Here is a 57,671-nt window from a genome sequence, read left to right as displayed (position 1 = left end):
GTGAAGGCCATCCGCAGGTTCACCGTACGTCCCGTCCTCCCCGAAGCCCTTCACCCGCTGAGCGACCTGGCGCGCAATCTGCGCTGGTCGTGGCATGCGGAGACCCGTGACCTCTTCCAGTCCGTCGACCCCGAGTGCTGGGCCGCCTGCGACGGCGACCCGGTGCGGCTGCTGGGGAGCGTGCCTCCCGCCCGGCTCGCCGAGCTGGCCGAGGACCGCCGCTTCCTGCGCCGCCTCGCCGCGGTCGGCGACGACCTCGCCGACTATATGAGCGGCGACCGCTGGTACCAGTCCCGTTCGTCCGGCTCCGACCTCCCCGCCGCCATCGCCTATTTCTCGCCCGAGTTCGGCATCACGGCGGCGCTGCCCCAGTACTCCGGCGGCCTCGGCATCCTCGCCGGCGACCATCTGAAGGCGGCCAGCGACCTCGGCGTCCCCCTGATCGGCGTCGGTCTGCTGTACCGCCACGGCTACTTCCGGCAGACCCTCTCGCGGGACGGCTGGCAGCAGGAGCACTATCCGGTGCTGGACCCGAACGAACTGCCCGTGGTGCCCCTGCGCGAGCCCGACGGCACGCACGCCCGGGTCTCCCTGGGGCTGCCGGGCGGCCGCCGGCTCCAGGCCCGCGTCTGGCTAGCCCAGGTGGGCCGGGTGCCGCTGCTCATGCTCGACTCGGACGTCGAGGAGAACGACCTCGGCGAACGGGGCGTCACCGACCGGCTGTACGGCGGCGGCAGCGAGCACCGGCTGCTGCAGGAGATGCTGCTCGGCATCGGCGGGGTGCGCGCGGTACGCACATACTGCCGGCTGACCGGGCACGCCGGGCCCGAGGTGTTCCACACCAACGAGGGCCACGCCGGTTTCCTCGGCCTGGAGCGGATCGCCGAGCTGTGCGACGGCGGTCTCGACTTCGACTCCGCCCTGGAAGCGGTCCGGGCGGGCACGGTCTTCACCACCCACACCCCCGTCCCCGCGGGCATCGACCGCTTCGACCGGGAACTGGTGGCCCGGCACTTCGGCCCGGACGCGGAACTGCCCGGGATCGACGTGGAGCGGATTCTGCGACTCGGGATGGAGACGTACCCGGGCGGTGAGCCGAATCTGTTCAACATGGCGGTCATGGGTCTCAGGCTCGGCCAGCGCGCCAACGGCGTGTCCCTGCTGCACGGCAACGTCAGCCGGGGGATGTTCTCGGGCCTGTGGCCGGGCTTCGATCCCGACGAGGTGCCGATCACGTCCGTGACCAACGGGGTGCACGCGCCGACCTGGGTGGCGCCGGAGGTGTTCCGGCTCGGGGCGCGGCAGATCGGCGCCGAGCGTACCGAGGACGCCCTGACGGTGGGCGGCCCCGAACGCTGGGACGCGATCGAGGAGATCGCCGACCAGGAGATCTGGGATCTGCGCCGGGACCTGCGCGAACAACTGGTGGTGGAGGTACGGGAGCGGCTGTACGCGTCCTGGCGGCAGCGGGGTGCGGGGACGGCCGAACTCGGCTGGATCGACGGGGCGCTGGATCCTGACGTGCTGACGATCGGATTCGCCCGGCGTGTGCCCTCGTACAAGCGGCTGACGCTGATGCTGCGCGACCGGGACCGGCTGATGGAACTGCTGCTGCATCCCGAGCGCCCGATCCAGATCGTGGTGGCCGGCAAGGCGCATCCGGCGGACGACGGCGGCAAGCGCCTGATCCAGGAACTGGTCCGGTTCGCGGACGACCCGCGCGTGCGCCACCGGATCGTCTTCCTCCCGGACTACGGCATGGCGATGGCGCAGAAGCTCTATCCGGGCTGCGACGTCTGGCTGAACAACCCGCTGCGCCCGCTGGAGGCCTGTGGCACCAGTGGTATGAAGGCGGCGCTCAACGGCGGCCTCAACCTCTCGGTCCGGGACGGCTGGTGGGACGAGTGGTACCAGCCGGACTTCGGCTGGTCGATCCCCACGGCCGACGGCGCGGCGACGGACGAGGACAGGCGCGACGACCTCGAGGCACATGCGCTGTACGAGCTGCTGGGGAAGCGGGTGGCCCCGCGCTTCTACGAGCGGGGCCAGGGCGGACTGCCCGACCGCTGGATCGAGATGGTCCGCCGTACGCTGATGAACCTGGGCCCGAAGGTGCTGGCCGGGCGGATGGTGCGCGAGTACGTGGAGCGCCTCTACACCCCGGCGGCCCATGCGCACCGGGCGATGAGGCCGGACACGGCGCGTGAGCTCGCGGCGTGGAAGGCACGGGTACGGGCGGCCTGGCCGGGCGTCACGGTCGACCACGTCGAGACCCCGGCAGCGGCGGCGACGGCCGAACTGGGCACGACACTGGCGCTCCGCGTCCGTGTCGGCCTCGGCGAACTGGCGCCCGGCGACGTGGAGGTCCAGGCGGTCTCGGGCCGCGTCGACTCCGACGACCGCCTCGCGGACGCGACGGCGACCGCGCTGAAACCGGCGGGCGGTCCTGAGCCGGACGGCCGCTGGGTGTACGAGGGCCCGCTGGCGCTGGACCGGACCGGGCCGTACGGCTACACCGTGCGGATCCTGCCGGCGCATCGCCTGCTGGCCTCCGGTGCGGAGCTGGGCCTGGTGGCGGTGCCGTCGGAGGAGGCGGGGGAGGGAGCCGGGCTGCTGATGCGCTGAGCGGGGCGTGCGGGGCGGCGCCGGTCCTGTCGCCGTGGGCTAGGAGTCCTCGTCCCCGCACAGCCTCTGCAGCGCCGCGCCGCACCGTCGTGCGTAGGCGTGCTGGAGGCCCCGTGCGGCCGGGCCGCCCGCCTTCGTGTACCACTTGGCCGGGCGGCTGAAGGCCGTGATCGTCAGCCAGACCGTGCCGTCCCCGGTGCGGTCCACGACGAAGGACTCCTCGCCGCACTCCGGGTGGCCGGGCAGCGTCCCGTACGCCCAGCCCGCCCGGCGGTGCTCCTCGACCGTCCAGACCACCCGACAGGGGGCCTTGATCACACCGCCGAGGGTGACGGTGACATCGACTCCGGCGGCGGCCCGGTCCTCGGCCGCGATGACGCCGAGGCCCGCCGCCCGGTGCATCTCCCAGGTGAGGACCGCCTCGGCCGCCCGGCGGAACACCTCGTGGCCCTCGCCGATCCTTGTGCGAAGGTGCAGGGGACGGAAGCCCTCTGGGCAGTGGCCGGGCTTGCGGGTCGCACCCACATCCTCGTACGTGAACGACATGGGCCCAGCGTAGGACGGCCCCCGGCGGCGTCGTCGCCCCGGGGGCCGCCATGTCCTATCTGTGTACTAGTTCACGTTGACGGCGGACCAGGCCGACGCCACCGCGTTGTACTCGGCGCTGCCGGAGCCGTAGAGGGCGGCGGCAGCCGAGAGCGTGCCCGTGCGGGCCGACTTGTAGTTGGTGGTCGACGTGAAGTACGTCGTGAGCGCCTTGTACCAGATCTGGAGCGCCTTGGCGCGGCCGATGCCGGTGACGGTGGAGCCGTTGGAGGTGGGCGAGTTGTAGGTCACCCCGTTGATCGTCTTGCTGCCGCTGCCCTCGGACAGCAGGTAGAAGAAGTGGTTCGCCACGCCCGACGAGTAGTGCACGTCGAGGTTGCCCACGCTCGAGGACCAGTTGTCGGCGGAGCCGCCGTCCTTGCTGGGCTTGTCCATATAGCGCAGCGGGGTGCCGTCGCCGTTGATGTTGATCTTCTCGCCGATGAGGTAGTCGCCCGGGTCGGCGGAGTTGTTCGCGGCGAACTCGACGCCGGTGCCGAAGATGTCCGAGGTGGCCTCGTTCAGGCCGCCGGACTCGCCGGAGTAGTTGAGGCCGGCGGTGTTGGAGGTGACGCCGTGGCTCATCTCGTGACCGGCCACGTCCAGCGAGGTCAGCGGGTGGTTGTTGCCCGAGCCGTCGCCGTAGGTCATGCAGAAGCAGCTGTCGTCCCAGAACGCGTTGACGTACGAGTTGCCGTAGTGCACCCGGGAGTATGCGGCCTTGCCGTCGTTCTTGATGCCGCTGCGGCCGAAGGTGCTCTTGTAGAAGTCCCAGGTGGCCTGTGCGCCGTAGGCGGCGTCCGCGGCCGCGGTCTGGTCCGTGGAGGAGCTGGAGGCCGTGCCCGTGCCCCAGACGTCGTCCGCGTCGGTGAACAGCGTGCCGGTGCCGGAGGTCCTGTGCGCCAGGTTGTACGTCTTGTGGCCGCCGCGCGTGGTGTCGTACAGCTGGTACGTCGAACCGGACTTGGTGGTGTTCAGGGTGACCGTGCCCGAGTACAGGCTCTTGCCCGTGCCGGTCTCGATCCCCTGGTACTCGTAGAGCTTCCTGCCGGTGGCGGCGTCGGTGACGACGTGCAGCTGGTTCGGGGTGCCGTCGTCCTGGAGCCCGCCGACGACCGTCTCGTACGCGAGGACCGGGGTGCCCGAGCCGGCCCAGATCACCTTGCGCGCCGTGCCGTCGGCCGCGGACCGGTCCGAGCCCGCCGCCTGCGCGGCCTTGACGGCCTGCTTCTCGGCCGTCGCCGCGGTGACCTGCGGCTTGAGGGAGGCCACCTTGATCGTCGCCTGCGTCGCTCTGGTCACGCCCTCGGTCCTGCCGGACTTCGACTCGTGGACGACCAGGTCGCCGCCGAGGACCGGAAGGCCGGCGTAGGTGCGCTCGTAGCGTGTGTGGACCGTTCCGTCGACGTCCTTGACGACGTCCTTGACGACCAGTTGTTCCTTGACGCCGAGGCCTATCTTCCGGGCCGTTTCGGGTGCCGCGGTCCGTGCCTGCTCGACGAGGGAGGCGCGCGCGGTCGAGGACAGGGTGACCGGGGCGGCGGCGAGCGGGGCGGCGGCGGTCCTGCCCGCTCCCGGGGTCGCGTCCTGGGCGGTGGCGACACCGGTGCTCAAGCCGGTGGTGAGCAGGGCTCCTGATGCGACGGCGGTGGCGATGGCCAGGGTGGTGCGCTTGTGACGCGCGTAGAGGGAAGTCACGCAAACTCCTTCTGTGGGGGCGCCCGGACGGCGTGGGGTGCCGTTCGGACGGAATGAAGTTGCGGTGCGGGTGAGCCGTGCGGTGGAAGAGTGACATCAAAGACGCGTACATGTCAGGTGCCGGACGTGAGGTTGTCTCAAATTCGACAGAGTGATGAACGTTGTCGGAGGACGAACGGGCGCCGCCCGGGGGGCGAACCCCCGGACGGCGCCTTGTCCCTGCCGCTTGCGGGAGCGGTTTACGGGAAGGTCAGCTTCCAGCTGTTGATCCGGCCGACGTCCTGGGCCGCCTGGTCCTGGACCCTCAGCTGCCACGTCCCGTTGGCCGTTTGGGCCGAGGCGTTGACCGTGTAGGTGGCCTGCACGTTGTCCGCCGAGTCGGACGAGCTGGCGTTCTTCAGGCGGTACGCGGTGCCGGAGGGGCCCACCAGGTCGATGACCAGGTCGCCCCGCCAGGTGTGCGTGATGTCGACGGTCACCTGGAGATTGCTCGGCGCGTTTCCGGTCCTGCCGGACACGGTGATCGACGAGGTGACCGCCGGCCCGTTGTCCGGAATGGACACCGGCGTGGTGTTCTCGAACGAGGTGCCGCCACCGCCGCCCCCGCCGGAGCGGGCCCCGACCGCGACCGCCGCCCAGGCGTCCTGCACCGCCTTGTACTCGGCGCTCGTGGTGCCGTACAGCTCACCGGCCGCCGCGAGCGTGCCGGTGCGGGCCGCCGCGTAGTTGGTGGTCGAGGTGAACTTGGTGGTGAGCGCGCGGTACCAGATCTGCAGCGCCTTGTCGCGGCCGATACCGGTGACCGGCAGCCCGTCCGCGGTCGGCGAGTTGTAGCTCACGCCGTTGATGACCTTGGCGCCGCTGCCCTCGCTCAGCAGGTAGAAGAAGTGGTTCGCGGGGCCCGACGAGTAGTGCACGTCGACCGATCCGATCCCCGAGTACCAGCTGTCCTTGGACGCGCCGTCCTTGCTGGGCTTGTCCATGTAGCGCAGCGGGGTGCCGTCGCCGTTGATGTCGATCTTCTCGCCGATCAGGTAGTCACCCGGGTCGGCGGAGTTGTTCGCGTAGAACTCCACGCCGGTGCCGAAGATGTCCGAGGTCGCCTCGTTCAGACCGCCGGACTCGCCGGAGTAGTTGAGACCGGCGGTGTTGGAGGTGACGCCGTGGCTCATCTCGTGACCGGCCACGTCCAGGGCCGTCAGCGGGTCGGCGTTGCCCGAGCCGTCGCCGTAGGTCATGCAGAAGCAGCTGTCGTCCCAGAACGCGTTGACGTACGAGTTGCCGTAGTGCACCCGGGAGTAGGCCGCCTTGCCGTCGTTCCTGATGCCGCTGCGGCCGAAGGTGCTCTTGTAGAAGTCCCAGGTGGTCGCGGCGCCGTAGTGGGCGTCGGCGCCGGCGGTCGCGGCGTTCGACGTGGTGCCGTTGCCCCACGTGTCGCTCGACTGCGAGAACAGCGTGCCGGTGCCGGACGTGCCGCGGTTGAGGTTGTACGTCTTGTGGCCGCCGCGCGAGCCGTCGTTCAGCGTGTACGTCGAGCCCGACTGCGTGGTGGTCAGCGTGACCTGTCCGCTGTACTGGGTGTTGCCGATGCCGTTCTTGACACCCTGGTAGCGGAAGAGCTCCTTGCCCGTGGCGGCGTCGGTGACGACGTGCAGCTGGTTCGGCGTCCCGTCGTCCTGGAAGCCGCCGATGACAGTCTCGTACGCGAGGGTGGGCTTGCCGCCGGCCGCCCAGATCACCTTGCGGGGCGCGCTGTCGGCGCCGGTCTGCTGCGAGCCCGCCGCCCGGGCGACGGACAGCGCCTGCTTCTGTGCGGTCGAGGCGGAGACCGCCGGCGTGAGCGAGGCGACCTTGACGGTGGCCTGGGTCGCCTTGACGACCTGCTCGGTCTGCCCGGACGCGGCCGTGTCCACCACCAGGTCGCCGCCGAGGACCGGAAGCCCGGCGTAGGTGCGCTCGTAGCGGGTGTGGAGGGTGCCGTCGCCGTCCTTGACGACGTCACGGACGACGAGCTTCTCCTGGGCGCCGAGGCCGATCGCCCGGGCGGTGTCCGCCTTCGCCGTGTCGGCGTCGCGGATCAGCTCGGCACGCTGCGAGGGGGACAGCTTCAGCGCGGTGTGTGCGGGATTGATCTTCCCGGCGGCGGGGGCGGCCGGAGCCGCGGCGCTCGCGGCGCCCGTCTGGACGGCGGCGGCCAGCAGGGCGGAGACGCCGACGAGGGCGAAGGCGACGGCGCTGCGGGCGGGGGTGTGGGAGGTGCGTCTGCGAGAGGAACTGCTTCTCAACACTGACTCCTTCTGCGTGGCCGCGGGTCGCGCGGCCAGGGGAGACCGGACGGCTGGTCGGCCGTCCGGGCAGAACAGGCGGAACGCGGAACCAGGTGCATGAAGGTGACGGGCCGCCGCACGACGTGGAGCTGTGGGGGTGCTGTGAAGCGGCCGTGGGAAGCGTGCCAGGGGAGTGCGCTTTCTGTCAGGAGCGCGTCAAGAACTTGTCCGGAAATGGTTCGTTGGGTGAAAGGTCACGTTCGGTATACGGACTGTTCGACCGATCCCGGTGCGCGGACCGTCCCCTCAGGCAGGCGTCGGCCGCTCCCCGTGCCAGGAGCGCCACAGCGCGGCGTACGCTCCGTCGGCCGCCACCAGTTCGTCGTGCGAGCCCAGTTCGGCCAGCCGGCCGTCCTCCATCACGGCCACCCGGTCCGCGTCGTGCGCGGTGTGCAGCCGGTGCGCGACGGCGATGACGGTTCTGCCCTCGAGCACCGCGGCCAGGGCGCGCTCGGTGTGGCGTGCGGTGCTCGGGTCCAGGAGCGCCGTCGCCTCGTCGAGGATCAGGGTGTGCGGATCCGCCAGGACCACCCGGGCCAGGGCGAGTTGCTGCGCCTGGGAGCCGTCCGTGGCGAGGCTCCCTCCCGGGCGATCGTCACCGGAGCCCGGCGAGTGGCCGCCCGGTTCCAGCGCCGTGTCCAGGCCCTCCGGCAGGTCCCGCACCCAGCCGTCGGCGCCGACGGCGGCCAGGGCGGCCCACAGGCTCCCGTCCGTGGCGGACGGATCGGCGATCCGCAGGTTGTCGCGGACGGTGCCCAGGAAGACGTGGTGCTCCTGGGTGACGAGGACGACCTGGCGGCGCAGTCGTTCGGGGCCGAGACCGGCGATCGGCACCCCGCCGACGGTCACCGAGCCCGCTCCGGGCGCGTCGACGCCGGCCAGCAGCCTGCTCAATGTGGTCTTCCCGGCGCCCGAGGGGCCGACGACCGCCAGCCGCTCCCCGGGCCGCACGGTCAGGTCCACCCCGCGCAGCACCTCGCTCCCGCGGTCGTAGGAGTAGCGGACCCCGCGCACATCGATCCGGTCGTCCGCCGGGCCGGGACCGTCGCCGTCCGGCGCGGAGCGCGGGGACCGGGCCAGTCCCTCCACCCGGGCGAAGGAGGCGCCGCTGCTCTGCAACTGCTCGACGCGCACCAGGATCTGGTCGAGCGGTTCGGCGAACTGCCGCAGATAGAGCGAGGCCGCCACCACCGCCCCGAGGCTCATGGCCCCGTGCGCGTGCAGCACCCCGCCGACCAGCAGCACGCCCGCGACCGGGAGGATGTACGACACCTCCACCACCGGAAAGAACACGGTGCGCAGGTGGAGCGTGTACATCCGGGTACGCCGTGAGGTCTCCAGCGCCTCGTGGCTCGCGGCGGTCCGCCGCTCCTGGAGCCCGAACGCCTCGACCGCGCGGGCACCGGTCGCGGTGGCCGCGAGGATCTCCGCGACCTCCGAGGTCGCCGCGCCCTCGGCCAGATAACCGTCCCGGGCTCGGCGCAGATACCAGCGCAGCGCGAACCGGACGGGCACGATCCCGAGGATCCCGACGGCGCCCAGCAGAGGATCGAGCACGAACACCGCACCGAGCACGAACGCCGCGTGCACGGTGTTGATCAGCAACTCGGGACCGGCGTCGCGCAGGGTGGTGCCCACGGCGGACACATCAGCGGTGCCACGGGCCGTCAGATCGCCGGTGCCGGCCCGTTCCACCACGGAAGCGGGCAGCGCGAGGGCCCGGTCGACGAACTCCTCGCGCACGCGTGCGAGCGTCCGCTCCCCGAAGCGGTGCCCCACGTACCGGGCCCAGCGGGCCAGCAGCAGCTGTGCCAGCGAGCACAGCAGGATGGCGAGTGCCATCCGGTCCACGGCACCGACACCGTGCCCGGCCTTGACCTCGTCGACGATGCGGCCGACCAGCCACGGCCCGACGAGCCCGGCGCCGGCCGCCGCCGCGTTCAGGGCCAGTGCGGCGCCGAAGGCGCGGGCGTCGGCCCGCACAAGGCGTGCGGCGGCGCGCCGCACGTCCGCCGGCTCCGCGATCGGCAGCCGGCCCATGGCCTTCGTGGTCAACGCACGGCCTCCTCGGCGTCCGCGTCCCGCGCCACCAGCGCCCGGTAGCCGGGGTCCGCCGCGAGGAGGTCACGATGGCTGCCGGTGGCCGCGACCTTTCCGTCGACCAGGAAATGCACCGTGTCCGCACGGTCCAGGACGAGCGGCGAGGTGGTGGTGACGACGGTGGTGCGCCCGTTGCGGGCGGCGCTCAGCCGGTCGGCCACCACCGCCTCGGTGTGGGCGTCGAGCGCCGAGGTGGGTTCCACCGCGAGCAGCACCTCGGGGTCGGCCAGCAGTGCCCGTACCAGCCGTACACGCTGGCGCTGGCCGCCGGAGAGGCTGCGGCCCTGCGCGGCCACCTGCGTGTCGAGACCCTCGGGCAGGCCGAGCACGATGTCGTCGGCGGCGGCCGCGTGGACCGCTCGCTCGATGTCGTGCTCGTCGCGGTCCCGGCGTCCGCTCACCAGCTCGCGCAGCGGTCCGGCGAACAGGTCGGCCTCGTGGTCGGCGACCAGGATCCGTTCGCGCACCTGCGCCAGGGCGATCCCGTCCAGCCGGGATCCGCCCCAGGTCGCCTCGGACGGGACGTAGCGGCCCAGCCGGTCGACTACGGCCCTCGCGTCGGCGGACCGGGCGGCGGCCAGCGCCGTCAACCGGCCCGGCGGCACCCGCACACCGGACTCCGGGTCGTGCAGGACCGAGGGTTCGGCGGGCGCGTCCGCGGAGCCGTCGTCCGCCACGGGTTCGAGACGCAGCAGCCCGACGACGCGGCGGGCGGCCACCACGCCCCGGCTGAGCTGGTAACCGCACTCGATGAAGAACGCCACCGGGCCCACCAGGACGGCGACATAGCCGTACACCGACACGAGCTCGCCCACGGTGATGTCGCCGCGCGCGGCCAGCCGGGCCGCCAGCCAGGTCACCACCGCGAGGAACAACGTCGGCAGCCCCACGCCGAGTGCCTGGATCCAGCTCGTCACCGCCCCCACCCGGTAGCCCTGCTCGCGCAGCCGCTGCGAGTCCCGACGGAAGGCGTCGGCGAACAGACCCTTGCCGCCCAGGCCGTTGAGGACGCGCAGACCGCCCGCGAGATCGCCGATCCGCGCGGTCAGCACACCCTGCCGCTCGCGGTAGCGCGCCTCCGCCCCCTGAAGCCGCACTGTCAGCGGTCCCACCAGCAGGGCGATCAGCGGGACGCCGAGCAGGACCACGACGGCGAGCTGCAGGGACACCGACAGCAGCAGTCCGGCGATCACCGCGTAGGCGACGACCGCCCCGACACCCGGTCCGACGAAGGTCAGGGACTGGCTGATCGTCTGCACGTCGCCCACCCCGATCGTGACCACCTCCCCGGCCCCTGCACGTCCGGGCAGCGCCGCCCCGAGCCGGACGGCCTGCCCCAGCACGACCTTGACCGTGCGGAAGTTGGCGTCCATCCGCACCCGGGTCATCGTGCGGTGCCGCATGATGCTCAGCCAGGCGTTGAACGACCCCACCACGAACAGCGCCACGGTCCACCCGCACAGCGCGCCCATGTCGCCCGGCTCCAGGCCGTCGTCGATCGCGCGGGCCATGAGGTACGGCGTCGCGGCCAGCAGCACCATCCACGCAGTGCCCAGCAGCGCCCCGGCGGCGCACCGGCCCGGCTGACGGCTCACCAGCCACCACAGGTACCACCAGCCGCCGCGGTGGTCGGGCGTCCCGGGATCCTCGTACGCGTCGACGCCCCTCACGCGAGACTGTCCCGCCAGGCCCGGTGCAGGTCCGCGAACCGGCCCGTGCCCGCGATGAGCGCGGCCGGGCTGCCGTCCTCGACGACACGGCCGTCCTCCATGACCAGCACACGGTCCGCGATCTCCACCGTCGACAGCCGGTGCGCGATTACGACGGCCGTGCGCCCCCGCAGCACCGTCACCATCGCCCGCTGGACGGCCCGTTCACCGGGGATGTCCAGGGAACTGGTCGCCTCGTCGAGGATCAGGACGGCCGGGTCGGCGAGCAACGCGCGGGCGAACGCGACGAGCTGCCGCTGCCCCGCCGAGATCCGGCCACCGCGTTTGCGTACATCTGTGTCGTAGCCCTCGGGCAGTGCGCTGATGAAGTCGTGCGCGCCGATGGCCTTGGCCGCCTGCTCGATCTCCTCCCGGGTCGCGTCGGGGCGGCCGATCGCGATGTTCTCGGCGACCGTGCCCGAGAAGAGGAACGCCTCCTGGGTCACCATCACCACCCCACGCCGCAGCTCGGCCAGGCCGAGGTCGCGCAGGTCCGTGCCGTCCAGCAGGACCCGTCCGTCGGAGGGGTCGTAGAAGCGGGCGAGGAGCTTGGCGAGCGTGGACTTACCGGCACCGGTCGCGCCGACGACCGCGACGGTCCGGCCGGCGGGCAGCGTCAGCGAGAAGCGGGGGAGCACCTCGGCTCCCGTGCGGTACGCGAAGCGCACGTCCTCGAACACGACTTCACGTCCGGGCAGTTCGCCCTCGAGCGGTGGGAGCTGCGCGGGCGCGGACGGTTCGGGCACCGTGGGAACCTGAGCCAGCAGCCCCGCGATCTTCTCCATCGAGGCCGCCGCCGACTGGTAGGCGTTGAGGAACATGCCGAGCCGGTCGATGGGATCGTACAGACGCCGCAGGTACAGGACCGCGGCCGCCAGCACACCGAGCTCCAGCGAGCCCTCCGCCACCCGGTAGGCGCCCCACAGCACGATTCCGGCGACGGCCGTGTTGGCGATCAGCCGGGAGCCGACGACATAGCGGGCCATCTCCAGGAGCGCGTCGCCGTTGGTCCGGGCGTGCCGCTCGTTGAGGACGCGGAAGCCGGCGTCGTTGGCCGCCTCGCGCCGGAACGCGCGCACCGGTCTGATGCCGTTCATCGTCTCGGCGAACTTCACGATCACCGCGGCGATGGCCGTCGACCGACGGCGGAAGATCCGCCCGGCCCGGCGCTGGTAGAGCCGTACGAGCCAGTAGAGCGGCACCAGCGACGCCACGGCCACCGCGCCAAGGCCGAGGTCCAGCCACAGCAGCAGCGCCGAGATGTAGACGAACGACAGGACGACCGTGACCAGTTCCTGCAGTCCCTCGGCGAGCAGTTCGCGCAGCGACTCGACGTCCGTGGTGGACCGCGAGATCAGTCGGCCGGAGGTGTAGCGCTCGTGGAAGTCGACGCTGAGCGCCTGCGCGTGACGGAAGATCCGGCCGCGCAGATCGAGCAGTACGTCCTGGTTCACACGGGCGGAGACGACGATGAACAGGTACTGGAGCCCGCCCGCGGTCGCTGCGGCCAGCAGATAGGCGACCGCCACCGCGATCAGCGGCCCGTGGTCGTGGTCCCTCAGCGCCGGTACCGCGTGGTCGATCGCGTACGCCACCAGCAGCGGGCCCACCTGCACGGCGGCCTGCTGAAGCAGGAGCAGCACACAGGTCAGCACGACCTGGGGCCTGAGCGGCGCGAGCAGCGACCGCAGCAGCAGGGCAGTGGCGCCCGGGGGCGCCGGGAGGGTGTCGTGGTCGAAGGGGTCGTCGGAGGCGGCGGACGGCGGTTTTGGCCGGTACCCGTCCAGGTCCTGGCCGTGCGGCGCGTCCGCTCGGGGTCCTTCCTGCTCGGACGACGCAGAGAGCTTGGGGGCGGGCGCGGTCATCGGGCCTCCTCGCATTCCTCGTCCTGGGAATCTCCGGACATCAGATGGGCGTACTCGGCGTTCGTGCGCAGCAGTTCATGGTGGGTGCCGACGGCGGTGATACGGCCGCCGGAGAGCAGAGCGACGCGGTCGGCCAGCAGGACCGTGGACGGGCGGTGGGCCACGACCAGGGCGGTCGTCCCTTCGAGGACCCGGCGAAGGGCCGCCTCGACCGCGGCCTCCGTGTGCACGTCGAGGGCGGAGAGGGGGTCGTCCAGGACGAGGAAGCGGGGGCTGCCGACGACCGCGCGGGCCAGGGCGAGGCGCTGCCGCTGGCCGCCCGAGAGGCTGAGCCCTTGCTCGCCCACCTGGGTCCGCGTGCCCTGGGGGAGTGCGTGGGCGAAGTCGGCCTGTGCGATGCCGAGGGCCTGCTCGAGGTCCTGCTCGCCGGCGGTGTCCGGGGCGCCCATCAGGACGTTGTCGCCGACGGTGGCGGAGAAGAGGGTCGGTTCCTCGAAGGCGACGGCCACGAGTTCGCGCAGAGTGGCCCGGGGCATGGCGGTGATGTCCCGGCCGTCCAGCGTGATCCTGCCGGAGGTGACCTCGTGCAGTCGGGGGATGAGGGCGGTGAGGGTGGTCTTGCCGCTGCCCGTGGCCCCGACGAGGGCCATGGTCTCGCCCGGGCGGATATGGAGGTCGATGCGGTCGAGGACCGCGGGGGAGCCGGGCGGGGCGTCCGGGTAGCGGAACCGGACGTCGTCGAACCGGAGTCCGTCCGGTGCGGTGAGGACCGCTCCGGCGGGTTCGGGGCGGGCGCCTTCAGGCGCCGGGCCGCGCGGCCCGGTCCCGGCCGGTGACGGCTCCGGGACGCCGGCCCCGGCGGACTCCGGTTCCTCGCCCATCACCTCGAAGTACCGCTCCGTCGCAGTCGCCGCCTCCTGGCTCATCGCCAGCAGGAACCCGATCGAGTCCACCGGCCACCGCAACGCCAGCGCCGTGGACAGAAAGGCCACCAGCGTCCCCGCGGACAGGCCGCCGTCCGCCACCTGGACCGTCCCCAGCACCAGCGCCGCCCCGATGGCGAGCTCCGGCAGGGTGACGATGACCGCCCAGATCGACGCCAGCAGCCGTGCCTTGGCCAGTTCCGTGCCGCGCAGCGTCCGCGACAGCTCCCGGAAGGTGCGTGCCTGGCTGCGGTGCCGCCCGAACCCCTTGATGATGCGGATACCGAGGACGCTCTCCTCGACCACGGTGGTCAGATCGCCCACCTGGTCCTGGGCCTGCCGCGCCACCTCGGCGTACCGCCGCTCGAAGAGCGCGCACATCACGACGACCGGGATGCCCGGGCCGAGGATCACCAGCCCGAGCGTCCAGTCCTGGAGCAGCATGATGATCACGCCCACCAGGATGGTCACGCCATTGACCAGGAGGAAGGTCAGGGGAAAGGCGAGGAACTGACGCAGCAGCATCAGATCGGTCGTGGCACGCGAGAGCAGCTGCCCCGACGCCCAGCGGTCGTGGAAGGCGATCGGCAACCGCTGCAGATGCCGGTACAGGTCCGCCCGCATGTCCGCCTCGACCCGGGACAGCGGGCGGGCCACCAGCCACCGCCGTATCCCGAACAGCACCGCCTCGGCGATCCCGAGCAGCAGCAGGTACAGCGCGCCGAGCCACACCCCCGCCGGATCCCGGTCGGCCACCGGCCCGTCCACGAGCCACTTGAGGACCAGCGGGATCACCAGGCCGACGCACGACGCGACGATCGCGACGAACGCGGCGGTGAACAGCCGCACCCGCACCGGTCGCACATACGGCCACAGGCGCAGCAGGGTGCGCACGGCGGAGCGGTCCTTGGGGGCTACACGTTGTGTGGGCATCAGGGGGAGCCTACGGACCGGCACCGACAGTGCCCAGCGAGTTTTGGCCGGACCCGGTCCGTCTGCGGTCCTACGACCTGCGTGTACGAGGAGTCGCCCGGTCCGTCGGCCGCCGGGTCGTACCCCTGCATCAACCGATCGGCTGATGCACCTTCGAGCGAGGCGGCCGATGTGCCGGACGGGCTCCGGCCGGGACCCTCGAGCCATGACCACGCATCCCGTCATCGAAGTCAGCGGACCGCGCAAGTCCTACGGGGGAAGGGCCGTCGTCGACGGCGTCACCTTCGCCGTGGAGGAGGGCGAGATCTTCGGAATCCTCGGCCCGAACGGCGCGGGCAAGACCACCACCGTCGAGTGCGTCGAGGGCCTCAGGACTCCCGACGAGGGACGGGTCCGGGTCGCCGGGCTCGATCCCGTCGCCGACCACGAGCAGGTCTCCCGGGTCCTCGGCGCCCAGCTCCAGCAGAGCGAACTGCAGGCCAAGATCACCGTGCGCGAGGCGCTGGAGCTGTACGCGTCCTTCTACCCGCACCCCGCCGACTGGCGCCCGCTCGCCGAGCACCTCGACATCACCGGACAGCTCACCGCCCGGTTCGGCAAACTCAGCGGCGGCCAGAAACAGCGCCTGTTCATCGCGCTCGCCCTCATCGGCAACCCGAGGGTGGTCGTCCTCGACGAGCTCACCACCGGACTCGACCCGCGAGCCCGCCGCGACACCTGGCGGCTGATCGAGGACGTACGGGGGAACGGCGTCACCGTCCTGCTCGTCACGCACTTCATGGAGGAGGCGCAGCGGCTCTGCGACCGGATCGCGGTCATCGACAAGGGCCGGATCGCCGCCCTGGACACCCCGGCCGGACTGATCCGCCGGGCGTCCGGTTCCACGGTCATCAGCTTCACCCCGTCGGCGCCGCTGGACGAGGACGAACTTCAGGCGCTGCCGGCGCTCGCGTCCGTCGCCCACAAGGACGGCCGGATCACGCTCGCCGGCACCGACGAGACCGTCAACGCGGTCATCTCCCTGCTCGCCCGGCAGCACATCACCGCCCATCAACTCCGCGTCACCGACGCCACGCTGGACGACGCGTTCCTGGACCTGACGGAGGCCTCGGCATGAGCACCTCGACCCTTTCCACGGCGCGTCCGCGGGCGGCCGTCCTGCGCACGGAGGTACGGCTCTTCCGCCGCGAACCCGGCGGCATCTTCTGGATCCTGATGTTCCCCACGCTGCTGCTGGTGATCCTCGGTTCCATCCCGGCCTTCAGGGAGAGCGACAAGTCCCTCGGCGGCCTCAGGCTCGTGGATCTGTACGTCCCCGTGGTGGTCCTGGTCGCCATGATCACCGCCGGGGTGCAGTCCATGCCGCAGGCCCTCACCGGCTACCGCGAGCGCGGCATCCTGCGCCGTATGTCCACCACGCCCGTGCGGCCCTCGTCACTGCTGTCCGCGCAGATGCTGGTGCACGGACTGGCCGTCCTCGTCTCCACGCTGCTCGCGCTCGCCGTGGGCCGGCTCGTCTTCGACGTGCGTCTGCCGGAGCAACTCGCCGGATACGTCCTAGCCCTGGTCCTGGCCGTCCTCGCCGCCATCGCGCTGGGTTCGGTGGTCTCGGCCGTCTCCCGTACGACGAAGATCGCGGGTGCGATCGGGTCCGCCGTGTACTTCCCGATGATGTTCTGCGCGGGGGTGTGGCTGCCGGTGCAGTCCATGCCGCACACACTGGCCCGGGTCGTGGAGCTGACCCCGTTCGGGGCGGCCGCCCGCGCGCTCGGCCAGGCGGCCTCCGGCGACTGGCCCGGCTGGGGCCACCTCGGCGTGCTCGCCGCGTGGACGGTGCTCCTGTCGGCCCTGGCCGCACGATGGTTTCGCTGGGAGTGAGGCCGGTACCCGCTGTGCAGACTGGTCGTATGACAGCCGAGACGCAACAGGTGCCGGGCATCGCCGTCGGTGCCTGGTCGGCCCCGGGGTCGGCCGCAGTGGAGCAGCGTTGGGCGGCCTGGCACCGGTGGGGACCGTACGGTCTCCTCGCCGGGGGGACCCTGACCTCGATCGTCTCCGCGGACGCGGTCGGCATGACCACCGGAGCCAGGTACGCGGCCGGTGCGATGGTGGCGGCGGCCCTCGTCCTGCAGTGGGTGTGGGGGAGGGTGTCCCGTGGGCGCACGGGACCTTCCCGGGCCGGCGCCGCCTACTACACCGTCCGCTGGGTGCTCGGCTTCGCCCTCAGCTGGCTCAATCCGTTCTTCGCCCTCTTCGCCGTCACGGGCTACTTCGGCGCCAACCGGCTGCTGCCGCAGCGCCTGGTGAAATACGGCCTTGTCGCCACCGCCGTCACGATGTCCGGTTCACAGGCCGGGGGAATGCCGCCGCGGGGCGGGGTCGGCTGGCTCGGCTTCGGGGTGCTGCTCGGCGTCAACCTCGCCCTGCTCGCCGTCTTCGCCCGCATCGCGGCGCACGAGGACGAACGCGCTCGTGTGCAGAGCGACACCATCGCCGAACTCGAGCGCACCAATGCGGCCCTGAAGCAGGCCCTCGACGAGAACGCGGCCCTTCACGCCCAACTCCTCGTCCAGGCCAGGGAAGCCGGGGTCGCCGACGAGCGCCGGCGCCTCGCCGCCGAGATCCACGACACCATCGCTCAGGGCCTGACCGGGATCATCGCGCAGCTCCAGGTGGTCGCGGGTGCCTGCGACCTCACAGTGGCCCGCACCCATCTCGACCGGGCCGCCGCGCTCGCCCGGCACAGCCTCGGCGAGGCCCGCCGCTCCGTCCACAACCTCGCCCCCGTCGACCTGGAGCACGCCGGGCTGCCCGAGGCCCTGGAGAAGACGGTCGCCCAGTGGGGCGAACGGACCGGAGTGGGGGCCCGGTTCACGGTCACGGGCACCGCGGTGCCGCTCCACGACGAGGTGTCCGCCACGCTGCTGCGTATCGCGCAGGAGGCACTCTCCAACACCTCCCGTCACGCCTGCGCCACCCGCGTCGGAGTCACGCTCAGCTTCATGGGTGACGAGGTGAGCCTCGACATCCGCGACGACGGCCGCGGTTTCGATCCGCACCGGCTCCCGGAACGCACCGGCACGAGGGGCTTCGGACTCGACGGCATGCGGGCCCGTGCCGAGCGCATCGCGGGCTCCCTCGTCCTCGAGTCGGAGCCGGGACAGGGCACGGCGGTCTCGGCTCGCGTACCGTTGGTGGGCGATGACCGATGACGCGACCGTCTCCCTGCTGATCGTCGACGACCATCCCGTCGTTCGGGACGGGCTGCGCGGCATGTTCGAGAACGCCCCCGGGTTCCGTGTCCTGGGCGAGGCGTCGGGCGGTGTGGAGGCGGTGGCCCTGGCCTCCGGACTCGACCCGGACGTCATCCTGATGGATCTGCGGATGCCGGGCGGCGGCGGGGTGGAGGCCATAGCCACGCTCACCCGCTCGGGCGCCCGCGCGAAGATCCTGGTCCTGACGACGTACGACACCGACTCGGACACCCTGCCCGCCATCGAGGCGGGCGCGACGGGCTATCTGCTCAAGGACGCGCCGCGCGACGAACTCTTCACCGCGGTACGGGCCGCGGCCGAGGGCCGCACGGTGCTGTCCCCGGCGGTGGCCTCCCGGCTGGTCTCGGCGGTGCGCGCCCCCGGGAACGAGCCGCTCTCCGTCCGCGAACGCGAAGTGCTGGCGCTCGTGGCCAAGGGCACGTCCAACCGCGAGATCGCCCGGGTGCTGTTCATCAGCGAGGCCACGGTGAAGACCCATCTGACGCATCTCTACGCCAAACTGGGCGTGAAGGACCGGGCGGCGGCGGTGGCGGTGGCCTACGACCGCGGAATCCTGGGCTAGGGCCGGTCCTTCCGGTCGGCCAGGTGACGGGACGCCCTCACTCCGAGACCCGCAGCAGCAGCACCGCCCGCGCCGGCACCGTGACCGTCGTACCCGCCCGGTGCACCGTCTGCGGTGGCAGAGTCTGCTCCTCGCGGGAGGTGTCCACGACCAGTTCGTAACGTTGCGCCCACGGCGGTCCCGGCAGCACGAAGGCCGTCGGGCGGTCCCCGGCGTGCAGCACCGCAAGGAAGCTGTCGTCCACCACCGGGGCGCCCCGGGAGTCCCGGCCCGGGATGTCGCGGCCGGAGAGGTACATGCCCAGGGTGGCCGCGGGCGCGTACCAGTCGCGTTCGGTCATCTCCGCCCCGCGTGCGGTGAACCACGCCAGGTCCCGCAGACCGTCCGCCGAATGGGCCCGCCCGGAGAAGAACGCACGGCGGCGCAGCACCGGATGGCGGTGGCGCAGCTCGATCAGACGCGAGGTGAGGGCGAACAGCGCCCGCCAGCCCGGGTCCTGAAGCAGGCTCCAGTCCACCCAGCCGATCTCGTTGTCCTGGCAGTAGGCGTTGTTGTTCCCGCGCTGGGTGCGGCCCATCTCGTCGCCCGCCACCAGCATCGGCACCCCCGTCGACAGCAGCAGCGTGGTCAGCAGGTTCCGCAACTGCCGCCGCCGCAGGGTGCGTACCCGCTCGTCGTCGGTCTCGCCCTCCGCGCCGCAGTTCCAGGAGCGGTTGTCGTCGGAGCCGTCTCGGTTGCCCTCGCCGTTGGCCTCGTTGTGCTTGCGCTCGAACGACACCAGGTCGCGCAGTGTGAAACCGTCGTGCGCCGTCACGAAGTTGACCGACGCGTACGGCCGGCGGCCGCCCCATGCGTACAGGTCGCTGGAGCCGGACAGGCGGTAGCCCAGGTCCCGTACGTCCGGCAGCGCACCCCGCCAGAAGTCCCGTACGGCATTGCGGTAGCGGTCGTTCCACTCCGTCCACAGGGGTGGGAACGCGCCGACCTGGTATCCGCCGGACCCCACGTCCCACGGTTCCGCGATCAGTTTCACCCGGCGCAGCACCGGGTCCTGGGCGATCACCGCCAGGAACGGGGAGAGCATGTCGACGTCGTGCATGGACCTGGCGAGCGCCGCTGCGAGGTCGAAGCGGAAGCCGTCGACGCCCATCTCGGTCACCCAGTAGCGCAGGGAGTCGGTGATCAGCCGCAGGACGTGCGGCTGCACCACGTGCAGCGTGTTGCCGCAGCCCGTGTAGTCCGCGTACTGGCGGGCGTCCGACTGGAGGCGGTAGTAGCCGCGATTGTCGATGCCCTTGAGGGACAGCATCGGGCCGAGCTGGTCCGCCTCCGCCGTGTGGTTGTAGACGACGTCGAGGATGACCTCGATCCCCGCGGCGTGCAGCGCCCGCACCATCCGCTTGAACTCGCCGACCTGCTGGCCCGTCGTGCCGGAGGCCGCGTAGCCCGCGTGCGGGGCGAAGTAGCCGATCGAGTTGTATCCCCAGTAGTTCCTCAGGCCGCGCCGCAGCAGGTGGTCCTCGTGCGCGAACTGGTGGACCGGCAGCAGTTCCACGGCGGTCACGCCCAGCTTCACCAGGTGCTCGACGGCGGCCGGGTGCGCCAGACCGGCATAGGTGCCGCGTAGTTCCCCGGGGATGTCCGGGTGCAGCCGGGTGAAGCCGCGGACGTGCAACTCGTAGATCACCGAGTCCGCCCACGGCGTTTTCGGACGGTGGTCGTCCGCCCAGTCGTCGTCATCGTGCACGACCACGCCCTTGGGCACATGGGGTGCGGAGTCGCGTTCGTCGCGCACGGTGTCCGCCACCCGCTGGTCTGGCCAGTCCCGCACATGCCCGTACACCTCGGGTGGCAGGCCGAAGTCGCCGTCCACAGCGCGTGCATAGGGGTCGAGGAGGAGCTTGGCCGGGTTCCACCGCGCCCCGGTCCACGGGTCCCAACGGCCGTGCACCCGGTAGCCGTAGCGCTGTCCCGGCATCACGCCCGGTACGAAGCCGTGCCAGATCTCATGGGTCAGCTCGGTGAGCCGCACCCGCGTCTCGCGGCTCTCCACGCCCGCCCCGTCGAACAGGCACAGTTCGACCGCCTCGGCGCCGCCCGCCCACAGCGCGAAGTTGGTGCCCACGACCCCGTCCGGGCCCGCACGGAAGCGCGCCCCCAACGGCGTGGGCGCGCCCGGCCACACGGGCACGGGCAGCACCGGACGCCGACTGCCGTTCAGCACGGCGGCCGGGCGCACGGACCGCACCTCGTCCGCCCGCTCCCCCTGCACTGCCTCCCGCTCGGCTGCGCTCGACACCTGTAAGCCTCCCGCGGCTCGGTGGACGACGCGGAAATGGGCGCACGGCGTCCCGCCCTTTCCTGGCTTGTCCGCCTTCGACGCGCCCCTGCGGCTCACGGGCGCGGCTCGTCGTCGCGTCGTCCTCCCCCCTGTTCTGCCCAGAGCTTGGCTCGCACTCACGTTTCCCCAGGAGGGGCTGGGTCGTTGGAACCGTCGTGATGCACGTACAGACGCGCGCGTGGCGCGCAGGGGCCGTCCTCGCCACGGCACTGACCTGGGTGGCCCTCCTGGCCGGCTGCACTTCGAGCGGGGTAGGCGACGTGTTCGGCAGGCCTGCCGCGCCCGACGACGTCATCCGCGTCTCTCCCGACGACGGCAGCAGGGGCGTGCACGCCGGGGGGCGGCTGCGGGTCCGGGTGCCGAGCGGCCGTCTCGAGTCGGTGACCGTCGTCAGGTCCCAGGACGGCCAGGAGTTCCCGGTGCTCGGGCGTCTCTCCGCCGACGAGACGGTCTGGAAGCCCGACGACCCCCGGTTGGTCCTCGCCGCCGAGTACACGATCGACGCGGTGGCCCTCGACGGTGACGGCCGGCGTGTGGCCCGCCACGCCACCTTCACCACCTTTGTTCCCGACCGGCGCTTCGTCGGATACCTCATGCCGGAGAACCGCGCGACCGTGGGCACCGGAATGATCGTGTCCGTCCAGTTCAACCGGCAGATCGCGAATCGTGCCGCGGTCGAGCGGGCGATCCGCGTGACGGCCAGGCCGGCCGTCGAGATCCGTCCCCACTGGTTCGGCGACAAACGCCTCGACTTCCGGCCCCGGCAGTACTGGAGACCCGGCACCAGGGTGACCGTCGCGCTGCGGCTGCGTGATGTCGAGGGCGCGCCCGGGGCGTACGGACTGCAGTACAAGAACGTCTCGTTCACGGTCGGACGCAGTCAGGTCTCGCTCGTGGACGCGGCGGCGCACACGATGAAGGTCCGCCGCGACGGCAAGGTGGTCGCCACCGTGCCGATCACCGCGGGCGCTCCCAGAACCACCACGTACAACGGGAAGATGGTGGTGATGGAGATGCTCGCGGTCACGCGTATGAACAGCCGCACCGTCGGCTTCGGCGGCGAGTACGACATCCCCGACGTCCCGCACGCCATGCGCCTGACCGAGTCGGGCACCTTCGTCCACGGCAACTACTGGTCGCCCGACGCCCCCGGGCGCGTCAACGTCAGCCATGGGTGCGTCGGCCTGAAGGACGTCAGGGGCGGCGGGTCCGGCACCCCGGCGGGCTGGTTCTTCGACCACAGCCTCGTGGGCGACGTGATCGAGGTCGTCCACAGCGACGACAAGAAGGTGGCGCCCGACAACGGGCTGGGCGGCTGGAACATGAGCTGGGACGAGTGGAAGGCGGGCAGCGCGGTGTGGTAGTGCCGCATGGGGGCACACGGGGGGTGCGCGGCCCCTGGACGCGATGCGCCTGCGCGCGGCCCTGCTTTGGGACTGAACAGTGACAATCGCGGGGAGTCATCGGGGCAGGGGGTGTGATTAATTTGCGCAATGCGCGCGCGGGTCGCGCAGGAGTGCGGGCCTCAACAGGCCGTGCGAGGGGAGAAACAACGTGAACGGGCGACCGATATCGGGGGCGTCGGTTGGTGCGGGGAAGCGCGGACGGACGGGGGTCGTGGCGCTGATATGCGGTGCCCTCCTGCTCGCCGCCACCGCGTGCGGCGGAGGAGGGGGCTCGGACGCAGGAGCCGGGGACGCCAAGGCCGGGGACTCGACCAAGTCCGCCAGCAAGCAGTCCCAGGCCGTGGTCACCATAGCCCCGAAGAACGGGGCCAAGGCCGTGGACACCAGCGGTGCCCTCAAAGTGACGGCCGCCAAGGGCAAGTTGACCGAGGTCAAGGTGGAGGACGCCAAGGGCACGGAGGTCGCCGGGTCGATAACCGGCGAAGGCGCCACCTGGACGCCCGCCACCCACCTCGCCGCCGCCACCACGTACAAGGTCCACGCGGTCGCCAGGGACTCCGCGGGTCTCACCTCCGCGGAGGAGTCCTCGTTCACCACGCTCACCCCGAAGAACACCTTCATCGGCAACTTCCGGCCCGAGGACGGTTCCACCGTCGGTGTGGGCATGCCGTTCTCGATCCGCTTCACCCGGGGCATCACCCACCCGGCCGACGTCGAGAAGGCCATCACCATCAAGACCGAGCCGGCCGTCGACGTCCGCGGCCACTGGTTCGGCAACGACCGCCTCGACTTCCGGCCCGAGAACTACTGGCAGGCCGGCACCAAGGTCACCGTCCGCCTGAACCTCGACGGCGTCGAGGGCCGCCCCGGTGTGTACGGCAAGCAGGCCAAGACCGTGAACTTCACGATCGGCCGCAGCCAGGTCTCCACCGTCGACGCCAAGAGCCACAAGATGGTCGTCAAGCGCGACGGCAAGGTCCTCAAGACCCTCCCGGTGACCACCGGCAAGCCGGGCTACGACACCTGGAACGGCCAGATGGTCATCAGTGAACGCCTGGTCGTGACCCGGATGAACGGCGAGACCGTCGGCTACGGCGGCGAGTACGACATCAAGGACGTGCCGCACGCGCAGCGCCTGACCGACTCCGGCACCTTCATCCACGGCAACTACTGGGGTGGCGGCGCCTTCGGCAACTACAACGCGAGCCACGGCTGCGTGGGTCTGCGCGATGTGCGCGGCGGCTACGACAAGTCGGTGCCGGCCTCCTGGTTCTACAACAACTCGATGATCGGTGACGTCGTCGTCGTGAAGAACTCCAACGACAGGACGGTCGCGCCCGACAACGGACTCAACGGCTGGAACATGCCCTGGGACGAATGGATCAAGTAGCTCCGATCCGGTGACCCGGGCCCGTTGTGCCGCTGTGAGCGAGCACACCGGGCCCGTCGCCGTTAGTGGCCGTTAACCTTCCTGCATGACTGTGCATCTCGAAGTCGCCGAGGGCGTGGGCACCCTCCGTCTGGACCGCCCGCCCATGAACGCGCTGGACGTCGCCACCCAGGACCGGCTCAGGGAGCTCGCCGAGGAGCTCACGCGCCGCGAGGACGTGCGCGCCGTGATCATCCACGGTGGGGAGAAGGTGTTCGCCGCGGGTGCGGACATCAAGGAGATGCAGGGCATGGACCATGCCGCGATGGTCCTGCGCTCCCGCGCCCTGCAGGAATCCTTCACCGCGATCGCCCGCATCCCCAAGCCGGTCGTCGCCGCCGTCACGGGCTACGCCCTCGGCGGGGGCTGCGAGTTGGCGCTGTGCGCGGACTACCGCATCGCCGCCGAGAACGCGAAGCTGGGGCAGCCCGAGATCCTGCTCGGCCTGATTCCCGGTGCCGGCGGCACCCAGCGCCTTGCGCGTCTGATCGGCCCGTCCAGGGCGAAGGACCTGATCTTCACGGGCCGTATGGTGAAGGCGGACGAGGCGCTGCGACTCGGTCTGGTCGACCGGGTGGTGCCGGCCGAGGACGTGTACGCCAAGGCGCACGCCTGGGCGGCGAGACTGGCCCAGGGCCCGGCGATCGCGCTGCGCGCCGCCAAGGAAGCCGTCGACACGGGCCTGGAGACGGACATCGAGACGGGCCTCGCCGTGGAACGGACCTGGTTCGCCGGGCTGTTCGCGACCGAGGACCGCGAGCGCGGGATGCGCAGCTTCGTGGAAGAGGGCCCGGGCAAGGCGAAGTTCCTCTGATCCGGCCGTCACCGACCGTGCACGGCGGGCGACTTGGCAGTCAGAGATGAGAATCATTCATTAAATCACCCCGGCCCTCTTGCAGTTGACGCCGTGTCTCACCCGAGGTCCCCCGACGGGCGGTTTATCGCAGCCTTAAGACAACCTTAAGTGCACCTCGGTGCGAGCACCTGGCGATTGCCCCCGACTGGTCTGTTTCCGCAGGTCAGTCGGGGTGCCGGTGGCCCTGAATTGCATCTGGCATATGCCGGGTGAATGGTGTGGAATGTGTGTTTCCGGGGGGCGTATTCCGCCGTAACACCTCCGGACGGCCCTGCGGGCGGCCATGATGGGTCCATGGCGGGGCTGGAGGGTATCGAACAGCCGCGGCGGCACGGGAGTGCAACCGCGGCACGCTGGTCGCCGGCGATCGAGGACGAACGGGCGCACAAGGCGCTGGAGTTGTTCGGGAACCCTACGGAGGCGGAGGTGCCGTTGCCGTCGCGGCCCGAATCCGCGGCAACCGCACGACGGCTCACCCAGGTCGTGATTCTGCGTCACTGGGGACTCACTCCGAGGATGACCGAGGATGCGGTCCTGCTCGTCTCCGAACTCGTCGGCAACGCGGTGCGGCACACCGGGGCGCGTGTCTTCGGGTTACGCATGCGGCGGCGCCGGGGCTGGATCCGTGTCGAGGTCCGCGATCCCTCCCGCGGGCTGCCCTGCCTGATGCCGGTCCAGGAACTGGACGTGAGCGGCAGGGGCCTCTTCCTCGTCGACAAGCTCTCCGACCGCTGGGGCGTCGACCTGCTTCCGCGCGGTAAGACGACCTGGTTCGAGATGCGGGTCGCCGACCGCTGATCCCCTGCGGTGCGTACCGTCCGCGGACCGGGTCGAGCGACCCGCCCCCGCGTCCATCGGGCCAATCGCCGCTTTTGGGACCTTCTCGCCCTTAAATGGGAAGGGTGACCACGCCCGTCCCTCCCACATCGCCGGACCCCGATACGGGCCCCGCGGATACGGTGCCCGACCGCCGCACGGCGCTGCGCGCGGGCGCGGGAGTCGCCGTGGGTGCGTTCGCCGCCGCCTGCTCCCCCGGCGGCAGCGTGGTGCACCGGCCTCTGCCCTCCCGCGCCGCCGGTACCTCGCGCACCTCGTCCGCGGCTCCGCCGCCCCGCTCCTATCCGCACCAGCCGGACCAGATCACCCACGGTCCACGGGACCACCCCAGGGTGGCGCTCACCTTCCACGGCCAGGGCGACCCCGGCATCACCCGGTCGATCCTCGACACGGCGGAGAAGGCGGGCGCGAAGGTCACGGTGCTCGCGGTCGGAACCTGGCTCGACGACCACCCGGACGTCGCCCGGCGCATCGTCGACGGCGGTCACGACCTCGGCAACCACACACTGCACCACCGCGGTATCAACACCATGTCCGAGTCGGACGCCACCGCCGAGATCCAGGGCTGCGCCGACCGTCTGCGGCGGCTCACCGGATCCATCGGCACCTGGTTCCGCCCCTCCCGCGCGCCCCGGGCGACCGACGCCGTCGCACGTGTTGCCCGCCGCGTCGGCTATCCGCACGTCCTGTCGTACGACGTCGACTCCCTCGACTACACCTCACCGGGCGCACCCGCCATCACCCGCAGGGTCGTCGACGAGGTCCGCAACGGTTCGGTGGTGAGCCTGCACCTCGGCTACCCGGACACGGTCACCGCCTTCCCCGTCCTTCTGCACGAACTCGACCACCGCGGCATCTCCGCGGTGACCGCCACGGAGCTGCTGAGCTGATGCACCCCACGACCGTCACGCGTGTACTGATCGCAGGCGCCGCACTCACCGCACTCACCGCGCTGGCCGGCTGCGGCATCGGCCCGTCCCACAAGGACGAGACCCGTCCGTCCAGGAGCGCCGTCGCGCCCACCCAGCAGCAGCGGACGGTCCAGACCCTGCCGGGCATGCCCCCGGTGCTCGATCCGAAGGACCTCTACGCCGCGGACCGTCCCAACCGGCTCTCCGAGGTGGTCAAGGACTTCCCGTCCCGCGTCTACGTCCCCAACACCAACTCCAACACGGTGTCCGTCATCGACCCCGGGACGTACAAGGTCATCGAGACGATCCGGGTCGGCCGCCAGCCCCAGCACGTCGTGCCGTCCTGGGACCTGAAGACACTCTGGGTCAACAACGACCTGGGCAACTCCCTCACCCCCATCGACCCGAGGACCGGGAAGGCGGGCGATCCGGTCGACGTCCACGACCCCTACAACCTGTATTTCACGCCGAACGGCAAATACGCGGTGGTGATGGCGTCCAAGGACCGCAGGCTGGTCTTCCGCGACGCACACACCATGAAGGTGGCGAAGTCCCTGCCGGTCGACTGTTCGGGCGTCAACCACGCCGACTTCTCGATCGACGGCCGCTACTTCATCGTCTCCTGCGAGTTCAGTGGCGAACTCCTCAAGGTCGACACCGAGAAGATGGAGGTGATCGGCCGGCAGAAGCTGCCGTTGCGCGGGGCCATGCCGCAGGACGTGAAGATCTCGCCGGACGGCAGGACGTTCTACATCGCGGACATGGTGGCCGACGGGCTGTGGATCCTCGACGGCGACCGCTTCGGCGAGCCCTCCTTCCTGCGCACCGGCAAGGGTGCCCACGGCCTCTACGTGAGCCGGGACTCCCGCGAGATGTACATCTCCAACCGCGGCGAGGGCACCGTCTCCGTGTTCGACTTCGCGACGCACCGGCTGGTCAAGAAATGGCGGCTGCCCCAGGGCGGCAGCCCCGACATGGGCGGTGTCTCGACGGACGGCACGGTGCTGTGGCTCTCCGGGCGCTACAACTCCGAGGTGTACGCGATCGACACCCGGACGGGGCGTCAACTGGCCCGCATCAAGGTAGGAAGCGGTCCGCACGGCCTCGCCGTCTACCCGCAGCCGGGCCGCTACTCGCTGGGTCACACGGGTGTCTTCCGATGACGCGCGGCCGCTCGTGGCGCCGGACTGCCACACGCTAGGGCGCGAGGAAGAGCGCCTCCGAGGCCACCGGGCGGTAACCGGCCGCCTGCAACGCCCGCAGACTGCGGGCGTTGCCCGCCGACACCTGGGCCCACACCGGCTCGCCCGCGCTCAGCCGCCGCGCCGCCGAGACCAGCGCACGTCCCAGTCCCCGGTGCCGTGCCTCCGGGGCCACCTCGACGGCGACCTCCAGGCGTCCGGCCACCCCGCGCCCGAGGACGAGCAGACCGCCTTGTGCTGTCCACACCCGCACGTCGTCCCGGCGCCTGCGCGAGCCGACCACCCGAGGATGGCCCGGGTCCTCGACCGGCCGCAGCGGCAACGGCGGTTCACCGGCCAGCGCGGACCCGACCACGAGCACGTCGATCGTGTCGGTCGTGCGCCCGGTGCGTTCCATGAAGGCGGCGAGGAATCGGGCGTTCATCGTCGCGGCCAGCGCGTCGCACTCGATGCCCCGCAGTGTTCCGCGCACCCAGTCCGGGTCCTCGTCCGTGAACACCACGGAGTGCGCGGTGAAGGCGATGATCCCCGCGTCACGGGGGGAGTGCTGGCGTACGACCGTGGTACCGCCGTCCGCCGGAGGGAAGACGCCCCGCGCCGCGGCGTCCAGAATGTCCCGCAGACCATCGGCCATGAGTGCGTCTCCTCGGCTTGAGTCTCCACCCACTGGAAGGCCCACACTCGCAGACATGATCGAGAACGGCACCGGCCTTTTCACCATCGGCGAACTGGCCAGGGCGACCGGACTGACCGTCCGCACCATTCGCTACTGGTCTGACGAGGACGCCCTGCCCCCGGTGGCCCGCTCCTCGGGCGGCTACCGGTTGTACGACGCCGCGTCCGTGGCGCGCCTCGAGCTGATCCGCACCCTGCGCGAACTGGGTCTCGGCCTGGCGGACGTGCGCAGGGTACTGGGCGGCGAGGCAACGGTCGCCGAGGTGGCGGCCGCGCATGTGGCGGCCCTGGACGCGCAGATCCGCGCTCTGAAGGTGACCCGGGCGGTGCTGTCGACCGTGGCGCGACGTGGTTCGAGTGCGGAGGAGATGACCCTGATGAACAAACTGGCGAGGCTGTCGGCGGCCGAGCGGAAACGGATCATGGAGGAGTTCGTGGAGGAGCTGCTCCACGGGCTCGACACGGTGGACCCGGCGATCCGGGAGCGGATGCGGCGTTCCGCGGCGGACCTGCCGGAGGACCCGACACCCGAGCAGGTCGACGCCTGGGTGGAACTGGCCGAGATGCTCCAGGACCCGGACTTCCGGGCCACGATGCGGAAGGCGACCGAGTTCAACGCCGCGGACCGGGGACCCGACGTCCCTGCCGGTGCGTCCCTGTGGTTCGTCAAGCGCCTGGTGGAGTTGGCGGGGGCGGCACGGGAGCGGGGGATCGCGCCGGAGACCCCGGCAGCCGATCCGGTGCTGCACGACCTGCTCGGGGATGCCGACCGGGCCGCCGTACTGGACCGCATGGAGACGGCCTTCGACGAACGGGTCGCCCGCTACCGTGAACTGCTGTGCGTCGTCAACGGGCAGCCGGCGCCGCAGCACAGGGAAGAGTTCGCCTGGGTGGTCGCCGCACTGAGGGCGCGGACGGGCCGTTAATCTGACCTCGTCAGTAGGACGGCCGTACGACGCGACGGCAGAGGCACCATGAAGGGGCGGATCGGTGGCGGACATCGAGGAAGCACGCAAGCAGTTCGAGCGGATCGATGCGGACGGTGACGGATTCATCACCGCCGCCGAGTTCAAGTCCGCCCTGGCCCAGGGGGGCGACTGGAACGTCACCGACACCGTGGCGGAGGCCGTCATCAGGACCCGCGACCTCAACGGCGACAAGGTCCTGTCGTTCGACGAGTTCTGGACCTACCTGAGCAGCTGAGCCGATGACGAGGGGGTGTCCTTGTCCCGGCCGGGACAAGGACACCCCCTCGTCGTACCCGGCACCGGAGTCGCGTCGCACCCGGCCCCGCCCTAACGGGGTCACCCCGACGGCGTACATCCGGAATAGTCCGCCGGAGCCCGAGGTTGGTGCTGCCCACAACCCTGTGCAAGGGCACCGACCCCCCGGAAGGGCGAGGCGAGTCATGAAGATCGGCATCATCGGCGCGGGCAACATCGGCGGCAATCTCACCCGGCGGCTCACCGCCCTCGGACACGACGTCTCCGTGGCCAACTCCCGCGGCCCGCAGACACTCAAGGCACTGGCCGAGGAGACGGGCGCGACGCCCGTCACCGTCACGGAGGCGGCCCGCGACGCCGAGGTGGTCGTGATCACGGTCCCGGTGAAGGCGGTCCCGGACCTGCCGTCCGGCCTGCTGGACGGGGCGGCGCCGGGGGCCGCCGTGATCGACACCGGCAACTACTACCCCCGGGAGCGGGACGGCAGGATCGCGGGCATCGAGGACGAGGGACTCACCGAGAGCCGCTGGACCGAACGGCAGATCGGCCACCCCGTCGTCAAGGCCTTCAACGGCACCTTCGCCCAGGACATCCTGGAGCGCCCGCGCCCCGCCGGCGACCCCGACCGTATGGCGCTGCCGGTCGCGGGCGACGACGAGGCGGCCAAGCGCCGGGTGCGGGACCTCATCGACGCCCTCGGTTTCGACACGGTCGACGCGGGCGGCATCGACGACTCCTGGCGCCAGCAGCCCAACACCCCGGTCTACGGCCTGAGGGCGGGCGTCGACGCCGTCACCGGGGCGCTGGCCGAGGCCTCGCCCGAGCGCACACCGGAGTTCCGCGGCTAGGGGCTGTCGTTCGGATCAGGTCGGCTGGGAGCGACCGTGCTTGTCGATCGACCCGAGCGGGGCGTGGCCCCGGTCGGCGGCCGTTTCGCACCGGGCCCCGCGCGGCGCGCGGTCACGCTCCGGCCGCCCACGTGCTCAGGGCGGCCTTGCTGGTGAAGTCGGCGACGTCCCGGTCCAGGGGGTCGGAGGTGTACTGATGGAAGAGCCACTTCGCCTTGATGCGGGGCTTGCCCGCCGTCACGTAATCGGCGATCCACAGACCGTCGCCGGCGTACGAGGTGGTGTCGATGTTCAGCCAGAAGTTGCGGCTCGCGTAGAGGAGAACCCGGTTGTGCGGCCGGAGCTGTTTGACCCTGCGGATGAACTGGTCCTTCTCGGCGTTGCTCGCGTGCGTGCCGTCGCCGGTCGTCTCCCAGTCCACGGCCAGCAGGTCGCCGGCCCTTTCAGGGGCGTTGGCGACGAAGTAGTCCGCCTGCGCCGAGATGTTGCCCGGCCACAGGAAGTGGTAGAAGCCGGCCACGCAGCCGGCGTCCTGTGCGGTCTTCGTCTGTGCGGTGAGTTTGGGGTTCACATACGAACGCCCCTCCGTCGCCTTGATGAAGACGAAGGAGAGGCCGTCCGTGTCGTATGAGGACGATTGGTAGGCGCTGATGTCGATGCCTCGCAGCATGGGGGCTCCCTGAAGTGTGCTGGTGGGGGACAGGGATGGATGCCTTGTCACCATGACACGGGTGATATGCCCCAAAAGCTGGATGTTCAGCCCTGGTTGACGGCAGGATCCGGTTCGCGCCGTGGCCGGCGCCTTCGGAACCCCCGGTCGCCCTCGTCTTCGCACTCGCCAACTTCGCTCAGGCGAGGTCGAGTTGATGGAAGCCGAGTCGGACGGTGCCCGTCAGCACTCGATGATGTTCACGGCGAGACCGCCGCGCGCCGTCTCCTTGTACTTCACGCTCATGTCGGCACCGGTCTCCTTCATGGTCTTGATGACCTTGTCGAGGGAGACCTTGTGGCTGCCGTCGCCGCGCATCGCCATGCGTGCCGCCGTGACGGCCTTGACCGCCGCCATGCCGTTGCGCTCGATGCACGGGATCTGCACCAGACCGCCGACCGGGTCGCAGGTCAGGCCCAGGTTGTGCTCCATGCCGATCTCGGCCGCGTTCTCGACCTGCTCCGGTGTGCCGCCCAGCACCTCCGCGAGCGCGCCCGCCGCCATCGAGCAGGCCGAGCCGACCTCGCCCTGGCAGCCGACCTCGGCACCGGAGATGGACGCGTTCTCCTTGAAGAGCATGCCGATCGCGCCGGCGGCGAGCAGGAAGCGCACGACACCCTCCTCGTCGGCGCCGGGCACGAAGTTGATGTAGTAGTGCAGTACGGCGGGGATGATGCCCGCGGCGCCGTTCGTCGGAGCCGTGACCACGCGGCCGCCCGCCGCGTTCTCCTCGTTCACCGCCATCGCGTAGAGCGTGATCCACTCCATGGCGCGGGAGAGCGGGTCGCCCTCGGCGCGCAGCTGGCGGGCGGTGACGGCAGCGCGCCGGCGCACCCGGAGACCGCCCGGCAGGATTCCCTCACGCGACATGCCGCGCGCCACGCACGCCTGCATCACCCGCCAGATCTCCAGCAGGCCCTCGTGGATCTCCTCCTCCGTGCGCCAGGCCCGCTCGTTCTCCAGCATCAGCGACGAGATCGACAGGCCCGTCTCCTTCGTCAGGCGCAGCAGCTCGTCGCCCGTGCGGAAGGGGTATTTCAGCACCGTGTCGTCCAGCTTGATGCGGTCCGCGCCCACCGCGTCCTCGTCGACGACGAAGCCGCCGCCCACGGAGTAGTACGTCTTCGACAGCAGCTCGTCGCCTGAGGCGTCGAACGCCCACAGCGTCATGCCGTTCGCGTGGTAGGGGAGGGTCTCGCGGCGGTGCAGGACCAGGTCGTCGTCGAAGGAGAAGGCGATCTCGTGCTCGCCGAGCAGCCGGATCCGGCCGGTGGTCCTGATGTCCTCCACCCGCTGGTCGGCGGTCTCCACATCCACCGTGCGCGGCGAGTCGCCCTCCAGGCCGAGCAGCACCGCCTTGGGCGTGCCGTGGCCGTGGCCGGTGGCGCCGAGCGAGCCGTACAGCTCCGCCCGTATGGACCCGGCCGAGTCCAGCAGGCCCTCGTTGCGCAGTCGCAGGGCGAACATGCGCGCAGCGCGCATGGGGCCGACCGTGTGGGAGCTGGACGGGCCGATACCGATCGAGAACAGGTCGAAGACCGAGATGGCCACGGTGACTCCTCAGGTACAGGGGGTGGTGCAGGGGGCGGGGCACCGCGCACGACGCATGTGCTTCCAGTGTGCGCGATGCCCCGAGGTGTCTTACTTCCGCAGGCCCGGGTACAGCGGGTGCTTGTCGGCCAGGGCCGTGACCCGGGCCTTCAGCGCCTGCGCGTCGTAGGACGGCTTGAGCGCCTGCGCGATGACGTCCGCGACCTCGGCGAAGTCCGCGGCCGTGAAGCCGCGGGTCGCCAGGGCGGGCGTACCGATGCGCAGACCCGAGGTGACCATCGGCGGACGCGGGTCGTTCGGGATCGCGTTGCGGTTGACCGTGATGCCGACCTCGTGCAGCCGGTCCTCGGCCTGCTGTCCGTCGAGATCGGAGTCGCGCAGGTCGACGAGGACGAGGTGCACGTCGGTGCCGCCGGACAGCACGTCCACGCCCACGGCCCTGACATCGTCCTTCACCAGACGCTCGGCGAGGATCCGCGCGCCCTCCAGGGTCCGGCGCTGCCGCTCCCTGAACTCCTCGGTGCCGGCGATCTTGAAGGCGACGGCCTTGGCGGCGATCACGTGCTCCAGCGGTCCGCCCTGCTGACCGGGGAAGACCGCGGAGTTGATCTTCTTGGCCAGCTCGGCGGTGGACAGGATCACACCACCGCGAGGGCCGCCCAGCGTCTTGTGGGTCGTGGTGGTGACGACATGGGCGTGCGGCACCGGGTTCGGGTGCAGGCCCGCCGCGACGAGACCGGCGAAGTGCGCCATGTCGACCATGAGGTACGCGCCGACCTCGTCCGCGATCCGGCGGAAGGCGGCGAAGTCCAGCTGCCGCGGGTAGGCGGACCAGCCGGCCACGATCAGCTTCGGCCGGTTCTCCTTGGCCAGGCGCTCGACCTCGTCCATGTCGACGACACCGCCGTCGCCGACATGGTAGGCGACCACGTTGTAGAGCTTGCCGGAGAAGTTGATCTTCATTCCGTGGGTCAGGTGCCCGCCGTGAGCGAGGTTGAGACCCATGATCGTGTCGCCGGGCTGCAGCAGCGCGAACATCGCGGCCGCGTTCGCCTGTGCGCCGGAGTGCGGCTGCACATTGGCGTGCTCGGCGCCGAAGAGCTCCTTGATGCGGTCGATGGCGATCTGCTCGACCACGTCGACGTGCTCACAGCCGCCGTAGTAGCGGCGGCCGGGATAGCCCTCGGCGTACTTGTTGGTGAGGACCGAGCCCTGCGCCTCCATGACCGCGACCGGAGCGAAGTTCTCCGAGGCGATCATCTCGAGGGTGGACTGCTGGCGGTCCAGCTCGGCGTCGACGGCCGCGGCGACGTCCGGGTCGAGCTCGTGCAGGGGCGTGTTCAGAAGCGACATGTGGTGCTGTGACTCCTCAGCCGGCGATGTGAGTGTCGTACTCGTCGGCGGTGAGCAGGTCGGCGGGCTCCTCCGTGACGCGCACCTTGAACAGCCAGCCGCCCTCGAAGGGGGCGGAGTTCACCAGCGACGGATCGTCGACCACGTCCTCGTTGACCGCCGTGACCTCGCCGCCGACCGGCGAGTAGAGGTCGCTCACCGACTTGGTCGACTCCAGCTCGCCGCAGGTCTCGCCCGCGGCCACCGTGTCACCGACCTCCGGGAGCTGGACGAACACGACATCGCCGAGGGCGTTGGCCGCGTGCTCGGTGATACCGACCGTCGCGACGCCGTCCTCGGCGGCCGACAGCCACTCGTGCTCCTTGCTGTAACGCAGCTGCTGGGGGTTGCTCATGGCCTGAATTCTCCTGAAGGTCGGAGGAGTGTGGTGATGGGGGACTGCTGGAGACGCTCGTGAGCAGGGACGGACGCGATCGCGGTCCCGTCCGCCCTGGCCCAGTCTCTACTTCTGGCGCTTGTAGAACGGCAGCGCCACGACCTCGTAGGGTTCGTGGCTGCCCCGGATGTCCACCCCGACCCCGGGGGCGCCCGGCACGGAGTGCGCGGCATCGACGTACGCCATCGCGATCGGCTTGCCCAGCGTGGGGGAGGGCGCACCCGAGGTGACCTCGCCGATGACCTCGCCGCCCGATACGACCGCGTAACCGGCGCGCGGGACGCGGCGGCCCTCGGCGACCAGGCCGACCAGGACGCGCGGCGGGTTCTGCTCGGCGCGCTCGGCGGCCCGGAGCAGCGCCTCGCGCCCCACGAAGTCGCCCTCCTTCTCGAACTTCACGACCCGGCCGAGTCCGGCGTCGAACGGGGTCAGGGCCATGGTGAGCTCGTGGCCGTACAGCGGCATGCCCGCCTCGAGGCGCAGCGTGTCCCGGCAGGAGAGGCCGCAGGGGATGAGACCCACCGGCGAGCCCGCCTCCGTCAGCGCCAGCCACAGCTTCTCGGCGTGCTCCGGGGCGACGAACAGCTCGAAGCCGTCCTCCCCCGTGTAGCCGGTGCGGGCGATGAGCGCCGGGACGCCGGCGACCGTGCCGGGCAGCCCCGCGTAGTACTTCAGTCCGTCGAGGTCGGCGTCGGTCAGCGACTTCAGGATGCCGGGGGACTCGGGGCCCTGTACGGCGATCAGCGCGTAGGCGTCCCGGTCGTCGCGCACCTCGGCCTCGAACCCGGCCGCCCGCTCCTGGAGCGCGTCCAGCACGGTCCGCGCGTTGGAGGCGTTGGCGACGACCATGTACTCCTGCTCACCGAGCCGGTACACGATCAGGTCGTCCAGGATGCCGCCGTCCTCCTGGCAGATCATGGTGTAGCGGGCGCGGCCGACACCGAGGGAGGAGATGTTGCCGACCAGGGCGTGATCGAGGAGCCGGTTCGCCTGGGGCCCGGTGACCGTGATCTCACCCATGTGCGAGAGGTCGAACAGACCTGCCTTCGTACGGACGGCCAGGTGCTCGTCACGCTCGGACCGGTAGCGCAGGGGCATGTCCCAGCCGGCGAAGTCGGTCATCGTCGCGCCCAGCGAACGATGCAGGGCATCGAGCGCGGTACGGCGCAGGGGGCTGTTGCTGCTCATCGGTTGTGCTCCCGGGGCGATGGGTCCCTCGCACGGGCGAGCCGGGCGCAGGGGAGGGCGAGGTCGTTCCTCCCCATCTGTCATCGGAACCTGAGAGGTTCGCCATGACTCCCGAGACGGGTCGTCAGGGCTTGCACCTTGGGTGGAGCCACCAGAAGCGGCCCGCTTTCCAGATGTGCCTCGCCCGCGCGGTATCGGGGCCTGAGAGATTCAAGGGAGGGACTTGCTCCTTCGGCGTCCGGCACACAGACGTGTGCCCGGAACTCTCCCGCGCGGATTCAAGCGGCCGGTATGCAGTTGGCGCGCACATCATTGCACGCATCGCCCCGTGGTGGCAGGGCGGCATCTGTGACCGGCTTGTGGCGGCACCAGCATGAAAACGAGAGACCAGCGCATTACCTTCTCTTTACACTCGACGGGCAGGCAACTTCCTGACCCATGGGGAGGGCGATGACGGTGAACAGGACGACGGTGTACGCCACCACCTCGGGCCTCGCGGTGTCCGAGCAGCCCGGTGCCCCGGTGCGGGGTGCCTGCGGACCGCTGCGCAAGGGCGTGGTCCGCGATCTGCGCGACCGCGCGGGCCGCAGCCCGCAAGGGCTCACCTTCCCCGCGGGCGACGTCGTCGTCGTCACGGGTCTGCCCGGCAGCGGCAAGTCCACGCTGATGCGACGCGCCGTGCGAGGTGTCCGGGTCGACTCCCAGGACACCAGGGACCGCTGGGACACCCGTCTGGCCCGCTTCCTTCCCTACGCGGTGTACCGCCCCCTCGTCCGCCTGGCGCACTACGCGGGTCTGCACCGCGCCCTGCGCGCCGGTACCGGAGTGGTCGTGCACGATTGCGGCACACAGCCCTGGGTGCGCGGCTGGCTGGCCCGCTCGGCACGGCGCCGCGGCGGCACGCTCCGGCTGCTCGTGCTCGACGTCTCCGCGGACACGGCCCTGGACGGACAGCAGGCACGCGGCCGCGGCGTCTCGCGGTACGCGTTCCTCAGGCACCGCCGGGTAACCCGCCGGCTGCTGCGCTCCGTCGAGCAGGGCCGGCTGCCCGAGGGCTGCGGCTCGGCGGTGCTGCTCGACCGGGACGCGGCGGACGTCCTGCGCCGGATCGACTTCGCGGCCGAATGACCGCCCGCGCGCACCCGCTAGCCTTTTGTGCCACAGCAGTGGTTCTGAGCAGGCGGTAAGCAGATGGATCTTCCGGCGGACCTTCCCGCGGACTTCCCCCCACAGGCACAGCCCCATCCGCACGGCGGATGGCCCGGCAACGAACTGGAGGAGGTGCTCTCCGCCTCCCTCGGCGTCCCCGGGGCAGGCGGCCGGATCATCGAGGTACTCGGTCGCAGCTTCCTCTGGGTGCCGCTGCCCGGCGACGGCGGCCCGCACAGCGGGCCGCTGGACCTGCCCACGCTGGAGATCGAGGGGCAGGTGTTCGTCCCGGTGTTCAGCTCGGAGGAGCAGTTCCGCCAGGTCGTCGGCAACCACATGTCGTACACGATCGCCCCCGCCGTCGAGTTCGCCCGCGGGCTGCCCGCACAGGTCGGGATCGCGGTCAATCCGGGCGGGGTGGTCGGTGTGCCGGTGCCGCCGGACGCGGTGGCCGAGCTGTGCCGCGCCGGCACGACCGCGCTGGACGGCCTCGTGAGCGGCGGCCGGGTCCGTCTCTTCGAACCGGACTGGCAGGAGGAACCGGTCGACTTCCTGGCCGCCGCCTCCGCCGAGTTCGCCGCGACCGGGGTGGTGCTGAGCGCGCGGCGCTGCCTGGCGGCCATCGAGACCACCGACCCGGTGATGTTCATAGGCGTCGAACTCGTCGCCGCGGGACCGGACGCGCGCACGCCCGCGCTGGACGCGCTCGGCCGGGCGCTCGCCAGGGTGCCGGTGGGGACACCCGTGAACATGGTGTTCCTGGACGTGGCGCAGGACCCGGTGGGGGACTGGATGCGCGAGCGGGTGCGCCCCTTCTACCAGTACGGTTACTGAACCGCCGGCGAGCGCGGGGCCCGACGCCCGGACGATGTGGGGCGGCGCTCGTCAAGTTGCTGTCAAGATGGCGCCTTAACCTGGTTTCATGGCCGGAGCGGGGGAAGCTCGCGACCGGCCGGGGGCCGGCCCGCGGCGATCCGCATGGGGGTGTGGTGTCCCCGGGCAAGGAAGAATGGCTCGGTCGGGGCGGTGCGGCTCGGTTCGCGCCGGCGCTCGGGAGACATCCTTCGGGGTTGTCAGGTTCGTGGTGAAGGGGCGGTAGAGGGTGAGCGCGTCGGGCACGGCCGCGGCCGGGCAGGTCGAGCACATGCTGCGCCAGGTGACGCCCGGGCGTTACGACGCCTACGAGGCGCTTCTTCGCGCGCTCGCGACCCCGTCGTCCGGCCAGGTCTGGATGCTGCTCTGGCACGGCCAGGCCGGATCCCCCGACGCCCAGTACGGGAACATGGAGGTGGACGGCCACGGCTACGCGCCCTGTGTCACCTCCGCCCAGGAGCTCTCGGCCAGCGGCTGGAACCGCTCGTACGAAGTGGTCGACGGCCTCGACGCGGCCCGCACCCTCTACCCGGACCACTACGGGCTGTGGCTCAACCCGCACGCACCGGGCGGCGGCGTCGGCATCCCCTGGCCGGATCTGCGGCGGATCGCCACCGGTCTCGAGCGCCAGCCCGCCGGACCGCTGCGGCTGTCCGAACCGGCCATCGAGATCCCGCAGTTCTACGCCCTCCTCGCGCAGAACGCGCACCGCACTCCCGCGCTCCGCTCGCTGCGCCGGGCCTGGGTGCAGCCCGCCCTCGGCGCGCCGTACCTGGCGATCGGCCTGGATGTGTACGACACCTCGCCGCCCGCCGTCGACTCGGTACGCGCGATGATGCAGCAGTCGATCGTCGCCGTGCCCGACGGCCTGCCCGTGTCGACCGTCGTGATGTCCGACGACTACGACCCCGTCGTGCTGTGGCTGCGTGCCGGCGCCCGTCCGTTCTACGACCGTGAGGCCCACGCGGCCCCGGTCCAGGCTCCCGCGGCCGGAGGCTACGGGTACCCGCCGGTCGGCGGGGGCTACTGACCTCCTTCCCCCTCCCCGCCGGACCGCTCGCCGCGCCGGCCGCTGCCGTCGACGTGTCCGCTGCGGGGGATGGCCCTCGGTGCGGCAGGTGCCCGGGCCGGGACGTGCAGCTGCCGCGGGACCGCGTCGCCGTCGCCGCTCACGCGGCTCAGAGGGCTCAACGGTGCTTCGGGGCGGGCGAGTTGCCCCGTCCGGATGCCCTTGCGCGACGACCACCCCCGGTGCCGCCGTACGTGGTCCACCCCCGATCGACGGGGTACGTGCCGGGTCCGACGGCCCGCTGAAGGGTGCCTGACGAACTAACTCGTGATCATGGCCCCGAAGGCGCGGTGACGGTGGCGCAGCCCCGTACGGGACCGTGCACCGTGTCCGCCTGTGCCGCCCGTCCTCCGTCAAGGCACCGAGTGCCAGGGGACCTGCGGCCCGCTCACAACAGGCGAATCGTTCCTGCAGTGGATTCTCCCTTGCAGACAGGGTCGGTTCCGCAGGTACGGCGTCATACTGACCGGGCGTCAGCCTGGCCTCGGCCGGCGTGGGCGGGCCCGGGCGACGCATGTCGTCGAGCTCGGCCCGGGTGAGACGCCGGCTCCGGCGTCGTGACTGTGAAGATCGCCCGGCACCCGGCAGCGGCCCGCCGTCGGAGGATCCGCGGTGATCACGCACCGGATCGCAAAGCTTCGCCGGCGGGAAAGGCGGTTGGCCCCGGAATTTCGGTGCATGGTGCATCGGAGTGCCCCGCAACGGGGGAAACCCCCTGCCGGCGCGCTTCCGGCCTCCTGGCCTGCAAGTGCTGCAACCGCGAGGTGCGAACGGTGCGGGAGTGCCGGATGTTTCGTGGACGAGGTTTCGGCGGCCCCTCGTCCGGTAGGCGCGCCTCGTTGTCCGGATAACAGAATCCCCCAGTCGTCATCACGGTTACGCATACTTTCTCCATCAGACCTGGCGCGTGATCGTGAACGCGTTGAAGACTCGCCTCTCAGACGCGAGGCCATCGATCCTGCGATCGAACCAATCACTGGATCAGTTGGACAGTTGGGCCGCCACCATCGTGCGGCCGCCGCGGAGCACGTAAGCGAATCAAGCCGCCCACAGCGGCGGACAAAGGCCGGTGACCACCGGCCAGAGGGGTCAGGTCATTGTGACCGCACCGATCGAGACCACCGGCGCGGAGGCCGGAGCGCCGCCCGAATCTGTGCTCTCCGGGGCCAAGAAGAGCCAGATCGAGGGGCGTTCCCTCAGTCAGATCGCCTGGACCCGGTTCAAGCGGGACAAGGTGGCGGTGGCAGGTGGCATCGTCGTCATCCTGCTCGTGCTGATGGCGGTGCTCGCCAAGCCGATCGAGTGGATCTTCGGGCTCGACCCCGACAAGTTCCACCAGGACCTCATCGACCCTGCGCTGCTGGCGCCGAAGGGCGCCTGGGGCGGCATGAGTTGGGCGCACCCGCTGGGCGTGGACCCGCAGTACGGCCGCGACATGCTCGCCCGGATCATCGACGGTTCCTGGGTCTCGCTCCTGGTCGCCGGCGGTGCCACGCTCCTCTCGGTGGTCATCGGTACCGTGCTGGGCGTCGTCGCCGGCTACTACGGCGGCTGGATCGACAGCGTCATCAGCCGGCTCATGGACACCTTCCTGGCGTTCCCGCTGCTGCTCTTCGCCATCGCCATCTCGGCCTCGGTGCAGGACGGCTTCTTCGGCCTGAACGGCCTGTCGCTGCGTATCTGCGTGCTGATCTTCGTGATCGGCTTCTTCAGCTGGCCCTACATCGGTCGTATCGTGCGCGCCCAGACGATGACGCTGCGGCGCCGGGAGTTCGTGGAGGCTGCCCACAGCCTGGGTGCCCGCGGCCCGTACATCCTGTTCCGGGAGCTGCTCCCCAACCTCGTCGCGCCGATCCTCGTCTACTCGACGCTGATCATTCCGACGAACATTCTCTTCGAGGCCGCGCTGAGCTTCCTCGGAGTCGGTATCGCTCCGCCGCAGGCTTCCTGGGGCGGCATGCTCAGCAACGCCGTGGATCTCTACACCGCAGATCCGCAGTACATGTTCGTGCCCGGTCTGGCGATCTTCATCACCGTCCTGGCATTCAACCTGCTGGGTGACGGGCTGCGTGATGCGCTCGATCCTCGCAGCAAGTGATCCATCGATAGAGGGGGCTTTCCTCACGTGAAGACGAGAAGGGTAACCGCCGCCGTGGCGACGGTCATCGCGCTCTCGCTGGGCGCTGCCGCGTGTGGCGGCGGCGGAGGCGGCAACAACAGCAGCAACGGCGGTAACGCCAAGAAGGACGCGGCGCTGGACTCCATCGTCAACGCGTCGAGCAAGAAGGGGGGGACGGTCAACCTCGAGGACTCGGACGTGCCGGACTCCCTGGACCCGGGCAACACGTACTACGGCTTCGTGCAGAACTTCTCGCGTCTCTACGCGCGTACGCTCGTCACGTTCAAGCCGGCCGCCGGCAAGGACGGCCTCACGGTTGTCCCGGACCTCGCCGAGTCCCTCGGCAAGGCCAGCGCCGACGCCAAGACCTGGACGTACCACCTGCGCTCCGGCCTGAAGTTCGAGGACGGCACGCCGATCACGTCCAAGGACGTCAAGTACGCGATTGAGCGCTCCAACTTCGCGCCCGAGGCCCTCTCCAACGGCCCGACGTACTTCAAGGCCTACCTCGAGGGCGGCGACAAGTACAAGGGTCCCTACAAGGACAAGTCGCCCGACGGCCTGAAGTCCATCGAGACGCCGGACGACCAGACGATCGTCTTCCACCTGGCGAAGCCGTTCGCTGACTTCGACTACCTGGCCACCTTCTCCCAGACGGCCCCCGTGCCGGCGGCGAAGGACGACGGCGCCAAGTACGTCCAGCACATCGTGTCCTCGGGCCCCTACAAGTTCCAGTCGTACGAGGAGGGCGCCAGCGCCTCCCTCGTCCGCAACCCGAACTGGGACCCGAAGTCGGACCCGATCCGCAAGGCGCTGCCGGACAAGATCAACGTCAAGTTCAAGGTCAACGGCGTCACCATCGACAACAACCTGATGGCTGACAAGACCACGGCGGACATCGCCGGCGCGGGTGTGCAGCCGCAGACCCAGCCGCGCATCCTGTCCGGCAAGTACTCGAAGCAGACGGACAACTCCTACGCGGGCGCCACGGGTTACATGGCCCTGAACGTGAACGTTGCTCCGTTCAACAACGAGCACTGCCGCAAGGCGGTCCAGTGGGCCCTCGACAAGCAGTCGGTGCTCGACGCCATGGGCGGTTCGCCCAAGGGTGACGTGGCCACCACGCTGCTGCCGCCGTCGGTCAACGGCTACACCAAGTTCGACACCTACCCGACCCCGGGCAACAAGGGTGACGCGGCCAAGGCCAAGGAAGAGCTCAAGGCGTGCGGTCAGCCGAACGGCTTCTCCACCACGCTGACGGCCCGTTCCGACCGTGCCTCCGAGGTCGCGGCCGCCACGGCCATCCAGAACTCGCTGAAGGCCGTCGGCATCAAGGTCGACATCAAGCAGTACCCCTCCGGCAAGTACTTCTCCAACTTCGCCGGTGTCCCGAGCTACGTCCACCAGCACAAGCTCGGCATGATGATGATGGCGTGGGGCGCCGACTGGCCGACCGGCTACGGCTTCCTCGACCAGATCATCGACGGTTCGGCCATCAAGCCCTCGGGCGGCAACAACCTGATGGAGCTGAACGACCCGAAGATCAACAAGGCCCTTGCGGACGCGATCGCCAACACCGACTCGGCGGCCCGCACCAAGGCCTGGGGCGACATCGACAAGATGGTCATGGACAACGCCTCGGTCGTCCCGCTCGTCTACCGCAAGAACCTGCTGATCAGGCCTACGTCCGCGACCAACGTCACGGTCACGCAGGCGTACCTCGGCATGTACGACTACACGCTGCTGAGCTCCTCGAAGTAACAGCAGGCCGGATACCCCCGAAAGGCAGGTGAAGGCACCGGGTGGCCGGGACGGACACACTCCGTCCCGGCCACCCGGAGCCGCACAGCTGTGGCTGCGTACATCATCCGACGCGTCTTCGGCGCCGTGGTACTGCTGCTGGTGGTCAGCGCAGTCACCTTCGCAATCTTCTTCCTGGTCCCCCGCCTGGGCGGCCAGACAGCCACTCAGCTGGCCACCCAGTACGTCGGCAAGGACGCCAACCCCGAGTCCATCGCGGCGATCAAGAAGAACCTGGGATTCGACCAGCCCATCTACATCCAGTACTGGGACTACATCAAGGGCCTGTTCGTCGGCGCCGACTACAAGTTCGGCCCCGATGCCACGCACTGCAGCGCCCCCTGCTTCGGGTACTCCTTCAAGAGTCACGTCGAGGTGTGGCCTCAGCTCACACAGCGCATCCCGGTCTCCTTCTCGCTGGCAGTCGGCGCGGCGGTGATCTGGCTGATCTTCGGTGTGACGACCGGTGTCATCTCGGCGCTTCGCAAGGGCAAGCCGGTGGACCGCCTCGCGATGTTCATCGCGCTCGCCGGTGTCTCGCTGCCGATCTTCTTCACCGGCCAGGTGATCAACGCGCTGTTCGTCTACCAGTGGCCCGTGTGGGACAGCACCGACTACGTGCCGTTCACCCAGAACCCGGCCGACTGGGCCTGGCACCTGCTGCTGCCCTGGATCAGCCTCGCGTTCCTGTTCTCCGCCACCTACGCCCGGCTCACCCGGGCGGGCATGCTGGAGACGATGGGCGAGGACTACATCCGGACGGCCCGGGCCAAGGGCCTCAAGGAGTCCACCGTCGTGGCCAAGCACGGCCTGCGGTCCACGCTCACGCCGATCGTGACCATCTTCGGCATGGACTTCGGCACGCTCGTCGGTACCGCGGTGCTCACCGAGACCGTCTTCTCCCTCCAGGGGATCGGCGCGTACTCGATCCAGGCCATCCGGGACAACGACCTGCCCATCGTGATGGCCGTGACCCTGGTCGCCGCGTTCTTCATCGTTTTCTGCAATCTCCTCGTCGACCTGGTGTACGCAGCCATCGACCCCCGCGTGAGGTACTCGTGAGCAAGCTCGAAAAGGCGGCGCTGGGCGAGCCGGCCCCTGTCGCCCCGTCCGACGCCGACGACGCGTTCCTCTCCGTTCGCGATCTGCGCATCCACTTCCAGACCGACGACGGTCTGGTCAAGTCGGTGGACGGCGTCAGCTTCGACGTGCGGCGGGGCAAGACCCTGGGCATCGTCGGTGAGTCCGGCTCCGGCAAGTCCGTCACCTCGCTCGGTGTGATGGGCCTGCACCGCTCGGCGAACGCCAAGGTCTCCGGCGAGGTGTGGCTCGACGGTCAGGAACTGATCGCGGCCGACCCCGACGAGGTGCGCCGCATGCGCGGTCGCAAGATGGCGATGATCTTCCAGGACCCGCTGTCGGCCATGCACCCCTACTACACGGTCGGGACGCAGATCGTCGAGGCCTACCGGGTCCACCACGACGTCAGCAAGAAGGCCGCCAAGAAGCGCGCGATCGAGATGCTGGACCGGGTCGGCATCCCCGAGCCCGACAAGCGGGTGGACGGCTACCCGCACGAGTTCTCCGGCGGTATGCGCCAGCGCGCGATGATCGCGATGGCGCTGGTGAACAACCCCGAGCTGCTCATCGCCGACGAGCCGACCACCGCCCTGGACGTCACCGTGCAGGCGCAGATCCTCGACCTGATCCGGGATCTGCAGAAGGAGTTCGGCTCCGCGGTCATCATGATCACGCACGACCTCGGTGTCGTCGCCGAGATGGCCGACGACCTGCTCGTCATGTACGGAGGCCGCTGTGTGGAGCGCGGGCCCGCCGAGTCGGTGTTCTCCGAGCCCCGCCACCCCTACACCTGGGGTCTGCTCGGCTCGATGCCGCGTCTCGACCGCGACGACATCGACCGCCTCATCCCGATCAAGGGCTCCCCGCCCTCGCTGATCAACATCCCGTCCGGCTGCGCCTTCAACCCGCGTTGCCCGTACGCGGACATCCCGAAGGACAACGTCACCCGCACGGTCCGCCCCGAGCTGGCCGAAGTCGGCGGCCGGCACTGGGCGGCCTGCCACATGACGCAGGAGCAGCGGGAGCGTATCTGGACCGAAGAGATTGCGCCGAAGCTGTGAGCGACGAAAAAGCAGTGAAGATCCCTGCGCAGAGTGACGGTGCCGCCCCCACCGGGGGGTCGCAGTCCGGCGAGATCCTGCTGAAGGTGACGGGGCTCCAGAAGCACTTCCCGATCCGCAAGGGCCTGCTCCAGCGGCAGACGGGGTCGGTGCGCGCCGTCGACGGCATCGACTTCGAGGTACGCAAGGGCGAGACCCTGGGCGTCGTGGGTGAGTCCGGCTGCGGTAAGTCGACCATGGGCCGGCTGATCACGCGGCTGCTGGAACCGACCGCGGGCAAGGTCGAGTTCGAGGGCAAGGACATCACGCACCTCGGCGTCGCAGGGATGCGTCCGCTGCGCCGCGATGTGCAGATGATCTTCCAGGACCCGTACTCCTCGCTGAACCCGCGTCACACCATCGGCACCATCGTGGGCGCCCCCTTCAAGCTCCAGGGCGTCGAGCCCGAGGGCGGCATCAAGAAGGAGGTGCAGCGGCTGCTGTCGGTCGTGGGTCTCAACCCCGAGCACTACAACCGCTACCCCCACGAGTTCTCCGGTGGTCAGCGCCAGCGCATCGGCATCGCCCGCGCGCTCGCGCTCAGCCCGAAGCTGGTCGTGGCCGACGAGCCGGTCTCCGCGCTGGACGTGTCGATCCAGGCGCAGGTCGTGAACCTGCTGGACGACCTCCAGGAGGAACTGGGCCTGACGTATGTGATCATCGCGCACGACCTGTCGGTCGTCCGGCACGTCTCGGACCGGATCGCGGTGATGTACCTCGGCAAGGTCGTGGAGCTCTCCGACCGCGACTCGCTGTACAAGGCGCCGATGCACCCGTACACCAAGGCGCTGATGTCGGCCGTGCCGATCCCGGACCCGAAGCGCAAGAACGAGAAGAGCGAGCGCATCCTGCTCAAGGGTGACGTTCCCTCGCCGATCTCGCCGCCGACCGGCTGCCGCTTCCACACCCGGTGCTGGAAGGCGACGGAGATCTGCCGCACCACCGAGCCGCAGCTGCTGGAGCTGAAGCCCGGACAGCGGGTGGCCTGCCACCACCCGGAGAACTTCGAGGACCAGGCCCCGCAGGACACGGTGCTGCTGTCCGCCGCCAAGGAGGCCGCGGAGCTGGTGCCCGAGGAGGTGCTGGAGGAGTCGGCCCAGACGTCGGCGGCGGTCGCCGCCGAGGTGGAGGCCGTGGCCGCCTCCGAGGAGCCCGCGGTCGCTGAGACCGAGGGTGCCGCGGCTGCCGAGGCCGCGTCCGACGCCGAGGGGTCACAGGACGCTCCGGAGGAGTCCGGCGCCTCCGAGGACTCCGACGAGTCCGTCCCCGCCGCCGACGCGGACACCTCCGCGGAGTCCGGCAAGCCGGAGGCTTCGGCAGGACAGGAGTCAACCGAGAAGTAACGCATGACGAGTTGGCAAAGTCATGCACATGCCCGAACGGGAGAGCGCAGAGTCTGGCGTGTCCGTCTGATCGACAGCACGCTCGAAGGGACGACTCATGGCACTCTCCCGTTCGGCACGCTTAGGGGTCCTCGTCACCGCGGCGGCCTCCTTCCTGGCCATCGCCGCCTCCTCCGCTCCCCGCCCGGGAGCCGACGGCATCGGTGACCCCTACTTCCCGCAGCTGGGCAACGGCGGCTTCGACGCCCGCCACTACGCCCTCGATGTGGCGTACAACCCGGACACGGACCGGCTCGACGGCCGCACGACGCTCACGGCCCGCGCCACCCAGAACCTCTCCTCCTTCGATCTCGACCTGCAGAAGCTCCAGGTCACAGGGATCGAAGTGAACGGCAGACGCGCCCATTTCACGCGCGAGGGCGACGAGATACGCATCACCCCCAAGGGTGTCCTGTCCAAGGGCCGGGACTTCACGGTCACGGTCACCTACGGCGGCGTCCCGGAGCCGCTCGGCGGTCCCATCGTCTTCGGCTCCAGCTACGGGTGGATGAAGACGGCCGACGGAGTCTTCGTCGCCTGCGAGCCCAACGCCGCCTCCACCTGGTTCCCGTCCAGCGACCACCCGTCGGACAAGGCCACCTACGACATCCGCATCACGGCCCCCAAGGGCCTGACCGCCGTCTCCAACGGCCGCCTGATATCCACCCACGGCGAGGGCGGCCGGACCGTGACCCACTGGCGCGAGTCCAGGCCCATGGCGACCTACCTGGCGACGGCGACCATCGGCAAGTTCGACGTGAAGACCGGCAGGACCCCGTCGGGCATCCCGATCTACGTCGCCATCGACCCCGTCCTGGCCGGCAGCAACAGCGTCGACGTGTACGGCGTCACCGCCGAGGCCACCGACTACTGGTCGAAGATCTTCGGGCCGTACCCCTTCGAGGAGACCGGCGCCATCGTCGACGACATGCCGGAGGCGGGGTTCTCGCTGGAGGTCCAGTCGAAGCCCGCGTACTCGGCTGTGCGCTCGGAGTCGACCATCGTGCACGAGCTCGCCCACCAGTGGTTCGGCGACTCGGTCTCGGTGGAGCACTGGAAGGACATCTGGCTCAACGAGGGCTTCGCGACGTACGCCCAGTGGCTGTGGAGCGAGCACAGGGGCACCGCCTCCGCGCACGACTCCTTCCTCGCTGGATACAACTCGCGCCCGGCCGACAGCTCCTTCTGGCAGGTCAAGGTGGCGGACCCGCAGCGCGACACCATGTTCGCCTCCGCGGTCTACCAGCGGGGCGCGATGACGCTCCAGGCGCTGCGCGAGCGCATCGGCGACACCGCGTTCTTCAAGCTGCTGCCGGCGTGGACGAAGCTCCACCGGTACGGCAACGCGAACACGGACGACTTCATGCGGCTCGCGGAGAAGATCTCCGGACAGCAGCTCGACGACCTGTTCCAGAAGTGGCTCTTCACGACGGGGAAGCCCGCCCTGTAACCCTGGGCGTTTCGCTTCTTTCACCTTGGTTTGTAAGGTGCACCCTCGCTGATGGGTGAGAATATAAGGGTGCTCCAGCAATTGTTCAGCCCCTCCGTCCAGCACACACTGGATCTCGTCGGCATCTTCGTCTTCGCGATCTCCGGCGCGCTGCTGGCCGTCCGCAAGAACTTCGACGTCTTCGGCATCGCCGTGCTCGCCGAGGTCACCGCGCTGGGCGGAGGGCTGTTCCGTGACGTGGTCATCGGCGCCGTGCCGCCGGCCGCCTTCACCGACCTCGGGTACTTCCTGACCCCGCTGCTCGCCGCCCTGCTGGTCTTCTTCCTCCATCCGCAGGTGGAGCGCATCCAGGTCGCCGTCAACGTCTTCGACGCGGCCGGCCTCGGGCTGTTCTGCGTCGCCGGCACGACGAAGGCGTACGACCACGGGCTCGGACTCACCTCGTCCGCCGCCCTCGGCCTGGCCACGGCCGTGGGCGGCGGCGTGCTGCGCGACGTCCTCGCCAACGAGGTGCCCTCGCTGCTGCGCTGGGACCGGGACCTGTACGCGGTACCGGCAATCGTCGGCGCCACGATGGTGGCGATATGCATCCACTACGAGGTGCTGACACCCTTCACGTCCGGGCTGGCCGTCGTCACCGCCTTCGTACTACGGCTGCTGGCGATGAGGTTCCACTGGCGAGCGCCGCGGGCCTGGAATCGTCGCTCCACGGTTGCCGAGGAGTAGTCCCGGTGACCGCCGTGCCGGTCATCTGCTGGGTCAGCCAGGTGAAGACGTACGGGATCTGGGGCCGCCACAGGGCCATGCTGTGGCCCCCCGCGCTGCGCGGGATCAGCACCGCGCGGACCGTCGTCGGCGGCGCGGCGAGGGCCCGAAGCGCCACCGCGGCCTGGTAGCCGTCGCCCAGCTGGCCGGACAGGTACAGCGAGATCCGGGGCGGCGTGCGGTAGCCCCTCAGCAGCATGAACGGGTTGTTCTCCCGGCGGAGCGACAGGCTCCGCGCGGCGAGCGAGTGGCGTTCGCCGATCGGGTCGTTGTAGCCGGACAGGCTGATCGCGGCCCGGTACCGGTCGGGGTGCGCCACGACGAGCTTGGCGGCGCAGTGCGCCCCGGCGGAGTATCCGGCGGCCGCCCAGCCGTCCGGCGCGGGCCGGGCGCGGAAGTTGTCCGTCACCATTTTGGGCACGTCGATGCTGAGCCAGGTGTCGGCGTTCACGACGCCCGGGATGTTCGCGCAGCCGGTGTCGACCTTCGCGATGAGGTTGGTGCGCGGGGCCACGAGGATGAACGGCGCCACCTGCCCGCTGCGCATCAGCGGCAGCAGTTGCTCGTGCACCCTCAGTGTTCCGAACCAGGCCTTGGCCGAGCCGGGATACCCCGACAGCAGCTCCACCACCGGGAACTTTCTGTGCCGGTAGGCGGGCTCGTCGTACTGCGGCGGCAGCCAGACGTAGACCTCGGCCTCGACGCCCGACACCCGTCCCCTGAGCTGGGTGACGCGCACCCCGCCGGCCGCGTGCGCGCCGGCACCGTCGGCGGGCGTGAACGTCTGGCGCACCCTGGGCAGGGCCTTGACCTGGATGCCGCCCGTGCCGTCCTTGCCGAGGTCGGAGGCCCGCCGTACATGGTTGCCCGTGCCGAGGAGGTCCGCCCAGTTGTCGTACAGGTTGTTGGCGTTGTTGACCATGACGAAGACCAGGGTGATCGCCGTCGTCTGGGCGAACAGCAGCATCAGGACGCGGGCGACGTGCCGGAGCGCCATCGGGCCGCGGATCCGCGACCACAGGAGCAGCGGCAGGAGCAGGGCGACCGTCACGAGGGCGATCGACGTGAAGAGGAACGGCGTCCCGGTCAGACTCATCGGCGTATCCGTCTCTTCCTGTGAACGTGCGGATCACGCTGTACGTCTTCTGAGAGGGAAACGGGGGGCCATCGGTCACGGACGAGTGCGGACACTTACTCAGAAATTGCCAAAATCTCACCTATGGGTGTCCGGATCCATATGGATTCGACGGAACCGTCATCGAGTCGCAACGGGAAAAGCTACTGCTTAGTAATTACTTGTTGTACCGTTCAGGCATGGCAGAAGCAGCTACCGCGCAGGCCGCGCGCGCCGCGATCGGCGACAGCGAGTTCGACCGGGACACCGCGGTCACCCTCCGGGAACCCGGCGTCTACGGGATCGACCTCTCCGCCGGCTGGACGATCATCAACGCCGTCAACGGCGGCTATCTGCTGGCCGTGCTGGGTCGCGCCCTCGGGGACGCGCTGCCGCACCGCGACCCGTTCACCGTCTCCGCGCACTACCTCACCGCCTCCCAGCCGGGACCCGCGGTGATCCGCACGGACGTCGTCCGCACCGGCCGCACCCTCTCCACCGGCCAGGCGTCGCTCTTCCAGTACGACGACGAGGGCAACGAGGTCGAGCGGATCCGCGTCCTCGCCTCGTACGGCGATCTGGACTCCCTGCCCGACGACGTCCGTACGAGCGCGAAGCCGCCCGCCATCCCGCCTCCGGACCGGTGCTTCGGTCCCGAGGACGGTCCGGCGCCGGTCTCCGGCAGCTCGGCCATCACCGACCGGCTCAAGCTCCGGCTCGATCCCGCGACCCTCGGCTGGGCGCTCGGCTCACCGTCCGGGAAGGGCGAGATGAGGGCGTGGTTCGGGCTGGCCGACGGCCGCGACGCCGACCCGCTGTCCCTGCTGCTCGCGGTGGACGCCCTGCCGCCCACCGCCTTCGAGCTCGGGATCTCGGGCTGGGTGCCGACCGTCGAACTGACCGTGCATGTGCGGTGCCGCCCGGCGCCGGGTCCGCTCAGGGTGTCGATCACCACGCGCAATCTCGCCGGCGGGTTCCTGGAGGAGGACGCCGAGGTCTGGGACAGTGCGGACCGTCTGGTCGCGCAGTCCCGGCAGCTGGCCCGGGTCCGGCTCACGTCCTGAGCCCCGTCCGGCCGCCCTGGCCGGACGGGGAGCCGCGCCCCGAGGGTGCGCTTACGTGCTGCGCGTCGTGCGCCGACGGTCGGGCGCGCGGGTCCGGACGGGCCCGGCGCGGGCCGGACCTCGGGCGCCGGTGGTGTCGCGGGCGCCGGTCGGTCCTGCCGGTGGTGGCGGCCGGCGCGGTCGTGTGCGCGGGCCGGACCTCGGCCGCGCCGGTCAGTCCTGCCAGTGGTGGCGGCCGATGCCGACGAGCCGTAGCCGCCGGGCCGCCGTTCGGGCCACCCGCTCTCGCTCCTCGGCGGGGCCCTCCATCGCCTCCAGGAACTGGGAGGCGGTCATCAGCATCTGGTCGACGTACAGACCCGCGAGCATCAGCAGGTCCTCGTCGCTCCACCCGGCGGACTCGGGTCGGCCGGCCAGCGCCACCTTCACCTCTTCGGCGAACCGGGCCAGTTGACGGCGGATCGCCTCCCGGACCGGCTGGACGCCGCCGTGCCGCTCACGTGCGATGAAGCGCACATGGGCGGGGTACGCGTCGACATGGCGGGCGATCAGATCGACGGCGCGGGTGATGCGTTCGTCGCTGTCGCCCGTCGCGGACACCGTGGACCCGATCATCGGGTGGAGGCTGCCGAGCGCCTCCTCGACCAGCTCCACGCCGAGGTCCGCGGTCGACCGGAAGTGCCGGTAGAAGGCGGTCGGAGCGACACCGACGGCGCGGGTGACCTCACGCAGGCCCAGGCTGCTCAGGCTCTGCTCCTCCAGCAGCCCCAAGGCCGCGTCCAGGAGCGCCTGCCGGGTCTTCTGCTTCTGGGCCTGCCGGATGCCGAGGGTGTGACTCATGCCATGCAGTTAACAACTGTTCTCCGGAATTGAAAAGCCGTCGGGCGCGCTAGACTCCATAGTCAGTGAACGACTGTAACCACAACCGTTCACCGAACTGTCATGAGAGGCATACCGGAGGGGATCCGATGCTGTTCCTCGTCGCCGCACTCCTACTGCTGGGCATGGTCATGGGAACCGTTGCCCACACCCCGCTCCCCGTCACCCTCGTCGCCGCAGGCGTGATCGCCGTGTGGCTCGTGGTCTTCGCGATCCGCGAGCGGCACGGGCGCAGGCGGCAGACGTCCGCCCACTGACCCGCGCACACGAACCGACCGTCGGGAGTCGACGCATCATGCATCTCACCGCCGTACGAACCGCACACACCGAGGCCGGCGCCGAACCGGCCCGCGCCGGGGGGAGCCGCGACGCGGACGGCATGGCCGTCGCGTCCTTCATCCTGGGCCTGCTCGGCCTCCTCGTGCTGAACGTCCTCCTCGGCCCCATCGCGATCACCCTGGCCGCCGTGGCGCTGTGGCGCGGCACCGCACGCCGGGGCCGGGCGCTCCTTGGCCTGGGCCTGGGCGTCGCGGACCTGGTGGTCCTCGTGACCGCCATGCAGCTGGACCACACCGTGTCCTGGAGCCTGTAGGCAGCGGCCCGCACGCCGACGGCCGGACCCGCGGACGACGGGCCGACCGCCGGCAGCCGCACAGGGGGCTCCGGGGCTCGGGCCGTGCGGGGCGGGCCCGTAGAATCAGGCCCACCATGGCTTACCTCGACCACGCCGCGACCACTCCGATGCTCCCCGAGGCGGTCGAGGCACTGACCGCGCAACTCGGCATCACCGGCAACGCCTCCTCGCTGCACGCATCCGGCCGCCGTGCGAGACGAACCGTCGAGGAGGCGCGCGAAACCCTGGCCGAGGCGCTGGGCGCCCGTCCGAGCGAGGTCGTCTTCACCTCGGGCGGCACCGAGGCCGACAACCTCGCGGTGAAGGGCCTGTACTGGTCCCGCCGCGACGCCGACCCGGCCCGTACGCGCGTGCTCTCCAGCCCCGTCGAACACCATGCCGTCCTCGACGCGGTGCACTGGCTGGGCGAGCACGAGGGCGCAACGGTCGAATACCTGCCCGTCGACTCCTACGGCCGCGTCCGGCCGGAGGTGCTGCGCGAGGCCATCGCCCGCAACCCCGAGGACGTCGCGCTCGTCACGGTCATGTGGGCCAACAACGAGATCGGCACCGTCATGCCGGTCCGCGAACTCGTCGAGGTCGCGACGGAGTTCGCCATCCCGGTGCACTCCGACGCGGTCCAGGCGTTCGGCCAGGTCCCGGTGGACTTCGAGGCCTCCGGTCTTGCCGCGATGACCGTCTCGGGCCACAAGATCGGCGGTCCGTACGGGATCGGCGCGCTGATCCTCGGCCGTCAGTACAGCCCCGTCCCGGTCCTGCACGGCGGCGGACAGGAGCGGCATGTGCGCTCCGGCACCCTCGATGTTCCGGCCATCGCCTCCTTCGCCGTGGCCGGAAGGCTCGCCGCCGAGCAGCGGGAGTGGTTCGCCCGTGAGATCGGCGCCCTGCGCGACGGCCTGATCGCGGCGGTCCGTTCGGCCGTCCCGGACGCGATCCTGGGAGGCGACCCGGTGCACCGGCTCCCGGCCAACGCCCACTTCACGTTCCCCGGCTGCGAGGGCGACTCCCTGCTCCTGCTGCTGGACGCACAGGGCATCGAGTGCTCCACCGGCTCCGCCTGCACCGCCGGGGTCGCCCAGCCGAGCCATGTGCTGCTCGCCACCGGCGCCGCTCCGGACCTCGCCCGCGGCACCCTGCGCTTCTCCCTCGGGCACACGTCCACGGAGGCCGATGTGGAGGCGGTCGCCAAGGCGATCGGACCCGCGGTGGAGCGTGCCCGCACCGCGGGGCTGACCTGAGGGCGGAGGCTGTGGCGCGGGTCACGGCGCACGGCGCTTGACCCGGGGGTGGTGCAAGGCGTGGGGTCGAGTCGGACGGATGCCGTGCGGGCCCTCACCGGCCGGTGCGCGGCTGTACGTCCCGACTCCCGCTGAAATGAAGCCCATTCGACGTTCACCAGGTCATGTATGAAGCGTGGGACGCTTCGGACCCATGTTTCGAGAAGGCCGCCCGCAGTATCTGTGAGGTGTGATGTGTGTCACATCCTTGGCCGGCTGCTCCGCCGCTACGCCCGAGCCGTCCGCGCCCGCCGTACGAGCCCCATGTAGCGGCCCCAGTCCCAGTGCGGGCCCGGATCCGTGTGGTCCGTGCCCGGCACCTCCACGTGCCCGATGATGTGCTCCCGGTCCACGGCCATGCCGTAGCGCTCGCATATCGCCGCCGTGAGCCGCGCGGACGCCTCGTACATGGCGTCCGTGAACGAGGAGGCGTCCTCCACGAACCCCTCGTGCTCGATGCCGACGCTGCGCTCGTTGTACGCCCGGTTGCCCGCGTGGAACGCCACGTCCAGTTCACGGATCATCTGCGTGACACCGCCGTCCCTGCGCACGATGTAGTGCGCCGCCGCACCGTGCCCCGCGTTCTGGAAGGCCCGTACCGCGCTGCGGTAACCGCCCTGGGTGACGTGGATGATCACGCGGTCTATGACGTAGTCGTCGGGCCGGTCGGCACGCCGCAGGTTCGCCGGCGAGGCCGCCACCCACCTGGCTCCGCGGAAGTCCACCGCGCCCTCGACACGGGGCTTCTCGACGCCGGGCAGCCGCCACCACAGGTGTGACAGCTCGTCCCGCGCCAGCGCGGCCGTGCCCACCGCTGCCGCGGCGCCTCCGACGATGAGCGCCCGGCGCCCGAGTCGCCGGTCGCCGTCCTTCCCCGTCCTGCCGTCCCCCATGTGATCGTCAACGGATACTCACGCGCTCCGGTTCCCCGCGGGCCCGTACTCTTGAAGGGCTATGACTGAGACCCCGCAGCGCCCCCTCCGCGTCCTCGCCGCCATGTCCGGCGGGGTCGACTCCGCCGTCGCCGCCGCCCGCGCCGCCGAAGCGGGCCATGACGTCACCGGTGTCCACCTCGCGCTGTCCGCGAACCCGCAGTCCTTCCGCACGGGTGCGCGCGGCTGTTGCACCATCGAGGACTCGCGCGACGCCCGGCGCGCCGCGGACGTCATCGGCATCCCGTTCTATGTCTGGGACCTCGCCGACCGGTTCCGTGAGGACGTGGTCGAGGACTTCATCGCCGAGTACGAGGCCGGGCGCACCCCGAACCCGTGCCTGCGCTGCAACGAGAAGATCAAGTTCGCCGCGCTGCTCGACAAGGCGCTCGCCCTCGGCTTCGACGCGGTCTGCACGGGGCACTACGCCAAGGTCGTCACCCTCGACGACGGCACACGCGAGTTGCACCGGGCCTCCGACATGGCGAAGGACCAGTCGTACGTCCTCGGAGTCCTCGACGACCGGCAGCTGGCCCACGCGATGTTCCCGCTCGGGGACACCGTCACCACCAAGGACGAGATCCGCGCGGAGGCCGAGCGCCGCGGCCTCGCGGTCGCCAAGAAGCCCGACTCGCACGACATCTGCTTCATCGCGGACGGCGACACCCAGGGGTTCCTCGCCCGGCGGCTCGGCACGTCCGAGGGCGACATCGTCGACGAGTCCGGTGCCAGGCTGGGCACGCACGACGGCGCCTACGGCTTCACGATCGGCCAGCGCAAGGGCCTCAGGATCGGCACCCCCGCACCCGACGGCAAGCCGCGCTACGTCCTGGACATCTCGCCGGTGGACAACACCGTCACGGTCGGCCCGGCGTCCTCCCTCGACGTCGACGGCCTGACGGCGGTCAAGCCGCGCTGGTGCGGCGCCGCACCGGTCGGCTCCGCCTCCTACACCGCCCAGTTGCGCGCCCACGGCGGCGAGAGCGAGGTCGTCGCGGAACTCGTCGACGGCGAACTCAGGGTCGACTTCGCCGAGCCGGTCCGGGGCGTCGCCCCCGGCCAGGCCGTCGTCCTGTACGACGGCACACGCGTAGTGGGTTCGGCGACGATCGCGTCCACCACACGCGCATCGAGCGCGGTGGCCTGAGCGCCCGCCCTAACGGGAGAAGAACTCGGCCAGCACCGGCGCGAGCACCTGCGGTTCCACCATGTGGTTCTGGCCCTCCAGCACGTGGTACGTGCCCTCGGGCGCCGCGTCCGCGACCGACTTCGTCGCGCGGCGCAGCCACTCGGGACTTGCGGAGCCGGCGACGGCCAGAACGGGGACGGTGATCCCGGCCAGCCGGTCCCGGGGCACCAGCCCGTCGCCCATCACGGCGTCGTCGTAGGCGAGGGTCGGGGCGATCGCCTCCATGTCCGCCCACATCGGGGACCGTCGGGCGTTCGCGATCATCCCGGGGGCCAGCCCGGTGAGCCGGAGGAACAGCTCCACCGCGTCACCGCGCCGATCCTGCTCGAGCGCCTCGGTGAGCTGTCCCGTGTACTCCGCGCGCTCCTCGGTGCCGCCGCCGTAGTCGGCGAAGGGCGTCTCGTACACGGCCGCCCGCCGCACCGGCAGACCGCTCGCCACGGCCTCGAGCACCAGTGCGCCGCCCGACGAGATGCCGTACAGCGCCGTCTCGCCGCCCGCCGCCTCGATGAGCGCGGCGAGGTCCTCGACCTCCCGCGCCACCTCGTACGGCCGCGTGTCGCCGCTGTCGCCGCGGCCCCTGCGGTCGTACACGAAGACGTCGAAACGGTCCGAGAGACGCGCGGCCAGGGGCGCCACCGTGGCGCCCGTGGACATCGCGCCGCTCACGAGGACGACCGCCGGGCCCTGTCCGGTGCGTCGGTATGCGATGCGGGTGCCGTCGCGCGAGATCGTCTGCTTGTCCATACCTGTGAGACTGCCGCAGACGACCGCGTTAATCGCTCACGACACCTCTACTTCGTAGAAGCAGAGGTGGTCCTTGATCCTCGCGACGTCGGACTTGGGTTCGGGGTACGCCCACACCAGGTCCGCCGCGTCCGGCAGGGACCAGTAGGACGCGGTGCCCTTGAAGGGGCAGACGGTGTGCGTCTCGGAAGGCGTCAGCAGGTCCAGGCGTACGTCCTCGGCGGGGATGTAGTACCGCGGGGGACAGCCGGTCTCGTGGAGTACGAGGGCCCGGTCGCTCTCCGCGAGCACCTGCCCGCCGTGCACCGCGCGCACATGCCGGTCGCCTTGCTCGATGGTGATCGTGTGTCCTTCGGCCATATCCGAACAGCGCCCGCCGGCCGCCGATTCTTCCCGCGTACGGTTACGGCATGAACATCTGCGTCTTCCTCTCCGCCGCCGACCTCGCCGACCGGTACACGGGACCTGCACGCCAGTTCGGGGAACTGCTCGGCAAGGGCGGCCACGCCCTGGTGTGGGGAGGTTCCGACACGGGTCTCATGAAGGTGGTCGCGGACGGTGTGCAGGAGACGGGCGGCAGGCTGGTGGGTGTCTCCGTCGGATTCCTGGCGGCCAAGGCCAGGGCGGGCGCCGACGAGATGGTGATCGCGAAGGACCTCGCCGAACGCAAGCGGCTGCTCCTGGAGAAGGCCGACGCGGTCGTGATCATGGTCGGTGGGACCGGGACGCTCGACGAGGCCACCGAGATCCTGGAGCTGAAGAAGCACGGGCACACCGACAAGCCGGTGGTCCTGCTGAACACGGCCGGCTTCTACGACGGCCTCAAGGAGCAGTTCCGCCGCATGGAGGACGAGGGCTTCCTGCCGCGGCCGCTCACGGAACTCGTGTTCTTCGCGGAGGAGCCGGTGGGGGCGCTGGCGTATCTGGAGGAGTCGAACGGAATCCGCTAGCACCGGGGTGCGAGCATGGCGCACATGGCTACACATGTGATCACCGGAGCGGGCTCCGGCATCGGCGCGGCCGTGGCCCGCCGCCTGCACGCGCGCGGGGACGACCTCGTGCTGCACGTGCGCGACGCGGGACGCGCGAAGGAGCTGACGGCGGAGTTCCCGGGGGCGAAGACCCTGGTGGGCGATCTCGCGGAGCCGGACAGGCTGTCCTGGGCGTTCTCCCACCAGACCCTGCCGGACCGGGTGGACTCCCTGCTGCACATCGCCGGTGTGGTCGACCTGGGCCGGGTGGACGAACTGACCCCGAAGTCCTGGCACCACCAGCTCGACGTCAACCTGGTCGCACCCGCCGAGCTGACCCGCCACTTCCTGCCGCAGCTGCGCGCCGCGCGCGGCCATGTGGTGTTCGTGAACTCCGGGGCCGGTCTGAGCGCCCATGCGCAGTGGTCCGCGTACGCCGCCTCCAAGCACGGCCTGAAGGCACTCGCGGACGCGCTGCGCGAGGAGGAACACGCGCATGGCGTCCGGGTC

50 protein-coding genes and 1 riboswitch (1 of these 51 only partly in view) are annotated in these 57,671 nt (G+C 70.6%); of the genes, 31 read left to right on the top strand and 19 right to left on the bottom strand.

The genetic code is table 11. The features are described from left to right. The gene (locus ADL25_RS19235) at positions 1–2,625 is read left to right on the top strand and encodes a glycosyltransferase family 1 protein (protein ID WP_059129007.1); all 2,625 of its coding nucleotides are present in this window, start codon (positions 1–3) and stop codon (positions 2,623–2,625) included. 39 nt (positions 2,626–2,664) lie between these two features. Here ADL25_RS19235 and ADL25_RS19230 read toward each other — a convergent pair whose 3' ends face one another. From ADL25_RS19230 to ADL25_RS19200, 7 genes are all read right to left on the bottom strand, one after another. Next, positions 2,665–3,171: a DUF1990 family protein gene (locus ADL25_RS19230; RefSeq protein WP_059129001.1), complete on the bottom strand. Its 507-nt coding sequence runs from the start codon at positions 3,169–3,171 to the stop codon at positions 2,665–2,667. 66 nt (positions 3,172–3,237) lie between these two features. After that, positions 3,238–4,908, bottom strand: a complete 1,671-nt coding sequence (locus tag ADL25_RS19225; protein ID WP_059129000.1) for a M4 family metallopeptidase — start codon at positions 4,906–4,908, stop codon at positions 3,238–3,240. A gap of 239 nt (positions 4,909–5,147) precedes the next feature. Beyond that, complete coding sequence (locus tag ADL25_RS19220; protein ID WP_059128999.1) at positions 5,148–7,193, bottom strand: M4 family metallopeptidase; 2,046 nt, start codon at positions 7,191–7,193, stop codon at positions 5,148–5,150. Between the two features lie 288 nt (positions 7,194–7,481). Continuing rightward, the gene (locus tag ADL25_RS19215) at positions 7,482–9,275 is read right to left on the bottom strand and encodes an ABC transporter ATP-binding protein (RefSeq protein ID WP_059128998.1); all 1,794 of its coding nucleotides are present in this window, start codon (positions 9,273–9,275) and stop codon (positions 7,482–7,484) included. A gap of 11 nt (positions 9,276–9,286) precedes the next feature. Continuing rightward, positions 9,287–11,005, bottom strand: coding sequence for an ABC transporter ATP-binding protein (locus tag ADL25_RS19210; RefSeq protein ID WP_059128997.1), 1,719 nt, complete (start codon positions 11,003–11,005; stop codon positions 9,287–9,289). Next, a complete protein-coding gene (locus ADL25_RS19205) occupies positions 11,002–12,909 on the bottom strand; it encodes an ABC transporter ATP-binding protein (RefSeq protein ID WP_079050463.1) in 1,908 nt (635 codons plus the stop codon). The genes ADL25_RS19210 and ADL25_RS19205 overlap by 4 nt, the downstream gene beginning before the upstream one ends. Further along, entirely contained in the window at positions 12,906–14,765 is a 1,860-nt protein-coding gene (locus ADL25_RS19200) for an ABC transporter ATP-binding protein (RefSeq protein ID WP_059128996.1), read from the bottom strand. The genes ADL25_RS19205 and ADL25_RS19200 overlap by 4 nt, the downstream gene beginning before the upstream one ends. 205 nt (positions 14,766–14,970) lie before the next feature. Here ADL25_RS19200 and ADL25_RS19195 point away from each other — a divergent pair, with 205 nt between their 5' ends. Genes ADL25_RS19195 through ADL25_RS19180 form a run of 4 tightly spaced genes read left to right on the top strand, consistent with a single transcriptional unit; the run spans position 14,971 to position 18,602 of the window. After that, entirely contained in the window at positions 14,971–15,882 is a 912-nt protein-coding gene (locus ADL25_RS19195) for an ABC transporter ATP-binding protein (protein ID WP_059128995.1), read from the top strand. Next, positions 15,879–16,643, top strand: coding sequence for an ABC transporter permease (locus ADL25_RS19190; protein WP_059128994.1), 765 nt, complete (start codon positions 15,879–15,881; stop codon positions 16,641–16,643). Before ADL25_RS19195 ends, ADL25_RS19190 begins: the two co-directional genes overlap by 4 nt. 29 nt (positions 16,644–16,672) lie before the next feature. Next, positions 16,673–17,977 (top strand): sensor histidine kinase, encoded by a 1,305-nt coding sequence (locus tag ADL25_RS19185; RefSeq protein WP_079050461.1) that lies wholly within the window; start codon positions 16,673–16,675, stop codon positions 17,975–17,977. Next, the gene (locus tag ADL25_RS19180) at positions 17,967–18,602 is read left to right on the top strand and encodes a response regulator (protein WP_059128993.1); all 636 of its coding nucleotides are present in this window, start codon (positions 17,967–17,969) and stop codon (positions 18,600–18,602) included. Before ADL25_RS19185 ends, ADL25_RS19180 begins: the two co-directional genes overlap by 11 nt. 37 nt (positions 18,603–18,639) lie before the next feature. Here the strand turns inward: ADL25_RS19180 and glgX are convergent, their stop codons facing one another. Continuing rightward, complete coding sequence (gene glgX / locus ADL25_RS19175; protein WP_059128992.1) at positions 18,640–20,901, bottom strand: glycogen debranching protein GlgX; 2,262 nt, start codon at positions 20,899–20,901, stop codon at positions 18,640–18,642. A 200-nt stretch (positions 20,902–21,101) separates the two neighbouring features. Here glgX and ADL25_RS19170 point away from each other — a divergent pair, with 200 nt between their 5' ends. The 6 genes from ADL25_RS19170 to ADL25_RS19145 all read left to right on the top strand — a co-directional run bounded on the left by ADL25_RS19170 (position 21,102) and on the right by ADL25_RS19145 (position 27,545). Next, positions 21,102–22,307 (top strand): L,D-transpeptidase, encoded by a 1,206-nt coding sequence (locus ADL25_RS19170; RefSeq protein ID WP_079050460.1) that lies wholly within the window; start codon positions 21,102–21,104, stop codon positions 22,305–22,307. A gap of 190 nt (positions 22,308–22,497) precedes the next feature. Then, on the top strand, positions 22,498–23,739 hold the full coding sequence (locus ADL25_RS19165; protein ID WP_059128990.1) for a L,D-transpeptidase: 1,242 nt from the start codon (positions 22,498–22,500) through the stop codon (positions 23,737–23,739). Positions 23,740–23,824: 85 nt separating this feature from the next. Further along, positions 23,825–24,592 (top strand): enoyl-CoA hydratase/isomerase family protein, encoded by a 768-nt coding sequence (locus ADL25_RS19160; protein WP_059128989.1) that lies wholly within the window; start codon positions 23,825–23,827, stop codon positions 24,590–24,592. A 255-nt stretch (positions 24,593–24,847) separates the two neighbouring features. Continuing rightward, positions 24,848–25,432 (top strand): ATP-binding protein, encoded by a 585-nt coding sequence (locus tag ADL25_RS19155; protein WP_079050459.1) that lies wholly within the window; start codon positions 24,848–24,850, stop codon positions 25,430–25,432. Between the two features lie 95 nt (positions 25,433–25,527). Then, positions 25,528–26,361 (top strand): polysaccharide deacetylase family protein, encoded by an 834-nt coding sequence (locus ADL25_RS19150; RefSeq protein WP_079050458.1) that lies wholly within the window; start codon positions 25,528–25,530, stop codon positions 26,359–26,361. Further along, positions 26,361–27,545 carry a hypothetical protein gene (locus tag ADL25_RS19145; protein ID WP_059128986.1) on the top strand — a complete coding sequence of 395 codons (1,185 nt, stop codon included), beginning with the start codon at positions 26,361–26,363 and terminating at the stop codon, positions 27,543–27,545. Before ADL25_RS19150 ends, ADL25_RS19145 begins: the two co-directional genes overlap by 1 nt. Before the next feature lie 34 nt (positions 27,546–27,579). Here ADL25_RS19145 and ADL25_RS19140 read toward each other — a convergent pair whose 3' ends face one another. Next, positions 27,580–28,218 carry a GNAT family N-acetyltransferase gene (locus ADL25_RS19140; protein WP_059128985.1) on the bottom strand — a complete coding sequence of 213 codons (639 nt, stop codon included), beginning with the start codon at positions 28,216–28,218 and terminating at the stop codon, positions 27,580–27,582. 55 nt (positions 28,219–28,273) lie between these two features. Between ADL25_RS19140 and ADL25_RS19135 the strand changes: the two genes are divergently transcribed. The 3 genes from ADL25_RS19135 to ADL25_RS19125 all read left to right on the top strand — a co-directional run bounded on the left by ADL25_RS19135 (position 28,274) and on the right by ADL25_RS19125 (position 30,330). Next, on the top strand, positions 28,274–29,185 hold the full coding sequence (locus ADL25_RS19135) for a MerR family transcriptional regulator (protein WP_059128984.1): 912 nt from the start codon (positions 28,274–28,276) through the stop codon (positions 29,183–29,185). A gap of 64 nt (positions 29,186–29,249) precedes the next feature. After that, positions 29,250–29,462 carry an EF-hand domain-containing protein gene (locus tag ADL25_RS19130; protein ID WP_059128983.1) on the top strand — a complete coding sequence of 71 codons (213 nt, stop codon included), beginning with the start codon at positions 29,250–29,252 and terminating at the stop codon, positions 29,460–29,462. Between the two features lie 4 nt (positions 29,463–29,466). Then, positions 29,467–30,330, top strand: coding sequence for an NADPH-dependent F420 reductase (locus ADL25_RS19125; RefSeq protein ID WP_267889260.1), 864 nt, complete (start codon positions 29,467–29,469; stop codon positions 30,328–30,330). Positions 30,331–30,442: 112 nt separating this feature from the next. Here the strand turns inward: ADL25_RS19125 and ADL25_RS19120 are convergent, their stop codons facing one another. From ADL25_RS19120 to gcvT, 5 genes are all read right to left on the bottom strand, one after another. Continuing rightward, positions 30,443–31,000: a glycoside hydrolase family 25 protein gene (locus tag ADL25_RS19120; RefSeq protein WP_059128981.1), complete on the bottom strand. Its 558-nt coding sequence runs from the start codon at positions 30,998–31,000 to the stop codon at positions 30,443–30,445. 222 nt (positions 31,001–31,222) lie between these two features. Further along, a complete protein-coding gene (locus ADL25_RS19115) occupies positions 31,223–32,590 on the bottom strand; it encodes an L-serine ammonia-lyase (protein WP_059128980.1) in 1,368 nt (455 codons plus the stop codon). Positions 32,591–32,680: 90 nt separating this feature from the next. Next, a complete protein-coding gene (glyA, locus tag ADL25_RS19110) occupies positions 32,681–33,943 on the bottom strand; it encodes a serine hydroxymethyltransferase (protein ID WP_059128979.1) in 1,263 nt (420 codons plus the stop codon). A gap of 16 nt (positions 33,944–33,959) precedes the next feature. Continuing rightward, positions 33,960–34,337 (bottom strand): glycine cleavage system protein GcvH, encoded by a 378-nt coding sequence (gcvH, locus tag ADL25_RS19105; RefSeq protein ID WP_059128978.1) that lies wholly within the window; start codon positions 34,335–34,337, stop codon positions 33,960–33,962. A 108-nt stretch (positions 34,338–34,445) separates the two neighbouring features. Then, the gene (gcvT, locus tag ADL25_RS19100; RefSeq protein WP_059128977.1) at positions 34,446–35,567 is read right to left on the bottom strand and encodes a glycine cleavage system aminomethyltransferase GcvT; all 1,122 of its coding nucleotides are present in this window, start codon (positions 35,565–35,567) and stop codon (positions 34,446–34,448) included. A gap of 179 nt (positions 35,568–35,746) precedes the next feature. Next, positions 35,747–35,848, bottom strand: a riboswitch (glycine riboswitch). A 169-nt stretch (positions 35,849–36,017) separates the two neighbouring features. On the opposite strand from gcvT, the gene ADL25_RS19095 reads away from it, so the two are divergent. The 10 genes from ADL25_RS19095 (at position 36,018) to ADL25_RS19050 (ending at position 48,315) form a co-directional block, all read left to right on the top strand. After that, a complete protein-coding gene (locus ADL25_RS19095) occupies positions 36,018–36,695 on the top strand; it encodes an AAA family ATPase (protein WP_059128976.1) in 678 nt (225 codons plus the stop codon). 63 nt (positions 36,696–36,758) lie between these two features. Continuing rightward, a complete protein-coding gene (locus tag ADL25_RS19090; RefSeq protein WP_059128975.1) occupies positions 36,759–37,550 on the top strand; it encodes an enhanced serine sensitivity protein SseB in 792 nt (263 codons plus the stop codon). A gap of 268 nt (positions 37,551–37,818) precedes the next feature. Continuing rightward, on the top strand, positions 37,819–38,619 hold the full coding sequence (locus ADL25_RS19085) for an enhanced serine sensitivity protein SseB C-terminal domain-containing protein (protein ID WP_059128974.1): 801 nt from the start codon (positions 37,819–37,821) through the stop codon (positions 38,617–38,619). A gap of 1,138 nt (positions 38,620–39,757) precedes the next feature. Next, complete coding sequence (locus ADL25_RS19080) at positions 39,758–40,756, top strand: ABC transporter permease (protein WP_059129004.1); 999 nt, start codon at positions 39,758–39,760, stop codon at positions 40,754–40,756. Positions 40,757–40,783: 27 nt separating this feature from the next. Beyond that, positions 40,784–42,538 carry an ABC transporter substrate-binding protein gene (locus ADL25_RS19075; RefSeq protein WP_059128973.1) on the top strand — a complete coding sequence of 585 codons (1,755 nt, stop codon included), beginning with the start codon at positions 40,784–40,786 and terminating at the stop codon, positions 42,536–42,538. 90 nt (positions 42,539–42,628) lie between these two features. Further along, on the top strand, positions 42,629–43,639 hold the full coding sequence (locus ADL25_RS19070) for an ABC transporter permease (protein WP_059128972.1): 1,011 nt from the start codon (positions 42,629–42,631) through the stop codon (positions 43,637–43,639). Further along, a complete protein-coding gene (locus tag ADL25_RS19065; RefSeq protein WP_059128971.1) occupies positions 43,636–44,718 on the top strand; it encodes an ABC transporter ATP-binding protein in 1,083 nt (360 codons plus the stop codon). Before ADL25_RS19070 ends, ADL25_RS19065 begins: the two co-directional genes overlap by 4 nt. 14 nt (positions 44,719–44,732) lie before the next feature. Next, the gene (locus tag ADL25_RS19060) at positions 44,733–46,100 is read left to right on the top strand and encodes an ABC transporter ATP-binding protein (RefSeq protein WP_059128970.1); all 1,368 of its coding nucleotides are present in this window, start codon (positions 44,733–44,735) and stop codon (positions 46,098–46,100) included. 97 nt (positions 46,101–46,197) lie between these two features. Further along, positions 46,198–47,589 (top strand): M1 family metallopeptidase, encoded by a 1,392-nt coding sequence (locus ADL25_RS19055; protein WP_059128969.1) that lies wholly within the window; start codon positions 46,198–46,200, stop codon positions 47,587–47,589. 69 nt (positions 47,590–47,658) lie between these two features. Then, complete coding sequence (locus tag ADL25_RS19050; protein WP_059128968.1) at positions 47,659–48,315, top strand: trimeric intracellular cation channel family protein; 657 nt, start codon at positions 47,659–47,661, stop codon at positions 48,313–48,315. On the opposite strand, the gene ADL25_RS19045 is transcribed toward ADL25_RS19050, so the two are convergent. Then, the gene (locus ADL25_RS19045) at positions 48,224–49,450 is read right to left on the bottom strand and encodes an alpha/beta hydrolase (RefSeq protein ID WP_059128967.1); all 1,227 of its coding nucleotides are present in this window, start codon (positions 49,448–49,450) and stop codon (positions 48,224–48,226) included. The genes ADL25_RS19050 and ADL25_RS19045 overlap by 92 nt on opposite strands. Positions 49,451–49,668: 218 nt before the next feature. On the opposite strand from ADL25_RS19045, the gene ADL25_RS19040 reads away from it, so the two are divergent. Continuing rightward, positions 49,669–50,532, top strand: coding sequence for a thioesterase family protein (locus tag ADL25_RS19040; protein ID WP_059128966.1), 864 nt, complete (start codon positions 49,669–49,671; stop codon positions 50,530–50,532). A 213-nt stretch (positions 50,533–50,745) separates the two neighbouring features. On the opposite strand, the gene ADL25_RS19035 is transcribed toward ADL25_RS19040, so the two are convergent. Further along, positions 50,746–51,372, bottom strand: a complete 627-nt coding sequence (locus tag ADL25_RS19035) for a TetR family transcriptional regulator (RefSeq protein WP_059128965.1) — start codon at positions 51,370–51,372, stop codon at positions 50,746–50,748. 128 nt (positions 51,373–51,500) lie between these two features. On the opposite strand from ADL25_RS19035, the gene ADL25_RS49785 reads away from it, so the two are divergent. From ADL25_RS49785 to ADL25_RS19025, 3 genes are all read left to right on the top strand, one after another. Beyond that, on the top strand, positions 51,501–51,668 hold the full coding sequence (locus ADL25_RS49785; RefSeq protein WP_199839179.1) for a hypothetical protein: 168 nt from the start codon (positions 51,501–51,503) through the stop codon (positions 51,666–51,668). A gap of 38 nt (positions 51,669–51,706) precedes the next feature. Continuing rightward, complete coding sequence (locus ADL25_RS19030; protein ID WP_059128964.1) at positions 51,707–52,003, top strand: hypothetical protein; 297 nt, start codon at positions 51,707–51,709, stop codon at positions 52,001–52,003. 116 nt (positions 52,004–52,119) lie between these two features. Beyond that, entirely contained in the window at positions 52,120–53,283 is a 1,164-nt protein-coding gene (locus tag ADL25_RS19025) for a cysteine desulfurase family protein (protein ID WP_059128963.1), read from the top strand. A 266-nt stretch (positions 53,284–53,549) separates the two neighbouring features. Here ADL25_RS19025 and ADL25_RS19020 read toward each other — a convergent pair whose 3' ends face one another. Continuing rightward, a complete protein-coding gene (locus ADL25_RS19020) occupies positions 53,550–54,215 on the bottom strand; it encodes an N-acetylmuramoyl-L-alanine amidase (protein ID WP_059128962.1) in 666 nt (221 codons plus the stop codon). A 61-nt stretch (positions 54,216–54,276) separates the two neighbouring features. Here ADL25_RS19020 and mnmA point away from each other — a divergent pair, with 61 nt between their 5' ends. Beyond that, positions 54,277–55,401, top strand: a complete 1,125-nt coding sequence (gene mnmA / locus ADL25_RS19015; protein WP_059128961.1) for a tRNA 2-thiouridine(34) synthase MnmA — start codon at positions 54,277–54,279, stop codon at positions 55,399–55,401. 9 nt (positions 55,402–55,410) lie between these two features. On the opposite strand, the gene ADL25_RS19010 is transcribed toward mnmA, so the two are convergent. Together ADL25_RS19010 and ADL25_RS19005 are read right to left on the bottom strand one after the other, a co-directional pair. After that, complete coding sequence (locus tag ADL25_RS19010; RefSeq protein ID WP_059128960.1) at positions 55,411–56,190, bottom strand: alpha/beta fold hydrolase; 780 nt, start codon at positions 56,188–56,190, stop codon at positions 55,411–55,413. Between the two features lie 36 nt (positions 56,191–56,226). Beyond that, the gene (locus tag ADL25_RS19005) at positions 56,227–56,550 is read right to left on the bottom strand and encodes a DUF427 domain-containing protein (protein WP_059128959.1); all 324 of its coding nucleotides are present in this window, start codon (positions 56,548–56,550) and stop codon (positions 56,227–56,229) included. Between the two features lie 50 nt (positions 56,551–56,600). On the opposite strand from ADL25_RS19005, the gene ADL25_RS19000 reads away from it, so the two are divergent. Together ADL25_RS19000 and ADL25_RS18995 are read left to right on the top strand one after the other, a co-directional pair. Continuing rightward, positions 56,601–57,140: a TIGR00730 family Rossman fold protein gene (locus tag ADL25_RS19000; protein WP_059128958.1), complete on the top strand. Its 540-nt coding sequence runs from the start codon at positions 56,601–56,603 to the stop codon at positions 57,138–57,140. 15 nt (positions 57,141–57,155) lie between these two features. Continuing rightward, a protein-coding gene (locus ADL25_RS18995; protein WP_059128957.1) for an SDR family oxidoreductase crosses the window boundary here: on the top strand, positions 57,156–57,671 show its 5' portion. The gene runs 183 nt beyond the window's last position; only the first 516 of its 699 coding nucleotides appear in the window; its start codon is at positions 57,156–57,158; its stop codon lies beyond the right edge, outside the window.

The organism is Streptomyces sp. NRRL F-5122 (genome assembly GCF_001507435.1).
GTDB lineage: Bacteria > Actinomycetota > Actinomycetes > Streptomycetales > Streptomycetaceae > Streptomyces > Streptomyces lannensis.
Note: the sequence above shows the minus strand (reverse complement) of the source record. Positions and strands in the feature narration are given on the sequence as shown.

Bases quoted from the DNA above. Each gene is read 5' to 3' on its own strand.
- ADL25_RS19230 (WP_059129001.1), bottom strand. From the start codon at position 3,171: ATGTCGTTCACGTACGAGGATGTGGGTGCGACCCGCAAGCCCGGCCAC.
- ADL25_RS19215 (WP_059128998.1), bottom strand. From the start codon at position 9,275: ATGGGCCGGCTGCCGATCGCGGAGCCGGCGGACGTGCGGCGCGCCGCC.
- ADL25_RS19205 (WP_079050463.1), bottom strand. From the start codon at position 12,909: ATGACCGCGCCCGCCCCCAAGCTCTCTGCGTCGTCCGAGCAGGAAGGA.
- ADL25_RS19200 (WP_059128996.1), bottom strand. From the start codon at position 14,765: ATGCCCACACAACGTGTAGCCCCCAAGGACCGCTCCGCCGTGCGCACC.
- ADL25_RS19195 (WP_059128995.1), top strand. From the start codon at position 14,971: ATGACCACGCATCCCGTCATCGAAGTCAGCGGACCGCGCAAGTCCTAC.
- ADL25_RS19190 (WP_059128994.1), top strand. From the start codon at position 15,879: ATGAGCACCTCGACCCTTTCCACGGCGCGTCCGCGGGCGGCCGTCCTG.
- ADL25_RS19185 (WP_079050461.1), top strand. From the start codon at position 16,673: ATGACAGCCGAGACGCAACAGGTGCCGGGCATCGCCGTCGGTGCCTGG.
- ADL25_RS19180 (WP_059128993.1), top strand. From the start codon at position 17,967: ATGACCGATGACGCGACCGTCTCCCTGCTGATCGTCGACGACCATCCC.
- ADL25_RS19170 (WP_079050460.1), top strand. From the start codon at position 21,102: ATGCACGTACAGACGCGCGCGTGGCGCGCAGGGGCCGTCCTCGCCACG.
- ADL25_RS19160 (WP_059128989.1), top strand. From the start codon at position 23,825: ATGACTGTGCATCTCGAAGTCGCCGAGGGCGTGGGCACCCTCCGTCTG.
- ADL25_RS19155 (WP_079050459.1), top strand. From the start codon at position 24,848: ATGGTGTGGAATGTGTGTTTCCGGGGGGCGTATTCCGCCGTAACACCT.
- ADL25_RS19150 (WP_079050458.1), top strand. From the start codon at position 25,528: ATGGGAAGGGTGACCACGCCCGTCCCTCCCACATCGCCGGACCCCGAT.
- ADL25_RS19145 (WP_059128986.1), top strand. From the start codon at position 26,361: ATGCACCCCACGACCGTCACGCGTGTACTGATCGCAGGCGCCGCACTC.
- ADL25_RS19140 (WP_059128985.1), bottom strand. From the start codon at position 28,218: ATGGCCGATGGTCTGCGGGACATTCTGGACGCCGCGGCGCGGGGCGTC.
- ADL25_RS19135 (WP_059128984.1), top strand. From the start codon at position 28,274: ATGATCGAGAACGGCACCGGCCTTTTCACCATCGGCGAACTGGCCAGG.
- ADL25_RS19125 (WP_267889260.1), top strand. From the start codon at position 29,467: ATGACGAGGGGGTGTCCTTGTCCCGGCCGGGACAAGGACACCCCCTCG.
- ADL25_RS19120 (WP_059128981.1), bottom strand. From the start codon at position 31,000: ATGCTGCGAGGCATCGACATCAGCGCCTACCAATCGTCCTCATACGAC.
- glyA (WP_059128979.1), bottom strand. From the start codon at position 33,943: ATGTCGCTTCTGAACACGCCCCTGCACGAGCTCGACCCGGACGTCGCC.
- gcvH (WP_059128978.1), bottom strand. From the start codon at position 34,337: ATGAGCAACCCCCAGCAGCTGCGTTACAGCAAGGAGCACGAGTGGCTG.
- gcvT (WP_059128977.1), bottom strand. From the start codon at position 35,567: ATGAGCAGCAACAGCCCCCTGCGCCGTACCGCGCTCGATGCCCTGCAT.
- ADL25_RS19095 (WP_059128976.1), top strand. From the start codon at position 36,018: ATGACGGTGAACAGGACGACGGTGTACGCCACCACCTCGGGCCTCGCG.
- ADL25_RS19090 (WP_059128975.1), top strand. From the start codon at position 36,759: ATGGATCTTCCGGCGGACCTTCCCGCGGACTTCCCCCCACAGGCACAG.
- ADL25_RS19055 (WP_059128969.1), top strand. From the start codon at position 46,198: ATGGCACTCTCCCGTTCGGCACGCTTAGGGGTCCTCGTCACCGCGGCG.
- ADL25_RS19045 (WP_059128967.1), bottom strand. From the start codon at position 49,450: ATGAGTCTGACCGGGACGCCGTTCCTCTTCACGTCGATCGCCCTCGTG.
- ADL25_RS19040 (WP_059128966.1), top strand. From the start codon at position 49,669: ATGGCAGAAGCAGCTACCGCGCAGGCCGCGCGCGCCGCGATCGGCGAC.
- ADL25_RS19035 (WP_059128965.1), bottom strand. From the start codon at position 51,372: ATGAGTCACACCCTCGGCATCCGGCAGGCCCAGAAGCAGAAGACCCGG.
- ADL25_RS49785 (WP_199839179.1), top strand. From the start codon at position 51,501: ATGCTGTTCCTCGTCGCCGCACTCCTACTGCTGGGCATGGTCATGGGA.
- ADL25_RS19030 (WP_059128964.1), top strand. From the start codon at position 51,707: ATGCATCTCACCGCCGTACGAACCGCACACACCGAGGCCGGCGCCGAA.
- ADL25_RS19025 (WP_059128963.1), top strand. From the start codon at position 52,120: ATGGCTTACCTCGACCACGCCGCGACCACTCCGATGCTCCCCGAGGCG.
- ADL25_RS19020 (WP_059128962.1), bottom strand. From the start codon at position 54,215: ATGGGGGACGGCAGGACGGGGAAGGACGGCGACCGGCGACTCGGGCGC.
- mnmA (WP_059128961.1), top strand. From the start codon at position 54,277: ATGACTGAGACCCCGCAGCGCCCCCTCCGCGTCCTCGCCGCCATGTCC.
- ADL25_RS19010 (WP_059128960.1), bottom strand. From the start codon at position 56,190: ATGGACAAGCAGACGATCTCGCGCGACGGCACCCGCATCGCATACCGA.
- ADL25_RS19005 (WP_059128959.1), bottom strand. From the start codon at position 56,550: ATGGCCGAAGGACACACGATCACCATCGAGCAAGGCGACCGGCATGTG.
- ADL25_RS19000 (WP_059128958.1), top strand. From the start codon at position 56,601: ATGAACATCTGCGTCTTCCTCTCCGCCGCCGACCTCGCCGACCGGTAC.